Source organism: Novosphingobium sp. BL-S-20 (assembly GCF_055521635.1).
The window spans coordinates 7,501-55,000 of the sequence record NZ_CM145493.1 but is presented as its reverse complement, the minus strand read 5'-3'; the positions used below and the strand labels follow the sequence as shown (position 1 = coordinate 55,000).

General features: G+C 64.8%; 43 protein-coding genes and 3 pseudogenes (2 of these 46 running past the window's edge). 26 read left to right on the top strand and 20 right to left on the bottom strand.

Features of this window, described 5'->3' with window-relative positions:
* Positions 1-941 (top strand): annotated as a pseudogene (locus ACZ1II_RS00265) (IS3 family transposase) (it extends 199 nt beyond the left edge of the window).
* Between the two features lie 155 nt (positions 942-1,096).
* A pseudogene (locus tag ACZ1II_RS00260) lies at positions 1,097-1,441 on the top strand (transposase); the annotation flags it as partial.
* 235 nt (positions 1,442-1,676) lie between these two features.
* Here ACZ1II_RS00260 and ACZ1II_RS00255 read toward each other — a convergent pair.
* The 3 genes and pseudogenes from ACZ1II_RS00255 to ACZ1II_RS00245 form a co-directional block, all read right to left on the bottom strand.
* A pseudogene (locus ACZ1II_RS00255) lies at positions 1,677-1,889 on the bottom strand (IS110 family transposase); the annotation flags it as partial.
* Positions 1,890-2,275: 386 nt separating this feature from the next.
* Positions 2,276-4,357: a TonB-dependent siderophore receptor gene (locus tag ACZ1II_RS00250; protein WP_465143842.1), complete on the bottom strand. Its 2,082-nt coding sequence runs from the start codon at positions 4,355-4,357 to the stop codon at positions 2,276-2,278.
* Between the two features lie 461 nt (positions 4,358-4,818).
* The gene (locus ACZ1II_RS00245; RefSeq protein ID WP_465143841.1) at positions 4,819-5,730 is read right to left on the bottom strand and encodes a LysR family transcriptional regulator; all 912 of its coding nucleotides are present in this window, start codon (positions 5,728-5,730) and stop codon (positions 4,819-4,821) included.
* A 114-nt stretch (positions 5,731-5,844) separates the two neighbouring features.
* On the opposite strand from ACZ1II_RS00245, the gene ACZ1II_RS00240 reads away from it, so the two are divergent.
* From ACZ1II_RS00240 to ACZ1II_RS00215, 6 genes are all read left to right on the top strand, one after another.
* On the top strand, positions 5,845-6,597 hold the full coding sequence (locus ACZ1II_RS00240; protein WP_465143840.1) for an SDR family NAD(P)-dependent oxidoreductase: 753 nt from the start codon (positions 5,845-5,847) through the stop codon (positions 6,595-6,597).
* Positions 6,598-6,925: 328 nt separating this feature from the next.
* Positions 6,926-7,144 (top strand): hypothetical protein, encoded by a 219-nt coding sequence (locus tag ACZ1II_RS00235; RefSeq protein ID WP_465143839.1) that lies wholly within the window; start codon positions 6,926-6,928, stop codon positions 7,142-7,144.
* Positions 7,145-7,476: 332 nt separating this feature from the next.
* A complete protein-coding gene (locus ACZ1II_RS00230) occupies positions 7,477-8,028 on the top strand; it encodes a porin family protein (RefSeq protein ID WP_465143838.1) in 552 nt (183 codons plus the stop codon).
* Between the two features lie 110 nt (positions 8,029-8,138).
* Entirely contained in the window at positions 8,139-9,875 is a 1,737-nt protein-coding gene (poxB, locus tag ACZ1II_RS00225) for a ubiquinone-dependent pyruvate dehydrogenase (RefSeq protein ID WP_465143837.1), read from the top strand.
* A gap of 118 nt (positions 9,876-9,993) precedes the next feature.
* Entirely contained in the window at positions 9,994-10,461 is a 468-nt protein-coding gene (gene trxC, locus ACZ1II_RS00220) for a thioredoxin TrxC (protein WP_465143836.1), read from the top strand.
* Between the two features lie 79 nt (positions 10,462-10,540).
* Positions 10,541-11,554, top strand: a complete 1,014-nt coding sequence (locus ACZ1II_RS00215) for an aldo/keto reductase (RefSeq protein WP_465143835.1) — start codon at positions 10,541-10,543, stop codon at positions 11,552-11,554.
* An 87-nt stretch (positions 11,555-11,641) separates the two neighbouring features.
* Here ACZ1II_RS00215 and ACZ1II_RS00210 read toward each other — a convergent pair whose 3' ends face one another.
* Positions 11,642-12,082, bottom strand: coding sequence for a hypothetical protein (locus ACZ1II_RS00210; protein WP_222614053.1), 441 nt, complete (start codon positions 12,080-12,082; stop codon positions 11,642-11,644).
* A gap of 332 nt (positions 12,083-12,414) precedes the next feature.
* On the opposite strand from ACZ1II_RS00210, the gene rpoH reads away from it, so the two are divergent.
* Positions 12,415-13,335 carry an RNA polymerase sigma factor RpoH gene (gene rpoH, locus ACZ1II_RS00205; protein WP_465143834.1) on the top strand — a complete coding sequence of 307 codons (921 nt, stop codon included), beginning with the start codon at positions 12,415-12,417 and terminating at the stop codon, positions 13,333-13,335.
* A gap of 28 nt (positions 13,336-13,363) precedes the next feature.
* Here rpoH and ACZ1II_RS00200 read toward each other — a convergent pair whose 3' ends face one another.
* From ACZ1II_RS00200 to ACZ1II_RS00180, 5 genes are all read right to left on the bottom strand, one after another.
* The gene (locus ACZ1II_RS00200; RefSeq protein ID WP_465143833.1) at positions 13,364-18,430 is read right to left on the bottom strand and encodes an AAA family ATPase; all 5,067 of its coding nucleotides are present in this window, start codon (positions 18,428-18,430) and stop codon (positions 13,364-13,366) included.
* 139 nt (positions 18,431-18,569) lie between these two features.
* On the bottom strand, positions 18,570-19,211 hold the full coding sequence (locus tag ACZ1II_RS00195) for a response regulator transcription factor (protein ID WP_465143832.1): 642 nt from the start codon (positions 19,209-19,211) through the stop codon (positions 18,570-18,572).
* A gap of 70 nt (positions 19,212-19,281) precedes the next feature.
* Entirely contained in the window at positions 19,282-19,650 is a 369-nt protein-coding gene (locus ACZ1II_RS00190; RefSeq protein WP_465143831.1) for a response regulator transcription factor, read from the bottom strand.
* A gap of 84 nt (positions 19,651-19,734) precedes the next feature.
* Positions 19,735-21,591: a PAS domain-containing sensor histidine kinase gene (locus ACZ1II_RS00185; protein ID WP_465143830.1), complete on the bottom strand. Its 1,857-nt coding sequence runs from the start codon at positions 21,589-21,591 to the stop codon at positions 19,735-19,737.
* Between the two features lie 217 nt (positions 21,592-21,808).
* Positions 21,809-22,327 (bottom strand): Dps family protein, encoded by a 519-nt coding sequence (locus ACZ1II_RS00180; RefSeq protein WP_465143829.1) that lies wholly within the window; start codon positions 22,325-22,327, stop codon positions 21,809-21,811.
* 569 nt (positions 22,328-22,896) lie between these two features.
* On the opposite strand from ACZ1II_RS00180, the gene ACZ1II_RS00175 reads away from it, so the two are divergent.
* From ACZ1II_RS00175 to ACZ1II_RS00155, 5 genes are all read left to right on the top strand, one after another.
* Entirely contained in the window at positions 22,897-23,481 is a 585-nt protein-coding gene (locus tag ACZ1II_RS00175) for a hypothetical protein (protein WP_465143828.1), read from the top strand.
* A 155-nt stretch (positions 23,482-23,636) separates the two neighbouring features.
* The gene (locus tag ACZ1II_RS00170; RefSeq protein ID WP_465143827.1) at positions 23,637-24,251 is read left to right on the top strand and encodes a hypothetical protein; all 615 of its coding nucleotides are present in this window, start codon (positions 23,637-23,639) and stop codon (positions 24,249-24,251) included.
* Between the two features lie 59 nt (positions 24,252-24,310).
* Positions 24,311-25,081 (top strand): fimbrial biogenesis chaperone, encoded by a 771-nt coding sequence (locus tag ACZ1II_RS00165; protein ID WP_465143826.1) that lies wholly within the window; start codon positions 24,311-24,313, stop codon positions 25,079-25,081.
* A gap of 4 nt (positions 25,082-25,085) precedes the next feature.
* The gene (locus ACZ1II_RS00160; protein WP_465143825.1) at positions 25,086-27,668 is read left to right on the top strand and encodes a fimbria/pilus outer membrane usher protein; all 2,583 of its coding nucleotides are present in this window, start codon (positions 25,086-25,088) and stop codon (positions 27,666-27,668) included.
* On the top strand, positions 27,665-28,624 hold the full coding sequence (locus ACZ1II_RS00155) for a hypothetical protein (RefSeq protein WP_465143824.1): 960 nt from the start codon (positions 27,665-27,667) through the stop codon (positions 28,622-28,624). The genes ACZ1II_RS00160 and ACZ1II_RS00155 overlap by 4 nt, the downstream gene beginning before the upstream one ends.
* A 91-nt stretch (positions 28,625-28,715) precedes the next feature.
* Here ACZ1II_RS00155 and ACZ1II_RS00150 read toward each other — a convergent pair whose 3' ends face one another.
* Positions 28,716-29,150 carry a hypothetical protein gene (locus ACZ1II_RS00150; RefSeq protein WP_465143823.1) on the bottom strand — a complete coding sequence of 145 codons (435 nt, stop codon included), beginning with the start codon at positions 29,148-29,150 and terminating at the stop codon, positions 28,716-28,718.
* 206 nt (positions 29,151-29,356) lie between these two features.
* On the opposite strand from ACZ1II_RS00150, the gene ACZ1II_RS00145 reads away from it, so the two are divergent.
* On the top strand, positions 29,357-30,334 hold the full coding sequence (locus ACZ1II_RS00145; RefSeq protein WP_465143822.1) for a phosphatase PAP2 family protein: 978 nt from the start codon (positions 29,357-29,359) through the stop codon (positions 30,332-30,334).
* On the opposite strand, the gene ACZ1II_RS00140 is transcribed toward ACZ1II_RS00145, so the two are convergent.
* Positions 30,298-31,326, bottom strand: coding sequence for a bile acid:sodium symporter family protein (locus tag ACZ1II_RS00140; protein WP_465143821.1), 1,029 nt, complete (start codon positions 31,324-31,326; stop codon positions 30,298-30,300). The two genes, ACZ1II_RS00145 and ACZ1II_RS00140, sit on opposite strands and share 37 nt — an antisense overlap.
* 90 nt (positions 31,327-31,416) lie before the next feature.
* Between ACZ1II_RS00140 and ACZ1II_RS00135 the strand changes: the two genes are divergently transcribed.
* From ACZ1II_RS00135 to ACZ1II_RS00120, 4 genes are all read left to right on the top strand, one after another.
* Complete coding sequence (locus ACZ1II_RS00135) at positions 31,417-32,298, top strand: LysR family transcriptional regulator (protein ID WP_465143820.1); 882 nt, start codon at positions 31,417-31,419, stop codon at positions 32,296-32,298.
* Positions 32,299-32,463: 165 nt separating this feature from the next.
* Positions 32,464-33,429 (top strand): methionine ABC transporter ATP-binding protein, encoded by a 966-nt coding sequence (locus ACZ1II_RS00130; protein ID WP_465143819.1) that lies wholly within the window; start codon positions 32,464-32,466, stop codon positions 33,427-33,429.
* Complete coding sequence (locus ACZ1II_RS00125) at positions 33,426-34,091, top strand: methionine ABC transporter permease (RefSeq protein WP_465143818.1); 666 nt, start codon at positions 33,426-33,428, stop codon at positions 34,089-34,091. Before ACZ1II_RS00130 ends, ACZ1II_RS00125 begins: the two co-directional genes overlap by 4 nt.
* A gap of 8 nt (positions 34,092-34,099) precedes the next feature.
* On the top strand, positions 34,100-34,897 hold the full coding sequence (locus ACZ1II_RS00120) for a MetQ/NlpA family ABC transporter substrate-binding protein (RefSeq protein ID WP_465143817.1): 798 nt from the start codon (positions 34,100-34,102) through the stop codon (positions 34,895-34,897).
* A 3-nt stretch (positions 34,898-34,900) separates the two neighbouring features.
* On the opposite strand, the gene ACZ1II_RS00115 is transcribed toward ACZ1II_RS00120, so the two are convergent.
* Entirely contained in the window at positions 34,901-35,296 is a 396-nt protein-coding gene (locus ACZ1II_RS00115; RefSeq protein WP_465143816.1) for a hypothetical protein, read from the bottom strand.
* Positions 35,297-35,476: 180 nt separating this feature from the next.
* On the opposite strand from ACZ1II_RS00115, the gene ACZ1II_RS00110 reads away from it, so the two are divergent.
* Positions 35,477-36,076: a hypothetical protein gene (locus ACZ1II_RS00110; protein WP_465143815.1), complete on the top strand. Its 600-nt coding sequence runs from the start codon at positions 35,477-35,479 to the stop codon at positions 36,074-36,076.
* A 43-nt stretch (positions 36,077-36,119) separates the two neighbouring features.
* Here the strand turns inward: ACZ1II_RS00110 and ACZ1II_RS00105 are convergent, their stop codons facing one another.
* The gene (locus ACZ1II_RS00105; protein ID WP_465143814.1) at positions 36,120-36,653 is read right to left on the bottom strand and encodes a YceD family protein; all 534 of its coding nucleotides are present in this window, start codon (positions 36,651-36,653) and stop codon (positions 36,120-36,122) included.
* Positions 36,650-37,165 carry a ubiquinol-cytochrome C chaperone family protein gene (locus ACZ1II_RS00100; protein ID WP_465143813.1) on the bottom strand — a complete coding sequence of 172 codons (516 nt, stop codon included), beginning with the start codon at positions 37,163-37,165 and terminating at the stop codon, positions 36,650-36,652. The genes ACZ1II_RS00105 and ACZ1II_RS00100 overlap by 4 nt, the downstream gene beginning before the upstream one ends.
* A 169-nt stretch (positions 37,166-37,334) precedes the next feature.
* Here ACZ1II_RS00100 and ACZ1II_RS00095 point away from each other — a divergent pair, with 169 nt between their 5' ends.
* The 6 genes from ACZ1II_RS00095 (at position 37,335) to ACZ1II_RS00070 (ending at position 41,291) form a co-directional block, all read left to right on the top strand.
* Complete coding sequence (locus ACZ1II_RS00095; protein ID WP_465143812.1) at positions 37,335-37,829, top strand: outer membrane protein assembly factor BamE; 495 nt, start codon at positions 37,335-37,337, stop codon at positions 37,827-37,829.
* 149 nt (positions 37,830-37,978) lie between these two features.
* Positions 37,979-38,548 (top strand): ATP-dependent protease subunit HslV, encoded by a 570-nt coding sequence (gene hslV, locus ACZ1II_RS00090; RefSeq protein ID WP_465143811.1) that lies wholly within the window; start codon positions 37,979-37,981, stop codon positions 38,546-38,548.
* A 13-nt stretch (positions 38,549-38,561) separates the two neighbouring features.
* Positions 38,562-39,860: an ATP-dependent protease ATPase subunit HslU gene (hslU, locus tag ACZ1II_RS00085; protein ID WP_465143810.1), complete on the top strand. Its 1,299-nt coding sequence runs from the start codon at positions 38,562-38,564 to the stop codon at positions 39,858-39,860.
* Between the two features lie 102 nt (positions 39,861-39,962).
* Positions 39,963-40,361 (top strand): GFA family protein, encoded by a 399-nt coding sequence (locus ACZ1II_RS00080; RefSeq protein WP_465143809.1) that lies wholly within the window; start codon positions 39,963-39,965, stop codon positions 40,359-40,361.
* On the top strand, positions 40,358-41,065 hold the full coding sequence (locus ACZ1II_RS00075; RefSeq protein ID WP_465143808.1) for a phytanoyl-CoA dioxygenase family protein: 708 nt from the start codon (positions 40,358-40,360) through the stop codon (positions 41,063-41,065). The genes ACZ1II_RS00080 and ACZ1II_RS00075 overlap by 4 nt, the downstream gene beginning before the upstream one ends.
* A 25-nt stretch (positions 41,066-41,090) precedes the next feature.
* Complete coding sequence (locus ACZ1II_RS00070; protein WP_021235064.1) at positions 41,091-41,291, top strand: DUF1737 domain-containing protein; 201 nt, start codon at positions 41,091-41,093, stop codon at positions 41,289-41,291.
* Between the two features lie 20 nt (positions 41,292-41,311).
* On the opposite strand, the gene ACZ1II_RS00065 is transcribed toward ACZ1II_RS00070, so the two are convergent.
* The 6 genes from ACZ1II_RS00065 to ACZ1II_RS00040 all read right to left on the bottom strand — a co-directional run.
* Positions 41,312-42,274, bottom strand: coding sequence for a glycosyltransferase family 61 protein (locus ACZ1II_RS00065; protein WP_465143807.1), 963 nt, complete (start codon positions 42,272-42,274; stop codon positions 41,312-41,314).
* A gap of 195 nt (positions 42,275-42,469) precedes the next feature.
* Complete coding sequence (locus tag ACZ1II_RS00060; protein ID WP_465143806.1) at positions 42,470-42,658, bottom strand: hypothetical protein; 189 nt, start codon at positions 42,656-42,658, stop codon at positions 42,470-42,472.
* A gap of 81 nt (positions 42,659-42,739) precedes the next feature.
* On the bottom strand, positions 42,740-44,560 hold the full coding sequence (locus ACZ1II_RS00055; protein WP_465143805.1) for an ABCB family ABC transporter ATP-binding protein/permease: 1,821 nt from the start codon (positions 44,558-44,560) through the stop codon (positions 42,740-42,742).
* Between the two features lie 74 nt (positions 44,561-44,634).
* Positions 44,635-45,480, bottom strand: coding sequence for a retropepsin-like aspartic protease (locus ACZ1II_RS00050; RefSeq protein WP_465143804.1), 846 nt, complete (start codon positions 45,478-45,480; stop codon positions 44,635-44,637).
* A gap of 245 nt (positions 45,481-45,725) precedes the next feature.
* On the bottom strand, positions 45,726-46,634 hold the full coding sequence (locus ACZ1II_RS00045) for a beta-1,6-N-acetylglucosaminyltransferase (protein ID WP_465143803.1): 909 nt from the start codon (positions 46,632-46,634) through the stop codon (positions 45,726-45,728).
* 6 nt (positions 46,635-46,640) lie between these two features.
* Positions 46,641-47,500 carry the 3' portion of an oligosaccharide flippase family protein gene (locus ACZ1II_RS00040; RefSeq protein ID WP_465143802.1) on the bottom strand. The gene runs 592 nt beyond the window's last position, so the window shows 860 of its 1,452 coding nt (coding positions 593-1,452); the start codon falls outside the window, past its right edge — the gene reads right to left on this strand; its stop codon occupies positions 46,641-46,643.

Here is a 47,500-nt window from a genome sequence, read left to right as displayed (position 1 = left end):
AGCCCACTGTCGATGTCAAAACGCTGCATGCCAAGATCGGTGAACTGACGCTGGCGAATGATTTTTTGGCAGGCGCGCTCGGCAAAGCGGGTCTGTTGCCGAGCGCAAAGCGATGATCGATCGGTCACACAGCCTGCCGGTGGCGCGTCAGGCTCGGGAGCTGGGGATCAGCCGGAGCAGCGTGTATTACCTGCCAGCGCCCGTGTCTGCCACCGACCTGGGCATCATGCGGCGTATGGATGAATTGCATCTGGAATACCCGTTTGCGGGCAGCCGGATGCTGCGCGACCTGCTGCGCCAAGAGGGCACCGCGATCGGCCGCTGCCACGTCGCCACCTTGATGAAGAGGATGGCGATCGAGGCGATCTATCGCCGGCCCAACACATCCAAGCCCGCGCCTGGGCACAAGGATCTATCCGTATTTGCTGCGGAAATTGCCGATCACGCGGCCCAATCAGGTGTGGGCAACTGACATTAGCTACATCCCCATGGCCAGAGGCTTCGTCTATCTAGTGGCCATTGTCGACTGGTTCAGCCGCAAGGTCCTGAGCCACCGCGTGTCGATCACGATGGAGGCTGACTTCTGCGTCGAGGCGCTGGTGGAAGCGATCGCCCGCTACGGCAGGCCCGAAATTTTTAACACGGATCAGGGCAGCCAATTTACCAGCATGGCCTTCACCAGCGTGCTGCTGCGCGAGAAGATCGCCATAAGCATGGACGGCAGGGGCGCCTGGCGCGACAATGTCGTGGTCGAGCGCCTATGGCGGTCGGTGAAATATGAGGAAGTCTATCTCAAGGCCTATGCCACGGTCAGCGAAGCGCGGGCGGGAATTGGCCGATATTTGCGCTTTTACAATGAGAAGCGACCACATTCCAGCCTGGCCGCCAGAACGCCCGACCAAACCTATTTTGACAATCTGCCCACGACAATGGCAGCATGACTTTGGCCGCCGGCGGTGGGCCTCATTCCAGTCGGGCTACGCCCTTCTTCCATGACACCCACCGCCGGCATATGAAAACGACAACCCGCAGACGACCCACTTATCCGTGGCCAAATGCTGTTCAGCCTAACTGGGCCACCTCTCACCCGCTTTCGATGGATTTGCGCTCGCGGCTTTTGGCAGCGATCGATAACGGATTGAGCTGCCGGGCGGCGGCGGCGCGATTTGGGGTCGCCCCCTCGACGGCGATCCGTTGGCATGCGCTTCGGCGCGACACGGGCGCCTTTGCCGCCAAACCGCAAGGCGGCGACGTGCGTTCGCGCCGGATCGAGGAGCGAGCGGCGGAAGTCCTCTCTGTCTGGGAGGCGCGGAAGCACATTTCGCTGGAAGAACTGCGGGTGGAGATGGCCGCAGCCGGACTGATCGTCTCGGTAGCGGGATTTCATGGGTTTTTCGTGCGTCGGGGCATGGCGCGCAAAAAACGTATGGCCCGCCCCGTTTGCAAGTAGGATTTTACGGTGTTCTGATCAGTCTGCGTCAACATATACGGTCTCACGGGATAGTCCTGTGGCCAAGATGGACATCCGCACGACTGGAGCCACAATAAAGACACCGGCAGCAAGTGCCATTTTTTTGTCCGGGCTTTCCAAACGCCGATTGACTGTCAGGCCATCTTCACGATCCTTCCTGCAAACATCGTCGGGCTACGCGCGCAGAAGCACGCAGCCGATTCGTTTATGCCGCTACTGGATAGCAGCGTTCGAAGTTCGTTTCTTTGCGAAGGGCTGCCCAAGCGATCCGCGCCAGCTTGTTAGCCAGTGCGACGACGATGGCGTTGCGGTGAGCTCCTCGCTCGATCATTCCTGTCAGCCAACGTCCCAGCGGAGTTTCACTGCGCGCCAGTGATGGCAATGCTGCTCGGGCGCCATGGATGAGCAAAGTGCGCAGCCTCATAACAGAAGTGAAGAGTGGCTCCGCGTTTTGCCAGCTTGGCCACCATCGACGCGACCGATGTCGGTTCGGATGAGATATCGCCAAAGAAACGCACTTCGCCGTTCCGCTCCTTTTCCGCGACCGCAACCGAAATCTTCGCTTTCGATGTATCGAGTCCGATGAAGAAGTTCGCTATACTCGCGCATGGTTCGCCCTCGCCTAAGCATGGGGATAGGCGTCGGCCTTTCCGGCGTAACCCCCGTTTCCTCCTTACTCCGAGGGCGGGGCCAACTTCACCGCACGAAGATACGGTCTAGGGGCTACTCAATCTCGGGTATGATCGCCGAGGCGATGGATGCCACAGTGCGCTGCTACAGTGCACTGTGGCAATCGAAGCAGGTTCAGAAACGGTAGCCGATCGATCCCATCACGTTACGGGGAGCCGCCACAAAGCAGTCGCCGCGGGCCAGGCAGGAGGCGTACTGAATCTCGTTGAGCAGGTTCGTCGCGTTGACCGAGAAGCGCCAGTTTTCCCAGGTGACTTCTGCCAGAGCATCGACGTTCGTGCGCGAAGGCGTGACGATGGACCAGATCGCGCTGGTCGAGCGGCTCTTGCCGTTATAGGTAACGCCGGCGCCAAGACGCAGCTTTGCCTCGCCCGGCATGCCGAAGGTTTTCGTCGTCCAAGCCGAGGCGACATGGCGCGGCATGTAATCGAGGTTGGTGTCGGTTTCCGACTTGAGCTTGTTATAGCCGTAGTTGAGCAGCAACTCGAAGTTGCCAGGCAGCGTGTGGTTCGCCTCCACTTCGATGCCCTTGGTGTTCAGTACACCCGACTGGGTGGTCGCGTTGCCCGCCAGATAGAGCACGCGGTTTTGCTCCTTGATCTTGAAGGCGGTGACGGTGACGAGTGTGCGCGGCTCGGGCTGCCACTTGACGCCCACTTCATACTGCGTGCCGGTCAGCGGTTTGTAGGGATCGCCGATAGTGCCGTCGGAGTTCCGGATCGAACCGGCCTGCGGAAGGAAGCTCTCGGTATAGCTGAAGAACGGTGAGAAACCCGCGCCCAATTCGCCGATGATGCCTGCACGGAAGGTGGTGGCGTTGTCCTTGGCGCCGGACGAAGATGTCACGCGATCACGGCGGCCGCCCAGAACGACGGAGACGCGGTCGAACGCGCGAATCTGGTCCTGCACGTAGACGCCCAGTTGCTTCTGGGATTCGTTGGAGAAGGGACCTGTGGGATCGTACGTCAGCAGAGCGTCGTAATCGATGTCGTAGAGGTCTACGACCTCCGAACCACCGGCGTAGCGCTTGCCAACCTTGTTCCAGCTGTAGTCGATTCCGGCAAGCAGCGTATGCTCGATGTTGGCGCCGGTGTTGAATTTGAATTGGACGTTGTTGTCGGTCGAGAAGACGTTCATCCGTGCGTCGCTGGCATCGGCGATCAGGCCGATGGTGCGTCCGTCCGTACCGTAGACCGAGTAGGGATTTGTCGGGTTGGAATAGCTGTCGGCATAGTGCGTGTTATATTCGAGGTCGCTGTCGATGTAGCGCGCCTTGAGACTGATGCGGACCTTGTCCGAGAAGTCATGGGTGACGGCGGCGCCGCCCTGCAGGGAGCGACCGGCATAGCGGTCCCATCCTGCCTTGCCGACAAAGGTGTAGGGATCGAGCCGGCCGTCCGGATTGGCCGGATTGGGGCGGAACGTGCCGACGATCGGCAGGAACTGCGAGGTCGAGCCGGTGTCGTCCTCCTGATAGAGGCCCGTCAGCACGACGTTTGTGTCGGGTGTGGGCTGCCAGCGGATCGAGGGTGCGAACATCACGCGATCGTCGGGGACGTGATCGACGTAAGTGTCGGCGTCACGGACGCGGGCGACGGCGCGGATCGCCAGATTATCCGCCAGTGCGAGATTGACGTCGCCCATCGCTTCCTTGCGGTCGTAGCTGCCGTACACGACATTGAATTCGCCGCGCGTCTGGAAGTCCGGGGTCTTGGAAACGAGGTTGACGATGCCGCCGATCGAACCCTGCCCGAACAACACCGAAGCAGGGCCGCGCACGATCTCGACGCGCTCGAAGTTGTAGGGGTCCGAGGTGATGCTGGCATAGTACGAGAAGACGTCGCGCATGCCGTCTCGGAACTGCAGAGCGTTGATTCCCCGCACCCGGAAGCCATCGACGCGGGTGTCGCGGCCATAGGCGTTTGCGAGCACGCCGGCAGCGTACTTCACGGTATCGCTGATGCTGATCGCACCCTGTGAAAGGTACTGTTCCGAGGTGATGACGGTAAGGGGCTGCGGAACCTGAATGAGTGGTGTTTCGGTCTTGGTGCCCGAAATGGCTCCCGTAACGATGATTTCGTCACCGTCCGCCACCGCGCCCGAATTTTCGGGAGCTGCTTCCTCTGCATGGGCGGTAGCCGTCATCACGGCGCAAACGGCAACCCCGCATAGCGTGATCGAACGAGTGGAAATCATATGCACCCCTTTTTGCGACTAAATCTCAATAAAGGGCGCCGATAGCGCTATTGCGAATTATTGGCAACATGGTCCGCAATATGGCTAATAGCTGTGCTGTTTGCGCAACGCTGCGGGCTATAAGACCAGTTCACTTGATGGAGCGACGCCAGACGGCCGTGATCGTCGCCAGCTTTCTGCGCGCGTGTCCCGGCATCTTCCGTGCACAGCGCCATCAATTTGTGCTCTGTGGCTGCTTTACATGCAAACGGCCATTTGCGGTTATGTTAGTTCATGTTCACAAGAAGGATTTCCAAGGATGTTGAATTCTGATCCAGAACTTCTGTTTGTAGGAAGCGAAGGTTGACGGAGACGATCTGAAGGATGACGAACTGAATTGATCGAGGACAATTGGCTCAGGGCGCCGATTGGTGTCAGGCCTCTCGGGCGGGTGGGCGATGGCCCCCTGAGTTCGTCCTAACTTAATCCTGAGGTGTCGGCGCGACGACTTCACGGGGAAATCCTGCCGCGAGATGATCGATCAAAGCGCGCACGGCGGGAGGCAATCCCCGGCGCGTCGTGAAGACCAGATGCACGATTCCCTGAAGCCCGCGCCAGGCAGGCAGCACATGGACAAGCTTGCCGGCGAGTAGTGCGTCCCGGCAGACATGGTCGGGCAGGATAGCGATGCCGAGTCCGTCAATGGCCGCGTTGCGCACTGCGGCCATGTCGGTGCAGCCCATGCGAGGCTCGACCCGCATCACATGCTTGCTGCCGTCCCCCGTCTCCAGATGCCATTCGAGATCGTCTGCGGCGTCATGGGTCGCCAGTGTCGGAAGTGTCGCGAGTTGGGCCACTTCCGCAACCTGGCTTGCCAGTTGAGGGCAGGCCACGAGGATACGGGTTGATCGGCCGAGCGACCGCATGGTGAGGGCAGCATCGCTGGTCAACGCTGCGCGTACCCGCAGGGCGACATCGATCCGCTCCTCGATCAGGTCTACTGCGCGGTCCGTTGCCACAAGCTGCAAACGCACCTTGGGATAGCGGGTGAGGAAAGAGGATATCAGGCCCGTTATGGGCTCGATCATGCCGGTGGGGCAACTGAAGCGGATGCGGCCGTGGGGTTCCGCCTGCGCCTGCAGGACCAATGCTTCCGCTTGCTCCGCCTCGGCCAATATGGCCCGGCATCGTTCGTAGAAGGCGAGTCCCGTATCCGTTACGCGGAAACGCCTGCTCGACCGCTCGATCAGGCGCAGGCCGAGGCGTTCCTCCAGCCCTGCGATGCGGCGGCTCAGCTTGGACTTCGGCTCCCGCAGAGCGCGTCCCGCCGCCGCAAAGCCGCCATGCGCCACCACTTCGGCAAAATAGGCATAGTCATTCAGATCGATCCGCATCAGCGTTCCTCCAGTGGAACGCTAAGTGCCACATATGCTGACTACACGCATCATCGTTCTAGGAGCATCTCTTAAGGGCAACGGCGCTTCGCTGAAACATGAAGGAGACAGACGATGACGAACAAATTCAACAACAAGGTGGTGGTCGTGACCGGCGGCACGAGCGGTATCGGGCTGGCGACGGCAAAGGCTTTCGCGGAAGCGGGCGCCTCGGTCTTCATCACCGGGCGGCGGCAGGAGGCGCTGGATGCTGCCGTAAAGGCCATCGGCGGCCGCATCACCGGTGTGCAGGGCGACATGGCCAATCTGGTCGACATCGACCGGCTTTATGATGCCGTCCAACAGAAGCATGCACAGATCGACGTCGTGTTCGCCAATGCGGGCGGCGGCGAGATGCTCCCGCTCGGTTCGATCACCGAGGAGCATTATCAGAGCACCTTCGACACCAATGTGAAGGGCGTACTCTTCACCGTCCAGAAGGCGCTGCCACTCTTGAAGGACGGGGCTTCGATCATCCTCACAAGTTCGACCACCAGCATCTCGGGCACGCCTGCCTTCAGCGTCTATTCCGCGACCAAGGCGGCAGTGCGCAACTTCGCCCGCAACTGGATCCTCGATCTCAAGGATCGACACATTCGCGTGAACGCCATCAGCCCCGGCGTCACGGAAACTGCCGGTCTCGATCATCTCTTTGGCGGCAGCGAGCAGGCGCAGGGGACAAAGGACTACCTCGCCAGCCTGATCCCGATCGGCCGAATCGGCCAGCCCGAGGAGATCGCCAAGGCCGTGCTGTTCCTGGCCTCCGATGATGCCAGCTTCGTCAACGGTGTCGAACTCTTTGTCGATGGCGGTCAGGTGCAGATCTGATCTTCGATCTCGAAGGCCGGATGGCAGTTGCCTCGCGCGGCAGATCGTCCGGCTTTCGGTCATTCGGTTGGAGACAAGGGAAAAGCGGACTGGCCACCAAGGAATGGGGGCGAAAAAGGAACGGCGGATGTGGTCAATCGCCGGGCCTTTCGTTCCGCGAGGCTTGCGGTTGAGAATGGGGCGCAAGAATCAGATGAGGCCGGCTTCGATTGATCAGGATCAGGACTCATTCTGGATCTCGAACTGCAGGCAGCGGGCGATGGGAGCGCAAGGTCTGACCTGCTCCCCGTAAACTATTCCGAATTTGGTGAGAAATTCTCGGTTAGGTTTGGCGAACGCCGAACAAGGGAAGCCGTGGATGAAAACGTCGAGATTCAGCGAACAACAGATCGCGTTCATTCTCAAGCAGGCTGAGGACGGAACGACCGTTGAGCCGCGCGGATGCGAACCGCCGAAGTGCAACGATAACCGGCGACCAATCCCGCTGGGCGGCGTGATCAACCGTTTCGTCAAGTCATTCTGGGGGCAGAGTTGGGCGCGGACATGAGAATCTTCAGAAAAGCCCCCCCCGGCGCCTAGAGCAGGATTGTGAACCTTTGGCGACATTGCCGCTGCGTCTGGCGTAACGAGGCTGCGTACGCGGCATGCGTGCCCGTGACGAATTCGATCCTTCGTCAACTATACGATGGGCTTGATCCAATACTGCCAAAGTCGGCTGGTGATCGTGCCTAGCTCATTACACGTTGAGTCGGTGATGGCAGGTCTTGGAACTAAGAAACCCAAACAATGGCATAGGGCAAACCTTGGGATAATCCCGCGGCCTCGTGGCGGTACCTATCTGGCTTTCAGACCGATGGTCCCAACATGAGGAGAATGAATATGTCCAAGCGTTTCGTCATTGTGCCGGCTCTGGTTCTGGCTGCCGTGGCAACCCCGGCACTGGCGCAGGAAAGCGGTGATTTCACCGGCCCGCGCATCGGCGTGATCGGCGGCTGGGATAACGTGCAGCACAGCGGCGACAATGCCTCGGGCTTCACTTACGGCGCGACCGCCGGATACGATGCCGCCATCGGCCCGGTCCGCATCGGCCCGGAAGTCGAAATCAGCGATTCCACCCAGAAGAAGAAGTTTGGCTCCGGCACGACCCGCTATACCGAGCGCGCCGACCGCGACCTCTATGCCGGTGCCCGCATCGGCTATGTCGTCTCGCCCAGCTTCCTGCTTTACGGCAAGGTCGGCTACACCAATGCCCAGTTCACGATCCGGGAGGACGGCAATCACCGTGACGACCGTTCGGGCGTGCGTGCTGGTGTCGGCGGCGAATATGCCGTGACCCCCAACCTCTACCTAACCGGCGAATATCGCTACTCGAACTATTCGGGCAGCTACTCGCGCAATCAGATCCTCGGCGGCGTCGGCGTCCGGTTCTGATAAAAAACGGCAAGGAAGGGCGCGAACCTACGCGGCCCTTCCTTCGTTTACCTGCCCATACGCCGCGAACTTCCCTGCGCCCCGAGGCGCGACGACAAGCGAGACGAACGATGGCCGAGAACGTTGCCGAGCAGTTTATCGATATCCTGGAAGCCGCCGGCGTGCGGCGCATCTTCGGCGTTGTCGGCGACAGTCTGAACGGCCTGACTGATGCGATCCGCAAGCGCGGCACGATCGAGTGGATTCACGTCCGGCACGAGGAAGTCGCCGCTTTCGCGGCCGGGGCCGAGGCCCATCTGACGGGCAGCATCGCGGTCTGCGCGGGAAGCTGCGGACCGGGCAATCTCCACCTCATCAACGGCCTGTTCGACTGCCATCGCTCGCGCGTGCCGGTCCTGGCGATCGCGGCGCAGATTCCCTCTCCCGAAATCGGCTCCGGCTATTTCCAGGAGACCCATCCGCAGGAAATCTTCCGCGAGTGCAGCCATTACTGCGAGTTGATTTCCGACCCCTCGCAGATGCCGCGCAGCGTGGAGATCGCCATTCGCACCGCGATCGGCGAACGCGGCGTTTCCGTGATCGCCATTCCCGGCGACATCGCGCTCAAGCCTGCGGTTACCGACCTCAGCTCGCTTCCTTCCGGGCTGGTGCCGCGCCAACCGGTGGTCACGCCGTCCGAGGAGGACCTGGATGCGCTGGCCGCGATGTTGAATGACGGCAGCCGGGTGACGCTGTTCTGCGGCTCCGGCTGCGCCGAGGCCCATGCGGAAGTCGTGGCCCTCGCCGAAAAGCTGCGCGCGCCCGTGGTCCATGCGCTCAAGGGCAAGGAATATGTCGAGTACGACAACCCCTACGATGTCGGCATGACCGGACTGATCGGCTTTTCCTCGGGCTATTACGCCATGACCGATACCGACATCCTGCTGATGCTCGGCACCGATTTTCCCTATCGCCAGTTCTACCCCAACGGTGCCGGTGTGCGGATAGCGCAAGTCGATATCCGCCCTGGACAGCTTGGCCGCCGGGCGCCGCTCGATCTCGGCGTGGTCGGCGATGTCGGTGCGACCGTGCGGGCGCTGCTGCCGCGTCTCGACGAGCGTTCGGACAGCACCCACCTCGACATCGCGCTCGATCACTATCGCAGCACCCGCAAGGACCTCGACGATCTTGCCGTCGGCCGTGCGGGCAAAGGCCCGATCCATCCGCAGCAGGTCGCCAAGGCGATCAGCGACCATGCGGACGAGGATGCGATCTTCACGTTCGACGTCGGCCTGCCGACCGTCTGGGCCGCGCGCTATCTGAAGATGAACGGCGAGCGCCGCCTGATCGGCTCGCTGTGGCACGGCTCGATGGCCAATGCGATGCCCATGGCCATCGGCGCGCAGACCTCGTTCCCGGAACGGCAGGTGGTTTCGCTTTCGGGCGACGGCGGGCTGGCCATGCTGATGGGCGATCTGCTCACCCTGCGGCAGTACAAGCTCCCCGCCAAGATCGTCGTCTTCAATAACGGGACGCTGGGCTTCGTCGAAGTCGAGCAGAAATCCACCGGCTTCCTGCCGTTCGGAACCGAACTCGACAACCCGAACTTCGCCGCCCTTGCCGAGGCGATCGGCATCAAGGGCATCCGCGTCGAAGATCCGGGCGATGTCGACCGGGCTATCCAGGAGGCTTTCGCGCATGATGGCCCGGTGCTGGTCGATGCGGTGGTCGCGCGGACCGAACTTCCGATCCCGCCGAAGATCAACCTGGAAATGGCCAAGGGCTTCACGCTCTATATGCTGAAGGCAGTGATGAACGGCCGGATGGACGAGATCATCGAACTGGCAAAGACCAACTTTCCGCGCTGAATGAACTCGTGATCGGGGCGCATGCCGATGGTGCTTGCCATTGGCCCACCCTTCGCCGCAGGGCAGGCTTTGCGGCGGATCGCTCCCGATCTGTCGATGCCTGCCCTGGAGCCTGCCGATGACGACCGAACCTGCCGCCACGACGCTGATCGTCTGCCCGCACTGCACGACTTCCAACCGCGTGCCGAACGGGAAGCTGGCCGCGGGCGGAAAGTGCGGGCGCTGCGGCAAGGCGCTTTTCGCAGGGGAGCCGGTGACGCTTACCGGCGCCACGTTCGATGCCCATGCCGCCCGCGCGGGCATTCCGTTGCTCGTGGATTTCTGGGCGGGATGGTGCGGCCCCTGCCGCATGATGGCGCCTGCCTTTTCCGCAGCCGCGGCGAAACTCGAACCGCAGATGCGGCTGGGCAAGCTCGATACCGAGGCGGAGGTCGCACTGGCCGGTCGCTATGCGATCCGTTCGCTTCCGACGATCGTGCTCATTTACCAGGGACGCGAACTGGGGCGCCAGTTCGGCGCGATGACCGAACGCGGGATCGTCGACTGGGCGCGCTCGCGGCTTGCCGGGCTGGACCGGCCGTCATAACAGGAGTGTCCGTGACGGCCCCAAGCCCGTTCGCTGGGCGAACGCTCTTCCGGGCTGTCGGTATCGGAGAACTCTGACGATGGCAATCAAGGACATCCTGCCGGGCAAGCTCGGCTTCGGTTCGGCCCCGCTGGGCAACATGTTCCGCGCGATTCCCGAGGAGGAAGCGCTGGCGACCGTGGAAGCGGCGTGGAACGACGGCATCCGCTACTTCGACAATGCGCCGTTCTATGGGGCGGGGCTCGCCGAAATCCGCATGGGCGAGGCGCTGGCGGGCAAGCCGCGCGGCGAATACGTCATCAGCACCAAGGTCGGCCGGGTGATCCTCGACGAGATAGAGGACGTCTCGCTGCGCGACAACGGCGAGAAGGGCGAGGTCTTCGCCCATGGCCGCCCCAACAAGGTGGTCAACGACTACGGCTACGATGCGACGCTGCGCTCGATCGAGGACAGCCTGAAGCGGCTGCGCACCGATCATATCGAAGTCGCCTTCGTCCACGATCTGGCGCAGGACTTCTGGGGCGATGCCTGGCTGGGCAAGTTCGAGGAAGCCCGGCTCGGCGCCTTCCGGGCGCTGGACCGCCTGCGCGACGAGGGCGTCATCAAGGCCTGGGGGCTGGGCGTCAACAAGGTGGAGCCGATCGAGCTTCTGCTCGACCTTCAGGAACCGCGTCCCGATGCCTTCCTGCTGGCCGGGCGCTATACCCTGCTCGACCATGGCCGGGCGCTGCAACGGGTCATGCCCAGGGTAGCCGAACGCGGTCTGGGCATCGTGGTCGGCGGTCCCTACAGTTCGGGGGCGCTGGTGGGCGGGCCGAACTTCGAATATGCGCCGGCAAGTGCGGAGATTCTCGCCAAGGTAGCGGCGATCAAGGCGATCGCAGATCGTCACGGGGTGTCGATGAAGGCGGCGGGAATCCACTTCTCGCTGGCCAATCCTGCCGTGGCGGCGGTCATTCCCGGCGCGAGCCGTCCCGCCCGCATTGCCGAGGACAGGGCCGCTTTCGAGGAAACGGTGCCTGACGCATTCTGGCGCGACTTGCGCGAGGCGGGGCTTGTCGATGCGGATGCGCCGCTTCCCGGCGGCGCGTAGAATCGGGAAATCGCACGAAAGGGGCTGGACCCGCTTTCGTGCGCTCCGAGTGGGAAGGGCTGCCGCGATCCGGCAGCCCGTCGACCATTACCAGCCGCGATGCGGGCCGAAGCCGTAGCCGCCCCAATAGCCGCCCCACGGGCCCCATGCACCCCAGTCCCAGGCGGGATCGGCGTAGTTCTGCGAGGCCGCGAGCTGATCGGAAGCGATGCGTGCGGCTTCCTGCGTGGCGCGATAGGTGCCGTAGGCCTTCTCGGTGCCGACCAGCAGGCAGTTGCAGTTCTTCGGATCGGCATAGACGTAGGAGACCTTGTCGCCGTTCACGCGCTTGAAGAACTTGTTGGCGGGCAGGCGGGTCAGCATCGCCACGCGCTGCGGCGTGTTGGCAGGCTTCGAGACGAAGCCGGCGGCAACGAGCTTGTCTTCCGTGCGGTTGATCGACGCTTTCGATTTGGCCATCGCGGGCACCGAGACGACCATCGTGGCGGTCAGAATGGCAGCGAGCGCGCCGTTACGCATTTTGAACATGGGTAAACCTCCTTGGAAAAGCCCCTCGTCTTGAGGAGAACACGATATGTGCGGGCGGTGCCGGTGGCGGCAGGTATCCTGAGGTATGTGGTGTCAAATAACTGAAAATAAACGATATAACCCGTTATAAGGGGCCCTCCTCGCTCGTCCTAAACCGGCGGTACAGGGGGGCGCATGCCAATGTATGTCTGCCTTGCCGCCCTCGTTTCCGTAAAAGTCGCTTCAGGCAAAACGGCGTGTCCATCGACGTGTCATTGCCCGGGATGCGCGCTGCGCGGTGCAACTGCCGCCGCCCGCATCTTCGCGTTGAACTCTTTTCGCGGGATTAGACGATGACCGAGGCAACTTCTTCCCTGATGGTTCCCAGCCTGACGAGCGACGACGGCTTGGGCCGCTACGTTTCCCAGATTCGCCGCTTTCCGATGCTTCAGCCGGATCAGGAATATTCGCTCGCCAAGCGCTATGCCGAGGATCTGGATGCGACATCGGCGGCCCGGCTGGTCACCTCGCACTTGCGGCTCGTGGTCAAGATCGCGATGGGCTATCGCGGCTATGGCATGCCGGTCAGCGAGCTGATTTCGGAAGGCAATCTGGGCCTCATCCGGGCGGTCAAGAAATTCGAGCCGGACCGGGGCTTCCGCCTGTCGACTTATGCCAGGTGGTGGATCAAGGCGCAGATGCAGGAATTCATCCTGCGGTCCTGGAGCCTGGTGAAGATCGGTACGACCGGCGCGCAGAAGAAGCTGTTCTTCAATCTGCGGCGGTTGAAGAACGTGCTCAATGCCTTCGAGGACGGCGATCTGCGCCCCGAGGACGTTCGCCATATCGCCGAGGAGCTGGGCGTCGAGCAGGTCGAAGTGGTCAATATGAACCGCCGCATGTCACTCGGCGGCGATGCCTCGCTCAACGTTTCCCTCGCCGAAGAAGGCGGCAGCGAGTGGCAGGACTGGCTGACCGACAACGAGCCGCTTCCCGACGAGCAGATGGCCGCGGCGCAGGAGTCGCAGGTCCGCCACGAGATGCTGGACATGGCGCTCAAGGAACTGAACGAGCGCGAGCGGCAGGTGCTGACCGAGCGCCGCCTGGTCGACGAACCACGCACGCTGGAAGACCTTTCGGTCGTGTTCGGGGTATCGCGCGAACGCGTCCGCCAGATTGAGGTCAGGGCCTTCGAAAAGCTCCAGAAGGCGATCGAGCGGATCGCGCTGCGCCGTGCCGCACCGATGCGGATGGCGCTTGCGGCATCGATGTGAGGGAAAGGGGGCGTTTCCGGTCGGCCCCTCAACCTTCAAGCGGCAGGCGGAACTGGAAACGGGTGCCGCCTTCGGCAATGCGCTCGACTTCCAGCTTGCCGTCATGGGCCTCGATGATCGAGCGGCAGATCGCCAGCCCCATGCCCATCCCGGTCTCCTTCGTCGTGAAGAAGGGATCGAAGATGCGCGAGATCGCCTCGTCCGAAATGCCTGAACCGGTATCCTCGACGCTGACGGCGACGGCCCCTTCGGCGACGCGGGAGCGGATCGTCAGCCGGTGGCCGCCCTCAGGCGCGGCAATCTGGCTCATGGCATCCAGCGCATTGCTGACGAGATTGACGATGACTTGCTGAAGCTGCACGCCGTTGCCGCTGATCGAACAGTCCTCCAGCGCGACCAGCGGGCTGACCTGCCTGAGTTCGATCTCGGCGCCGGTCAGCGCCAGCACGGTGCGGATCAGGCCGCTTAGGTCGATCACTTCGATCCTTGCGGGGGCCTGCTTGGCCAGGGCGCGAAGTTCGCGGACGATCTCTACCGCCCGCTCGGCGCCGCTGCGCGCGGCGTTCAGGCACTTGATCGCCTCGTCCACGTTCGGCTCGCTGCGGGACAGCCAGCGCACCCCGGCACTCGCCTGTCCGCAGACCCCGGCGAGGGGGTTGTTGATCTCGTGGGCGATCGAGGCGGCAAGGCTGCCCATCGTGATGAGGCGCGAATTGCGCGCGAGGTCGGCGCGGGCATTCTGCAGCGCGGAATCGGATTCCATGCGCCGCTTGTGCTCCACCACCAGCTCGGCATAGGCGCGCGCGGCATCGAGGGCATTGGCGGCCTGCGGCGCAAGCATGTCGAGCATGGCGATCCGCTGCCGGTTGAAGACGTGGGCGGTCAGCTCGTTTTCGAGATAGAGCACGGCAGTCAGCCGGCTCTGCTTGACCAGCGGCAGGGCCATCATCGCACGGGTGCTGAAATGCAGGGGCGCGAAAGCTAGGTCCTGCGTCGCGTCCTGGACGATCTGCGGCGCCTGTTCCTCCACCGCCTTGCGAATGAGGGCGATCGGCACGATGTCGTCCCGTGCGACGCGGGTCTGGACATCGACCACCACATCGTCGCCGATCACCGAACCCGTGGCTTCGATCAGAAGCACGTCGTCGCGCGTGGTAAGCAGGACGCCGCGGCGTGCCCCGGCGTGGACGATCATCGCGCGCATGAGCTTCTCGATCACCTGATCGAGCTGGATTTCACCGGAAAGCGCCTTGGCCGCCTCCAGCGCAACGGCTGCGTCGAGCTGGTGTTGCTCGATCGTGCCGATCCGGGCCTCCTGCTCGCGGTCCAGCGCGAGCATCGGATAGGTCTGTTCCAGCCGAGCGGCGAGGCCGCTCGCGCCCCAGCGGATGAAGGCGTTCCTGGCCGATCGCGCAAAATGCAGCGCGGCGGATTCCAGGCCGCACCGGCGGGCCAGTTCGGCTGCGCGCTCGTGAATCATGCCGAGTTCGTGGACGCGCTCATTTTCGGAACAGGCGGCGGCGGCCTGCTCGTAGAGACGCAGCGCTTCCAGATCCGCGCCGCCGTGGCGTGCCGCCTCGGCGGCAAGCAGCAGATGACGCCCCAGGAACGTCGCCGGGTTCAGCGCCGCCAGTTCGTCGAACCGTTTGCGGCTGCCTGCGACCTGTTCGGCAAGCACGGGGTCTAGGGGGTGACCGGCGCCCAGCGTCAGGATCGTCAGGGTGCGGTAGAGGTGCAGGTCGGCAAGGTTGATATGGGCCGGGACGGCCCAGGCCAGAACGTCGGCATGGTCGAGATAGGCCTGCGCGGCCTTGAGGTCGCCATAATGGAACGCGGCCATACCGGCGTAGAGGCACTCGAAGAACAGCGTGGTCTGCGAGGTATCAGCATCGCCGCGTTCGTGGAAATTCGTCTCCGCTTCACCGAGCGGCGCGTACAGGGAGACGTGACCGTTCTCCAGACGATCGGCGAACAGGATCTGCGCGGAGATCAGCCGGACGATGTCGCGGAAGCCCAGGCGCCTGGCCAGCGCGAGCCCGTTCTGCGCCTCCTCGATCACTTTCGCAATCGGCCGGCCCATCACGAGCAGGTCGGAGACGATATGGTTGCTGGCATAGCAGGCATAGGCGGCGTCGCCGTGGGCCAGCGCCTGCCGCCGTGCCTCGGTGGCCAGCGAGAGCGCATAGTCCATCGGCTTCGTCCAGGCGCTGACCTGGTCGGCCGCGACCAGTGCGGCGGCACGAGAGGCTTGCCAGCCGTTGCGCTCGCTCAGCATGATGGCGAGCTGGGCATAGTCGTACCCTTCGGCATAGGCACCGTAATGGTGGGCGACGAGGACGCCGAACCAGGCGAAGCCGTGCGTGGAGGAGGGCGCCATTCCCTCGGTCAGCGACAGTTCCGCCATCTTCGCTGCGTGGAGGAAGCTGAGACCGTCATCGACGAAGATGGAGGCGATCAACGTCGCCAGCAGCGCCATCTTCGCTTCCGTTTCCACCGCTGCGGCGACCGGCAGGCCGACGAGTTCGCCGATGCCGCGCGCCGCCCGCGCACGAACGACCGCTTCGTAGGCGCTTCGCAGCTCCGCGTCGGACGGGTAGCGTTCGAGCACGATGCCAAGCTCGTCGAGGCCCGCCAGACCGGCGCGAATGGCGGCTTCGTAATCGGATTGCAGGGTCAGGATATTGGCGCGCAGGCGATAGGCTTCGGCGCGGTCGAGAGGGCTTTCGGATCGCTCCAGCAGGATATCGACGATGGCCGATGCCGCGTCCATCCGGCCTTGCAGCACAAGGCAGTCGCAGCGCAGCAGAAGCACGTCGCGGGCCGGTGCCGGCATTTCGCCGCGCTGTGCGATCAGCTGGTCGGCAAGGTCGAGGTAGCGCTCCGCCTGCTCCACGGCCGCAGCACCTTTCGCCCGGCGGGCGGCGACGATCAGGGCGTGGAGGAAGGGCACGCGATCTTCCGCAGCGATGGCTTCGGGACCGGCGAGCTGGATGTGGTGGGCGATATCGAAAGCGGCCTCGGCTTCGCTTTCGTCCTGTCCGGACAGCAGCAAACGGGCGATGCGGGCATGATGGGCGGGGCGCTGCTTGACCGGGGTCAGTGCATAGGCGGCTTCGAAGACGCGGTCGTGCGCGAAGGCGACGCGATCGTTGTCGCGGGTCAGCAGTCCGCTCGCGAAAGCCGGTGCGGTGGTTTCGTCGATTTCGGCAAGGTCGCAGTCGAGCGCGCGTGCGAGCAGGCTTCGACACGACCGGGGACCGATCCATGCGAAAGTGCGCAGCAGTTCCAGCGTCGTCGGCGGCAAGGCGGCAAGCCGTCGCTGCATGAGATCGGCATCGTCGCTGCCGCGATACTGCGCCAGGGTGGTCTCGTCCCAGTCCCAGGCCTGGGTGAGTGGATCGAAACGGAGCACCTCGTCTTCGGACAGGGCCTGGAGAAGCTGCGTCGCAAAGAAGGGATTGCCCAGCGTTCGACCGGCAATCGCGGCGACGAAACGGTCCCGGCGGGCGATCTCGCCAAGCTGGCCGTCGACCAGTCGACCAAGTTCGGCCGCTTCCAGCGGGGGCAGGGCGAGGCTGGTCAGCCTGGTGCCGGAGCCACGCGCATTCTCGGCCAGCAGGTCCAGAAGATGCCGCGACGGCGGTTCGTTGTCGCGCAGCGCGAGGACGACGAGCAAGTGGGAAAACGGGGCGGAGGCAAGGTGGTGCAGGAACGACCAGGTGGAATCGTCCGCCCACTGGATATCGTCGATGAACAGGATCGTCGGCGCGGGCGGATCGACCGTGATCGCGACGACTTTGGCCAGCGTGGCGTTGAGGCGCGCCAGGGCCTGATCCGCCGGCAGGTCGGGGACCGAAGGCAGCTCGCTGACGATTTTCGCGAAGCCGGGAACCAGCTCGCTGATGAGCCTGCCCTTGCCGTCTAGCTGATCATGCAGCCGGGTGCGAATGGCCGAGGCCTGTTCCGTGCTGTGCCGGGCAAATTGATCGACGACCGCGGCAATCGCCTGGGTGAGCGGAAGATAGGGGGTCTGGCGCTGGTTCTGGTCGCATTTCCCAGCAAGGCCGGTCCAGCGGGAAAGCTCGGTGCGAAGATGCTCGACAAGGCTCGACTTACCCGCACCGGGAGCGCCGCGGATGACGACGATCTCGGCATGACCCGCCGTTTCCACGCGGTGTGCGGCTTCACGCAGTGCACGCAGCTGCGTTTCTCTGCCGATCACGCGGGGAGGGCGGTTCCGGCCCGCCGCCTTCTGTGCGGAGAGGGGAAACGCGACGATCTGCCCGGTCTCGTCGAACATGTTGCGGCAGACCGCAAGATCGGCGGCGAGCGCCGCGGCGCTGGGATAGCGGTCCGCCGGGTCCTTGGCGAGCAGGCGCAGGAGAATGTCGTCAAGCGCTTCCGGAAGTTCCGCGCGGATCGCGCTCGGGCGGCGGGGGCGCATCGCGACATGCGCATGCAGCCATTCCGCCGGGGTGGTGACGTTGAACAGCGGCTGTCCGGTCAGCAGTTCGTAGAGCGTTGCGCCTAGCGAATAGAGGTCGCTGCGGACATCCCCGGAGGGATTGGCGCGATCCGCCAGTTCCGGCGAGGCATAGGGCAGGCTGATGTCGCTGGCCGCACGCGGCAGGTCGAAAGGATCTTCCGCGTCGATCGCCCGTCCGAATCCGCCGAGGATGATCTTCCCGCCGGGGCGCCTGCGCAGATTTTCGCGGTTGATCGCGCAATGGACGATCTTGTGCTTGTGAATCTGGGCCAGGGCATCGGCGGCGCTTGCGGCGATATCGAGCCATGCGGCGATCGCGAGGGGCTGGTCGGTCCGTTCGATGGGCAGGATGCCGTGATCCTCGAACACCAGCACCGGCCCGTCCTGGGTCTTGACCAGGGCTACGGGAAATTCCGCGATGTCCCGGTTCATGCGCTCGCTCAGGCCGAACTCGCGCTCAAGCTGCCCGGCCAATTCCAGGGCCGACCAGCGCGCCGCCAACGACAGCCACGCCTTGCCGGATCGGAGATCGACGAGCCGCTGCCGGCCCGTCCCATCGGAGAATGCGCTATCGGGCTGAAGGCGGGCCAGCCATGCTTCGTCGTACATAGGCTCTTGGGCTGCTGCGGGTGGACATATTGCAGGCAAGAAGCGTTACCTGCCTGCAGCAATCATACCGGCGTGATGCGATGCAGCGAAGGCAAACTTAGGTATAGGTTCAGTGATTTACCGTTCGGAAGCGGCGAACTCAGGCCTTCTGGCGGACCAGGAAATCGTTGATCCGGATCAGTTCCGCGAAAGTCTTCGCGCCCAGTTTCTTCATCAGGCTGGAGCGGTGCAGCTTGACGGTGATTTCGGTGATGCCCAGTTCGCCCGCGACCTGCTTGTTGAGCAGGCCCCGGCACACCCCGGCCATGACTTCCTTTTCTCGCGGCGTCAGCCGGTCGTAGAGTTCCTGGCCGGCTTGCAGGTCGAGCCGGGCCGAGCGGCGCTCACGGTCGCGGGACAGCGCGGTGGTCACGGCGTCCAGCAGATCCTGATCGCGATAGGGCTTCGGCAGGAAATCTATCGCGCCCGCCTTCATCGCCTTCACGCTCATCGGGATATCGCCGTAGCCGGTCACGAAGATGATCGGAATGTCGTCTCCCCGGTCGGTGAGGCGCGTCTTGAATTCGAAGCCGCCGATCTGCGGCATGCGCACGTCCACGATCAGGCAACTCGTGACATCGGGCAGGTTCGCATCGAGTACGTCCTGCGCGGAGCCGAAGCACAGCGTCTTCAGGCCGACCGAGCGCAGGAGGCTGTCAATGGAATCGCGAACGAGCGGGTCGTCATCCAGGATGATGACCAGGCCGACTTCGTCCTCGGCCGGGTTGCCGCGTTCGCTCATGCCGAAGGCTCCCAATGCAAGGCGGTTTCGTTTGGCTTTCCGCTCATGAACATGTCCCCAATTTTCCGTTTCATTGCGCGATCGCCTGACCGATGGCGTCAAGCAGTTCGTCCGGATCGACCGGCTTGGTGAGAAATCGCATCGCTCCGGCGGCCATCGCCTGGGCCTGGGCTTCGGGTGTCGGGAATGCGGTCATGAAGATGATCGGCACCCGCCAGTCCTTCTTCACGATTGCGCCCTGCAGTTCCAGGCCGGTCATGCCGGGCATGTTGAGGTCGGTCACGACGCAGCCGATCTCATCCGCCCTGCCGAATGCGAGCAGTTCGTTGCCGCCGGCGAACATGGCGGTGGCGAGGCCTTCGGAGCGGACGAGGCTGTCGATGGAATCGCGAACCAGCGGGTCATCATCGACGATGGCGATCAAACATGCTCCGGACACGATGCGCTCCCGATCTTCAGAGGTATTGTCAGGTGCAATGGCGTTGTCCTGAATAGGCGATGAGAATGTCTGGACATGGCGATATCAGGCCGCTTCAGCGGCGATCGGGATCGAAAAACGGAAACTCGCGCCTCCTTCGGTGCGATTGGCGGCCTGGATGGCGCCGCCGTGCTGTTCGATGATGGACCGGCTGATCGCCAGGCCGATGCCCATGCCGTCCTCGCGGCTGCTGAAGAACGGCTCGAATATTTCCTGCGGGTCGCAGAGCAGTCCGGTTCCGCTGTCCGCCACTTCGACCATGACCATGTCGCCCTGCAGGAATGCGTCGATCCAAAGGTCGCGTGGGCTGTCGGGTGCCTGAGTTATGGCTTTGCGGGCATTGAGGATCAGGTTGACCAGCACTTGCTGCAGGAGGATGCGGTCGCCGATGATCCGCGGCAGGTCGGGCGCCGCGCTGAGGTGAAGGGCGACCGCGCTTTCGCGCAGTTCCAGGTCCAGCAGCCCCGCAGTCTCGCGGATCAGGGTTCGCAGGTCGAGTTCGGTCTGTTCGGATTCGCCTCTGCGGAACAGGCGGCGGACCCTTGCGACGACGTCGGCGGCCCGCGCGCCGCTCAGCGCGATCTTGTTCAGACAGTCCGCCACTTCGACCGCGTCCGGCGCCTCGCGCGCCAGCCAGCGCTTGCCGGAGCTGGCGAAGGCGGTGATCGCGGTCAGCGGCTGGTTGATCTCGTGGGCGATGAAGGCCGCGACCTGGCCGAGCGTGGTGGCGCGATTGACTTCGGTCAGTTCGCTCTGAGCCTGCGCCATTCGGCGATGCAGGCGGTTGCGTTCGGTGACGTTGACCGCCAGCATCAGCAGGCGGCCCCAGGGGTCATCGTCCTCCAGCAGTGTGAGACGCAGCACGACATCGACGAGCGCGCCGCTCTCGGTCAGGAACTGCGCCTCTTCCTCGATATCGCGCTCCCCGGTGGCCAGCGCGGTCAGCAGTCGGCCGAGAGACTGCTCGGCAGCCGGCGTATGGAAGCGCAGGAGCGAGTGACCGATCAGGTCCTGCGCATCGGCAACCCCGAACAACAGGACTGCGGCTTCGTTCGCGTCCCGGACGGTGGCCTTGGCCGCGACCCGGTTGATCACTTCGATATCGACTGCCTCGGTCTGTTCCATCGTCGCATGAGCGCCGGACAGATCGATTTCCAGCATCGGCAATCCTGCCGCGTGGAAGATCGTGTGATAGCGCTCTTCGGACTGGCGCCGGGCGACGGCTTCGGCGCGTTGTTCGGTGACATCCGCGCTGGTCTCGAAAATGCCGGTCTCGCGACCCAGATGGTCGCGGCGGGCCAGCCAGCGGCTTTCGAGAAGAATGCGCCGTCCATCCTTGCGGACGCGGCTGATCTCGCCGGACCAGGACCCCGTCATGTCGATCACGGTGGAGGGATCGCCGGTGGTCTGGGTTTGCAGGAGGCGCGCGGCGGGCTGGCCCAGCGCTTCGGCACGGGTCCAGCCGTAGAGCCGTTCGGCGCCTTCGTTCCAGTACTGGATCGTATCGTCCGGCCCGCGCACGACGACCGTATCGTGGGTCAGTTCGAGCATGCGGGCCTGCTCGGCAAGCGTATCGCGGGCTGAGCGATGGCGGACCGAGAGCATCGTGATCATGATGATGGCGAAGAGCGAGACGCCCAGCCGCATGGCCGACGATCCGGAAGGCGCATCCCAATGGCTGTAGAGGAAGCCGATCACGGCCAGCACGCTGCAGATGATACCGGCCAGAAGCGCCGCGGCGCGCCGATTGGACCAGGAGGCGATGAGCACGGTCGAGGTGTAGAGGACCGCCACCGCGCCCTGGAACGGGCTGAAGATGTCGAGGGCAAGGACGATCAGGCCGGAAGTCAGCGCGGCCAGGCAGATCGATCGATCCGATCGAAGGAGCGGCCTGCCTCTCAACTTGTTTGTGACCCTGACAAAACGCACCCGACCGATCCACCGATGCCTTGGCACTGCTGCCGCGGCCCTTGAACGGTGCCGGGCCTGCAATCGCTTGCCGCATGGAAGCGGAAGCGTTCAGGACCGGCACTCTTGTTCGTCTATGCCCGAGATCGCATTCCGGCGGAACTATACGCTGGTTGGGGGCACGCCGCCGGAGCGTTGAATCTCGGTAGAATCATTGGCTCGGCGCGGGGCGGCTGCTCTCGTAGAGGAACCAGGAACGGCGCTCGGTCTCGTCGATCCAGACTTCCAGCAGGCTGGCGGTCGCGACGTCCGAATAGGAATCGCACAGTTCGTGAACGCGGCGCATTTCGGCGACGAGCTGCTTGTTGTCGCCTTGAAGCTCGGCCAGCATGTCCTGCGGATCGACGTAATCGGCATTGTTGTCGAGAATGCGCTGGCGCTTCGAAATGTCGGAGATCGAGCGGATCGTGGTGCCGCCCAGCTTGCGCGCGCGTTCGGCGATCGGGTCGGTCATGGCGAAGATCTGGTCGCCCTGCTCGTCGAGGAGGAGATGATAGTCGCGGAAGTTGACGCCGCTCATGTGCCAGTGGAAATTCTTGGTCTTGAGATAGAGCGCGAAGACGTCGGCAAGCAGCCCGGCAAGCCCTGCGGAAATGTCGCGCGTGGCCTCGGTGCCGAGATCTGTGGGTGTAGCGAGGTAGCGGTCGCTGATTTTGACCTGGTTGTTCATGGTCGTCCCATTCGCATGCAGGCGACCCCTTGCCGCCCTCTAGGCCGAACGTAGGCGCGGGAGCGGCGCGACCAAGCTGTGCGCTCGGATAGGGTGGGCTGCCCGATGGTTTACGCCGCGGGGTCAGGTTGCAAGGGGTGCGGCTACTCATAATCCGCCGCCAAGCACTTCGTTTCGCTGAGGTCCGTTCTTTCGAGTCGAATGGAGCCGGACCTTCCGCAAGGCGGAAAATCGAAAACCGGGATCGATAAACGGCTATTTTAACTAACTAAACTTTGTGCGCCGCCGCCCGCCCATGTCGGGGTGAATTTGGCGTTATAAAAATGACAAACGCCGTAAATCTGGGATTCGCAACGATTGAAAAACGTGCGACAAAGTATTTCTCCGCTGTCGCAATGTCCCAAAACGGGCAATCATTAAATTAACTAACATTTTATGTTTGCCTCGTGGATTTTCCCTTCCTAAGTCCCCTTCACGCCCGGTGTGGGGCGTCTGGATGCGGGCAGCAGGGGCTGATCGCGCCGGTCATGGATTAAGCGGGGGGCTTAATGAAAACCGTTCGTTCAAGGGTGGCTTGCCGCCCTGCCTTCAGGCGCGCCGGTCTGTGCGCGGCGATCCTGTCCGGCATGCTGATGCCGGGCCTGGCGGCAGAGGCTGCGACCGACGCGGTGGCGATCGATGTCGTCGCGCGGATCAAGGAGCGCTGCGGGTTCGCCTCCGGCGGGCCTGCCAGCATTGCCGCGCCGCGCGATCTGGAAAGCGCCGCCAACTTCTCTCTCGCCGTCGGTCTCGACTGCAACACGCCTTATGCTCTCGGCGTCACCTCGCAGCGCGGCGCGCTGACGAACATGGATGCTGCCGATGATGGCTCCGGCTTTTCGTTCAGCAAGCGCTACCGGGTCTCGCTGGCGCTCGATACCGACCGTGGCATTGTCCGTAGCGCGCCCTGTATTTCCGACGAAATGGCCGATGGCGGCCGCTGCGCTTTCGCCAGCCTGGTGCCGGGCCGCGGCCTCAGGTCCGGCGCGGGCATCAGCGTGGGCCGCAATGCGGTGATCTCGATCGACTGGGCGGCGCAGGCCTTCGCCCAGCCTCGTCTCGCGGCGGGGCATTACAAGGACACTCTCATTCTGGTGGTTGGACCACGCGCATAATTGCAGTCCTCCAGCACGAAGGGCGGGGCGTTGGGTCGGCGCGTCGCTCAATCACCGGCTACCTGTCCCGGTAGCCGGTGCAAGTCGCAAGACCCGCGAAAGCGGTCTTCAATTCTCCGGCGCGTTCCTGCGTCAAGATACCCTAGGAGTTGAATATGAAGCGTTCGATCCTCGCCGCCAGCGCGGCAGCCGTTTTCGCCCTTGCCGCCGGTTCGGCCCAGGCCGCCACCACAAGCATCGACATCAATGCCCAGGTCGACAGCAAGTGCGGCATCTCGTCGCAGGCTTCGTCGATCTCGCTCGGTGACCTCACCGATGCCAATGCCAAGATCCGTTCGACCGTCACCGAGGAAATCGCCCAGAAGCTGACCGACGCCCGCGTCATCGCCTTCTGCAACAACGGCGGCAGCAACGTGAAGGTCGAGCGTGCGGTTCTCGCCCTTCAGGGTGCGACCGGCAACGGTCTGGCCCAGGGCGATTTCGCCCAGTTCATCCGTTACAACCTCGACACCTCGATCAACGGTCTGGCGCTCGACTCGACCTCGACCGACGGCGGTTCGACCGTTGCCCAGCGCTTCGGCGGTCATGACAGCGCCAGCTCGGCCGCTACCCGCGTCCAGTTCGTGAAGGCCGCCAGCCAGGGCGCCGCCGTTGCGACCTCGAACGGTTCCAACCGCACCGCCACCAACTGGTCGTCGCTGACCGATCGTCGGCTGGCTGCCGGCACCTACTCGGGTTACGTCTCGATCGAGCTGACCCCGGCTGCCTGATGACGTCCGGGGGCGGGCCTTCGCGCCTGCCTCCGGCTTCTTTTTCCGAGAACACTTCCATGATCCCGCATCCTGCCCGGCGCGTCCTGCGTCCGCTGCTGTCGTGGCTTGCCCTCCTGGCCACCACCGGTCCCAGCCTGGCGCTGAACGTCCAGCCCGTCGTGGTCGACCTGCAAACGGCAGGGCGTCGTACTTCGGCCGTCGTCACCCTGCAGAACACTTTCCCCGACACCGTGCCGGTGGAAGTGACGGTCCACCCCGTTCGCGTCGTGGACGGCGAACTGCGCGAGGCGGAGGATGTGGGGAGCGACGATGTCCTCGTGTTCCCGAGCCAGGCGACGCTTGCGGGCAACCAGTCGCAGGCGTTTCGCGTGCAATGGATCGGCCAGCCGCTGGAAGGCGAAAGCCGCCATTTCTACGTGACCATCGCCCAGCTTCCGGTTGCCATGCCGGAAAGCCAGAATGCGATTCAGGTCCTCCACCGTTTCAAGGTTCTCGTCAGCGTCGGCACCAACGGCGACACGCCTTCTCTGAAAGTCGTCGAAGCCAAAGTCGGCACCGATGCCGCCGGAAAGCCGCAGCCGGTCCTGACCGTCGCCAACGACGGCACCAGCTACGGCTACGTCGCCACCAACCGCATGACCGTGATCGAGCGCCGGGCCGACGGTTCCGAGGCCTATCGCAAGACTTTCGAACCGGAGGAAATCCGCGAAAGCATGGGCCTCGGCCTCGTGCCCTCGAAGGCCAGCCGGATTTTCCCGATCAATGTCGAACTCCCGGATGCCTCGGGCATGCTGTCGGTCGAGCTGAATTCGGCCGGAAGCAAATGACGCCGTGCCGGATCGCCGCGCCCTCTATCTTCTCGGCCTGGCAGGCCTTGCACCGGGACTGACGCCGTTCGGTTCGCCTGTCGCGAACGCGCGGACGCCCGCGCCTGCGCGCCTGGTGACACAGCCGACGGCCTTTCGCGGCATGACGGCGGCGGCCCTGCCACTTCCCGTCTGGGACGTGATGCCGAGGCCGGTCTGGGAGGCGCCGCCCACGGTGCCCGAGCAGCCGCAGGCATCCGCACAGCGCCTCAACAGCACCGGGCGCGACATTCCGATGGGCGGTCCGCTGACGGACAATGGTTTCGTGCTCGGCGAGGTATCCTACACCCTGTCGGCCGACGACCGAATCCTGGTCGATACTGGGGAGTTCCTGGCCCTGCTGCGCGGCATACTGTCGCCGCAAGCCTGGTCGCGGATCGCCGAAGCGGTGGACGGCAGGCCCGATATCGCCACCACCGAACTTGCGGCGCTCGGCGTGACATTGGCTTACGATCAGGCCAGCCTCGGTCTGACCATGACGCTGGACCCTGCGCTGCGCCAGCGCCAGTCGATCCGGGTCATGGGCGGTTACGATCCCGTCGCGGGGCCTGTCCAGACGCCTGCCGACCTGTCCGCCTACTTCACCGCCTTCGTCAACAGCGACTACGTGCACAAGGGGGCCGGTACCGGCTTCGTCACGCCGAACGTCGTCTTCGACAGCGCGGTGCGGCTGCGGGGACTGGTGCTGGAGAACGAAGGTAGCATCCAGGACAGGTTCCGGCGCGAGGGCACGCGCATCGTCTATGACGACGAGCGGCGCACCGCCCGCTACACCGCAGGCGACCTCGAGCCGGTCTCGCGCGGGTTTTCCGGATCGACCCCGATGGCGGGGCTTTCGCTTTCGCGCGTCTATGCCGACCTCGATCCGCAGCGCAATATCCAGCCGCGCGGACAGCGCTCCTTCACCCTGACCCGCGCCTCGACGGTCGAAACCATCGTCAACGGCCAGTCGGTGCAGGTGACGCGGCTCAACCCCGGCACATACGACATCGGCGATTTCCCCTTCGCGCAGGGCGCAAACGACGTGCGGCTGGTCGTGCGCGACGACAGCGGGCGAGAGAACGTAATCGCCTTCTCGATCAACTTCGACCGCACGCTGCTGGCCGCCGGACTGAGTGAATTCGGATTCTACGGCGGCGTCAAGGCGCCGTTCCGTACCGGCGATCGCCATTACAGCGGCGCGCCGGTCGCATCGGGGTTCTATCGCCGCGGCCTGACCGAGGAACTGACGGTAGGCGCCAACTTCCAGGCCCAGCGCCGGGGCGGCGTGGGCGGGGCCGAAGTGGTCTGGGCCTCGCCGATCGGCACCCTGGCCTTCAACCTTGCCGGATCGCACAATGTCGATGCCGGGCAGGGCTATGCGGTGAACATCGGCTACGAGCTTTCGCGCGTGGGCAGCGGCAGCAATGCCCGCTCGCTGACCGCCTCGGTCCAGGCAACGAGCCGGAACTTCGCGCTGCCGGACAGTCTTTCCGCCAGCAACCCTTACGCCGTGGACATCGGCGCGACTTACTCGCAGTCGCTCGGTGCCGATCACTACTTCAGCCTCGACGGCTTCCATTCGATCGGGCGCGGCCGCAGGCGGGACCAGTCCACTGCCCGAGCCACGTACGGATGGCGGCCCAATCCGCGGCTGCTGCTGACGGCGGAGGCCTCCTATCGCCGCAGCGAGCGCGATTCCGGGCCGGGTGCGCGAATCTCGCTGATCTACCGCTTCGACCGCAGCTCCAGCGTCACCACCGATCTCGATACCCAGCGCGAGCGCGCCCGTGTCAGCTACCAGCGCTCCAGCGGCACCGGGGCGGGATCGTACAACGCCTCGGCCAATGTCGACCGGGTCGAGGATTCGGTGGGCGTCAACGCCGCCGTCAACGTGCTGACCAACCGCGCGGAACTGGGCGCTGCGCACAATACCGCGTTCTCGAACGGCGGCGCCATCATCGACCAGCGTACTTCGCTGCGGGCGGCCTTCTCGCTGGCCTATGCCGGGGGCAGCCTTGCGCTGTCGCGCCCGATCTACGACAGTTTCGCGATTCTGAAGCCCCATGCCTCGCTGGAAGGCAAGGCGGTCTACATCGATCCGCGCAAGAACGAGTACATGGCGAAATCCGGCCTGTTCGGCGGCGCGGTAATGCCGCAGCTGACTTCCTATTCGCCGCGCCTGCTGACGTACGACGTGCCCGAGGCACCCTCGGGCTACGATATCGGCAGCGGCATCGTCCAGGTCCGGCCGCCGTATCGCGCAGGCTATCTGGTCACGATCGGTTCCGATTACTTCGTCACGTATACCGGGCAGCTGTTGAAGCCGGACGGTGCTCCGCTCGAACTCGTGGGCGGCAGCGCCTTCGAAGTGGCGGTGCCGGACCATGCGCCGGTGCAGATGTTCACCAACCGCACCGGCCATTTCGCCGTGCAGGGTCTGCGTGCGGGCCAATGGCGTATCGAGATGCCGACCGACGCGGGCAAGCTCGTCTACCTGATCGACGTGACGACAACGCAGGCCGCCTTGCAGCGCGGCGGTGCACTGAAGCCGGAAGGAACTCCATGAAGATCGTCGCCACGCTCCTGACTTGCGGCGTCGTCGCCCTGGCCCTGCCGCAGGCCGCCAAAGCCAACTGCGCCGATTTTCGCGCTTCCGCCAGCGAACTCACGCTGGACTACGACCCGTTCGACCGTGCCGAGATTGAGCGCGCCTTCACCATCCACGTCCGGCGGCTGGACCCGCGCGTGACCGCGGTGCGCCTCGTTCTCGCCAATCCGGGCGCGATAAATCGCGGCGCCGCGCTGGGCCGCAACAATTCGGTCCGCTACGATATTCGCTGGATTCGCGATACCGGGCGCATGGTGCTGGTCTCCGGCGCCGAGCAGCCGAATGCGACGAACGGCGCGCTCGTCCAGTTCTCGCCGGGGGCCGGGGGCGACAATGTCAACGAGACATTCCGCATCCAGGTTCCGGCAGGGCAGGGGATCGTCGCCGGGAACTACTACCAGCCGCTCGAACTGCGCTTCGTGTGCCTGGCGGGGCGGGATGAACTGGATCGCGGCATGCAGCTCGGCAGCCAGGTCGCGGTCGACCTGACGGTGCCGGAGCGTATCGCCACTTTTGTGGGATCAATGGGCGTGCAGCGCGGCCGCATCGATTTCGGCGAGGTCGACGGTTCGGGCGGCAATCTCACGCGGGGGCTGACGGTGACCGCGCAGTCCACGGTACCCTACGAAATCCGCGTGGCCGAGGAGCGCGGCGCGATGAAGCGTTTCGACGGCGACGATGCCGCGCTGCCCTATGCGCTCAAGGTTTCGGGCTTCCCGGTGAGCAACCAGTCGATGATCGCCTGCAGCCAGACGCCGGCGCCCGGCGGACGGAACCACGGCGTGCAGGTAGAACTTTCGGGCAAGGACCTGCAACGCCTTCCGGCAGGGCAGTACGCGGACGTGGTTACGCTGACTTTTTCGCCACGCCTGGGTCTTTCAGGCGGCGAGGGTTGTTCCTCGGTTCGGCCTTAAAGTTCGTTTGAAAATTCGCTGAAGGCGAATTTGGCGGCACCGGCCCGCGCCGCTCTGAAAATACCCTCATGGGTATTTTCCAAACAGACTCTTAAAACACCTCGCCCTTGGGCTCGGCTTCGAGGCTGAGGTTCATATCCTCTGCGGGCGCCTGGTTGAGGATCAGCCGCAGTTGCCGCTCGCGGAAGGCCGGTGCGCGGTTGTCGACGATGACGGTATGGGTGCGGTCCGAGGCGAGGGGCACGCGGACGCCGCCCACTTCGACCCAGGCATCGACAAGCCCGGCCGGATGGTTCAGCGTGACGGTATAGCCTGCCAGACTGTTGCAAAGCTCGTTCATCGTGCCGAGGTCGTTGGCACCTGCCTCTATCGCATGGGCCGGGGCGGCGGCCATGGTGACGCGGCATACCGTGGGCACGCGGCCCGACACGGCGATCGAAGCCCCGTCATAAGCGGTTGCAGCCGTTGCCGGAATGAGCAACAGGGCCAGCGGTAATGCGTAACGCTTCATTCCAGCCATCGGCATAGGATTCTCCTGATGACGCCGACAATCGCTGTCCGGACTGAAACTACCGTATAACACCATAGTTAAGCGCGCCTTAATCCGGTTTCGGCTTGGTCGCGCCGGGCAGGGCGACTCGCGCGCCCGATCGGTCTGGATAGTATCGAATGACAATGATACAGCGGTCGCCGTCGGCCTCTCCGTCCTCGGCTACGACTTCGTATGGAGCGATGGCGCCGGGACTCGCTGCTGTCCTGACGAGGGATGCCGCCCCGTCCGGTGCGGAAGTCCAGGATGAGGGCTGGTCGCTCGTGCGGCGGCACCTCTTGCTGGCCATGGTATTCAGCCTGATTGCTCTCTGCGCGCTCATGTCTCTCGCCCAGCTGCGCATCGACCCTTGGCGGGCGAGCAACCTGCCGTTCGCCGCCGCCGCAGCGCTGGCGCTGTCCTTGCGGTTCGGCCTGCCTCACAGCGGCTGGCGCCATGCCGCGCCGCTGGCGCGTTTCAGCGAATATGCGGCGCTGTTCATGCTGATCTCGCTGATGGGGGCGACGGCCAGCTATCCGGTCTCCGGGCTGACTCACGGCTATGCCGATGCGAAGCTGCACCGGATCGACCTCGCGCTCCGCTTCGAGTGGGTCGCCTGGTACAAGTGCGTCGCCGCGCATCCTGCGCTGCAAGTGCTGGGAACGGCGGTCTACCGCAGCATTTACGTGACGCCTGCCATTCTGCTCGGTGTCGCCGCGTGGACAGGGCGCCACGACCGGGCCTACCACTTCCTGGCGACGTTCTGGCTGGCGGCCTTCATCACCCTCTGCCTGTTCAGCCTGATGCCCGCGGTCGGGCCGTTTTCCTACTTGTGGCACGGGCCGATCAGCTACATGCCCGAGAGCGAGCTGTGGCAACCCGGCCTGATCCCGGCCCTGCGCGCTCACTCCGTGCATGTGGTGGACCTGGGACAGTTGCGCGGACTGGTCTCGGCGCCGAGCTTCCATACGGCGGCGGCGGTGCTCTACATCGTCGCGGCCTGGCGGGTGCCTTCGCTGCGCTGGCCGCTGCTGACGCTCAATGCCCTGATGCTGCTCTCCACGCCGGTCGAAGGCACGCACTACCTCAGCGACATGATCCTCGGCGCGATCGTGGCCTTGACCGCGCTGGCTCTGGTGCGGCTCTACCGCAAGTGGCTGACGGAGACCGTCAGGGGCTGACCTGCCTCGTCCCGCCGGGCATAGCGGCGGGCCATCGTCGCGCAGACGAACAGCTGGGCCTGGTGGAACAACATCAGCGGCAGGACGATCAGCCCCACGGCGTGGCCGGGAAACAGGATCGTCGCCATCGGAATACCACCTGCCATGCTCTTCTTGGAGCCGCAGAAGACCACGGCGATCTCGTCCTCGATCGGGAAGGACAGGGCGCGGCTGGCCAGCGTCGTCGTCAGGATAACCAGCGCCAGCACCACCAGCGAAATCCCGAGGATCGCCGCCAGTCCCGAGACCGACATCTGGCTCCAGATTCCGGCGACCATGCCCGCGCTGAAAGCGGCATAGACCACCACGAGCACCGAACCGCGATCGACCACCGAGGTCAGCACCGGGTGGCGCTTCAGCCGGTCCGCGATCCACGGACGCACGACCTGTCCGGCGACAAAGGGCAGCAGGATCTGCAGGGCGATGTCCTCCAGTGCCTTCAGCGAGAAGCCGCCGGTGGCGGCGGGGAGGAGCTGCGACACCAGGATCGGCGTCAGCACCACGCCCAGCATGTTCGACAGCGAGGCGCTGCACAGTGCCGCCGGTACGTTGCCCCGCGCGATCGAGGTGAAGGCGATCGAGGACTGGACGGTCGAGGGCAGCAGGCAGAGGAACAGCAGTCCAGTCACGACATCCTGCGGCAGGTGTCCGCGCAGGGCGAGCGAGACGGCGATCCCGATCAGCGGAAACAGCACATATGTGCTCGCGAAGACCAGCGCCTGTAGCCGCCAGTTCGACAGTCCGTTCCAGATCGCCTCGGGCGCGAGCCGGGCGCCGTAGAGGAAGAACAGCGCGGCAACGGCGGCGACCACTGCCTTCTTGGCCAGCACCGCGCCGAAGCCCTCGGCCGGGAGCCAGGCCGCCAGCGCGACGGTGGCGATCAGCAGGATCAGGAAGCGGTCGCCGGGAATGCGGGCGATCAGCGCGGCGGCGGAACGGAACGGTGTCGTCATGGCAGGGCCTTCCTTGTGCAGGCCCGAAGTAGATGTCGCCCTTGTTATGCACAATTGCGATGGTATGGATAACAGTCATCATGTATTGTGATGACGATGGAACTCATTCCCGTCGATCTCCTCCAGACTTTCGTCGCCGTGGCCGAGGCAGGCAGCTTTACCGGCGCGGCGCGCGCTCTGGGGGTGGGGCAATCGACCGTCAGCCAGCAGATCCAGCGGCTCGAACAGCGTACCGGCCGCCGCTGCATCGATCGCAGCACCCACCGGATGGCGCTTACCGCGGATGGCGAGGTGCTGCTGGCCCATGCCCGCTCGATCCTCGACGGCCATGCCCGCTTGCAGAGCTACCTTGCCGCCGTGCCGCTGCGCGGGCGGCTGCGGCTGGGGGCCTGTGAGGACTTCGTGCTCTCGGCCCTGCCGGACGTGCTGGCCGCCTTCGTGCGCCGCCACCCGGACGTCGATCTCGAACTGCGCGCCGGTCTCAGCGAAAACCTTTACGAGGCGTTTGACGCGGGCCTGCTCGATCTCATCTTCGTCAAGCAGCGGGAGGGCGACCGGCGCGGGACGGTCGCCTGGGAGGAGCCGATCGTCTGGTCCGCCCACCCCGATTTCCGCATCGACCCGGAAGAACCTTTGCCGCTCCTGCTCTATCCGCCGCCCAGCGTCACCCGCTCGCGCGCCATCGAGGCGCTGGAGCGGGCCGGGCGGACATGGCGGGTCGCCTTCACCAGCGCCGGGCTGACCGGCCTGAGCGCGGCGGCGCGGGCGGGGATCGGGCTGCTGCCGCATTCGGCGCGGCTTCTGCCGCCGGGCCTCGTCGTGCAGCCGAGCCGCAGCGGATTGCCCGAATTGCCCCGTATCCGCTTCGTGGTGATAGGGCCGGGCGGTGTGAATCCGGTGGTCGATGCGCTGGTCGCGACGATTCTGCAATGGTCGGGCCTGCAATGGTCGGGCGTTCAGGGAGGCCGGTAATCCTGCCTTTGCGATCTATGAGAAAAATTGAATCGGAAGGCGCTCTCCCGGCACTGGATGCCGGGGCCGCGCTTCGCTATTGGCGGCTTTTCCCCCAGACATTGCCGGTTCGGAGATAATGCGCGTTTTGGTCCAGTTTCCTCAATCCTGCCCGGTGATCGGCGCATGATCCGTCTCGAAAGCGTCCACAAGGCGTTCGGCGGCACCCATGCGGCGCTGGCCGGTGTCGATCTGGAGATCGCGCGGGGTGAGGTGTTCGGCATTATCGGCCGGTCGGGCGCGGGCAAGTCCACGCTGGTGCGCCTGCTGAACGGTCTGGAACGGCCGACTTCCGGGCGCGTGCTGATCGATGGCACAGATGTCGCCGCGCTGGACCCCGCCGGACTGCGGGCGCTGCGGCGGCGCGTGGGCATGATCTTCCAGAACTTCGGGCTGCTCTCCTCGCGCACGGTGTCCGACAATGTCGCCCTGCCGCTGCGCATCGCCGGTGCCTCGAAGGCGGAGATTGCCGCGAAAGTCCCGGCGCTGCTGGCGCGCGTCGGCCTTGCCGACCATGGCGGCAAGTATCCGGCCCAGCTCTCCGGCGGCCAGAAGCAGCGCGTCGGCATCGCCCGTGCGCTTGCCACCGATCCCGAGATCCTGCTCTGCGACGAGGCGACGAGCGCGCTCGATCCCGAGACCACGCGCTCGATCCTCGCCCTGATCGCCGATCTCAACCGCGAACTCGGCCTGACGATCGTGTTCATCACCCACGAGATGGACGTGGTGCGCCAGGTCTGCGACCGGGTGGTCGTGCTCCATGCCGGACGCGCGGTCGAGACCGGGACGGTGGCCGACGTGTTCCTCCGCCCGCAGGCCAGCGAGACCCGCGCGCTGATCGACGAGTCCGGCGAACATGCCGAGCCGGTCGGCTTCGACGGCCCGATCGTGCGGCTGACCTTGCATGGCGGCGCCGTGCTCGACCCGGTGCTGACGCGCATCGCGCGGGATACCGGCACCGATTTCATCATTCTGGACGGCCGCATCGGCCGCCTCAAGGATACCAGCTTCGGGAGATTGACACTGGGCCTGCTGGGAGGCGACACCGCCCGCGCCATCGCGGCGCTGCGCGAGAAGGGCGACGTGGAATGAGCACTTTCTTCGTGAACGTCGATTGGGCCGAGATCGCCCAGGCCTGCCTCGATACCCTGACCATGCTCGGCGGATCGCTGGCGCTGACCGTTCTGCTGGGCCTGCCGCTCGGCGTGGTGCTGTTCCTGACCGGGGCGGGACAGGCCTGGGAAAACCGTTGGACCCATGGCGCGCTGGCGTTCGTGGTGAACCTGCTGCGCTCGGTGCCCTTCATCATCCTGCTGATCGTGATGATCCCGCTGACGGTGCTCCTGATGGGCACTTCGCTGGGCGTTGCGGGCGCGATCCCGCCGCTGGTGGCGGGCGCGGCGCCGTTCTTCGCGCGCCTCGTCGAGACCGCCCTGCGCGAAGTCGACCGCAATACCGTGGAAGCCGTGCAGGCCATGGGCGCGACGACGCGGGACCTCGTGTTCCGGGCGCTGCTGCCCGAAGCCCTGCCGGGGATCATCGCCGCCGCAACCGTCACCGCCATCGCGCTCATTTCGTTCACTGCCATGGCCGGTGCGGTCGGCGCGGGCGGGCTGGGCGACCTCGCCATCCGCTTCGGCTACCAGCGTTTCCAGACCGACGTCATGTTGGTCACGGTCGTGCTGCTGCTCGTCCTCGTCCAGTTCCTCCAGGCCGCGGGCGACCGTCTCGTCCGGCATTTTACCCGCAAATAGGATTTTCCATGCAGCGACGCTTGCTCCTTGCCGCCTTCGCCTCCCTGCTGCTTGCCGGTTGCGGCAAGTCGGCCGCGCCGAGCGACCCCCATGTCCTGACGGTGGCCGCCACGGCGGTTCCCCATGCGGAAATCCTGGAAGTCGTGAAGCCGGTGCTGGCCAAGGAAGGCCTCACGCTCGACGTGAAGGTCTTCAACGACTACGTCCAGCCCAACGTCCAGGTCTCCGAAGGCCGGATCGATGTGAACTACTTCCAGACCGGGCCTTATCTCGACGAGTTCAACAAGGCCAAGGGCACCCATCTGGTGCCGATCGCCGGCATCCATGTCGAGCCGTTCGGCGCCTATTCGCGCAAGTGGAAGAAAATCGACGCGTTGCCGGACGGCGCCACCGTCGCCATTCCCAACGAGCCGAGCAACAGCGGCCGCGCGCTACAGCTGCTCGCCAAGGGCGGCCTCATCACCTTGCGCGACCCCAAGAGCATGTCCGCGACGCCCAAGGACGTGGTCGCCAATCCGAAGCACCTGAAGTTCCGCGAGATCGAGGCGGCGACCCTGCCGCGCGTGCTGGGCGAAGTCGATCTGGCGATGATCAACACCAACTACGCGCTCGACGCCGGACTCAACCCGGTGCGCGACGCGCTGCTGATCGAGGGCAAGGACAGCCCTTACGTCAACTTCGTGGTCGGCACCGAGAAGGCCAAGACCGATCCGCGCGTCGCCAAGCTCGTCACCGCGCTGCGCAGCCCGGAGGTGAAGGCCTTCATCCAGCGCAAGTATGAAGGCGCCGTACTTCCGGCCTTCTAAGGATCAGTAGACGCAGATCCGGCGGCTGGTGCCCTGGACCCAGCAGGCCGGATCGCGCTTGCTGCGCGTGAAGGCGCCTTGCGACACGAGGCGGGCGCCGTTGTCGTAATCGACCACAATCCGCGACGGGCTGGTCTTGTCCGCGTAGTAGGCAAGGCCGTCAACGTCGATGGCGAAGCTGCCGTCGCCGTTGCGGGGGTAGAACGTGCAGACCCGCCGCACGCCGTCATCGATCCTGCACTGCGCCGCGCGGCCCTTGCTGATGGTGCCGCCGTTGTAGTCGGCCACCGGCTTCAGCGGCCTGCCAACAGTGAGTTCGTTGCCGTGGCTGTCCTTCACTTGCGCGCCTGCAGGCACGGCGAGCGCTAAGGAAAGGGCAAGAAGGGCGGGCAGGCGCATGGGCGTTTCTCGCTGTTTACAGGCTGTTGCGGCAGGTGATCTCACCGAGGCCGGGCGGCGGCAAGTCCCCAACAGCAAATGTCATGACTCGAAATGGCCGGGAATCGCGCCTTGGCCCGCCGGGGAAGCTCCTCTAAGGGGCCGGGCGAAGAGCGATACAGCAGGACAAGTTCGAACGAGATGACAGTGGCAAAAGACCTGATCCAGCTGGGCAAGCTGGTCGCCGTGCAGCACGGCTGGGCCGAGGCCAAGGCGTTCAAGGCCTACGAGATGGCCGATGCCGACAAGGCGCGGCTGGCAGCCTCGGCGGTCGAGATCCTGAAGGTCTTCTCCAAGGTGGAGCCTGTCGAAGGCGCGCCGATGGCAGCCTGGCTCAGCGCGGCTCTGGCGGTGCAGCTTGAACGGCACCTGTCTGCGCCGGTTCATGTCGTCGCGGGTGTGCTCGCGGTGGACGGAGTGCCGGTCTACGGCCGCCGTGTGCCGGTGGACGGCGCGGCCGTGTTCGGCGCCGAGGACCTCCTCTGGAGCGGCCATGTCTGGGTCATGGTGGGGCCTTACGTGGTCGATATCGGCCTGTTCCGCGCTGCCTATTCCGCCGAATGCCCGGCGGAGCTGGCACGCCACGTCCATTCGGTGTTCGGGCAGGACAAGGGCCTCTACGTCGATCTCTGGCGCCGGACCCGCCATTTCGGCTTGAGCTATGAGCCGCAATATGTCCTGAGCCGCGACGAAGTGACGCGGCTCATGGGCGGCGCCTACCGGCTCATCGCGCCGGATTGAATTTGTTTGGAAATTGGCACGCCGCGAATTTCCAAACGGACTCTCACTCTTTAGCGCCGAACCCTTTCAGCGCCGCGAAGGGGCTGTTGTCCTCGGGCGTGCCGATTCCTGCGGCCTTGCGCGCGCTGTCGGCCTCGGGACCGGTGAGAAACGGGTCGATCGACAGCGCCAGGCTCTGCGCCACCGCCTCGCCGAGGTCGATGTGGGTGCCGCTATAGTCGATCTCGTCGCAGTCGTCCGAATCGAGTTCGATCTCCTCGTCGGGCGCATGGTCGTCGGTTTCCGGCACGAAGCGGAAGAACAGCGGCTCGTCCAGCGAGACCGCGATGTCCTCGGCGGAGACGGCGCAGGCCTGCACGTAGTCGGCCTTGATCCGTCCGCGCGCCTCGACCTTGCGGTCCTTGCGTTCCAGTTCGAGATCGGCCTCGAGCCGGTCGATTCGCACGAGGCCGAAGCGCGCGGAGAGCGCTTCGCGCTCGGCGGCATTGGCCTCGACGATGTGATGGGCCTTGCCCTCGGCCTGACGGATGTCGACCGGGCGGGAGAATTCGGGGTTATGGGCAGGGATATCGGTCATCGCGCAATGCTCGCGTTCAGGAGGTCATGGTCGGTAACGGCATCGAGCTGGCGCGCCAGCACCTGCACCTGCCCGGCAAGAGCCAGACGGTCGGCGCCTTCGATTAGCGTCATGTTGCGGACGAGCACTTCGGCCAGCGCCGCGTCGCCCTGCGGCAGGGCTTCGCGCAGTGCGCCGATGCGCCCGCCGAGCACGCTCATCAGCTTGCCCATGCGCTTGCCCACCACAAGGTCGCCGACGCCGGACTGGCGAAGCTGGCCGTCCATGTCGTCCACGAACAGCTCGGTCAGGTGCACGGAAGGCGTTATCAGCGTCTTGTCACGCTCCATGCGCAGCATGACGAGGGCCAGCACCAGGGTCACCGCATCGAAGCGGCCCGCCACGGTGTCGGCCACGCCGAACTGCGCATACCAGGGCTTTTCGCGGGCGATCTCCACCACGCGGTGCCAGAGCGGACGGACTTCGGCGCGCGGATCGGAACTCTTGCCGACGAGACGGGAAAGCAGGGACATCGGACAGTCTGACCTTTCGTTCATCGGCAATTCTATCGACCTGCCCCAACGCCCATTGCGTGACGGGCTGGCGGGCTTTAAGGCTCGGTGCCGTTATCTGGCCGATATATGGGCCTTGTGCCGGGTGGCAATGCCCGGTGCGGGTTCTGGCCCCGAATGGAGTGGGAAAATGCGCAGTTACGGTCACATGGCTAAGGCGGCAGGCATCGCGCTGGCGCTGGCTGCGCTGACGGCAGGATGCACTTCGGTGCGCGATCACCGCGGTTATCTGGTCGACCAGACGCTGCTCGATTCGGTCCAGCCCGGCATCGACAACCGCCTGTCGGTGGAAAAGACGCTCGGCCGCCCGACTTTCGTCAGCCAGTTCGGCGAGAAGGATTACTACTACATCTCGCAGACGGTGAAGACTCCGCCGTTCCGCCGCCCGCAGACTTCGGAGCAAACGGTGCTGCGCGTGCGCTTCGATGCGGCGGGCAATGTCGTCGGCGTCGACAAGCGCGGCATGGAGCAGGTCGCGCGGATCAGCCCGAATGGCGACAAGACGCCTACGCTCGGCCGCCATCGCGGTCTGCTGGAAGACCTGTTCGGCAATATCGGCCAGGTCGGCGCTTCCGGCATGGGCGGCGGCACTGGGCCGACCGGCCCCGGCCCGAACGGCAGCTGATCCAGACGGGAAACACCGGAGACCAATCGTCCCCGCAAAAACGTCCGCGAAACCACATTGGTTTCGCGGACGTTTTTTGTTGCGAATACGACACGGAATGGTGCGCCTTCACCGCTTGAACCGCGCGAATGCAGCCATATATCCGCGGCATGGATAATAGCGCGGCCAGCCACGGCCTGATCCAGTGGCACGGAACGACCATCATCGGCGTGAAAAAGGGCGACAAGACCGTCATCGCCGGTGACGGTCAGGTCTCCATGGGCAACACGGTGATGAAGCCCAATGCGCGCAAGGTGCGCCGCATCGGCGACGGCAAGGTGATCGCGGGCTTCGCGGGCGCCACGGCCGACGCCTTCACCCTGTTTGAACGGCTTGAGCGCAAGCTGGAGCAGCATCGCGGCCAGCTCATGCGCGCCGCCGTCGAACTCGCCAAGGACTGGCGGACAGACAAGTACTTGCGCAATCTCGAAGCGCTGATGATCGTGGCCGATGCCGAAACGCTGCTGGTGCTGACCGGCAATGGCGATGTGCTGGAGCCGGAAGGCGGGCCGGAAAGCCAGATCACCGCGATCGGCTCGGGCGGCAACTATGCGCTCGCCGCCGCCTGCGCGATCGACGGCTACGAGGCCGACGCCGAGAAGATCGCGCGCCGCGCCATGGCCGTGGCCGCCGACATCTGCGTCTTCACCAACGACCGCGTGACGGTCGAGACCATCTGAGATCATCGACATCATGAAAGACAACCTGACCCCCAAGGCGATCGTCCGTGCGCTGGATGAGCATATCATCGGCCAGACCGAGGCCAAGAAGGCCGTCGCCGTCGCCCTGCGCAACCGCTGGCGCCGCCAGAAGCTCTCGCTCGAACTGCGCGACGAGGTTACGCCGAAGAACATCCTGATGATCGGCCCGACGGGCTGCGGCAAGACCGAGATCAGCCGCCGCCTCGCCAAACTGGCCGATGCGCCTTTCGTCAAGGTGGAAGCCACCAAGTTCACCGAAGTCGGCTATGTCGGCCGCGACGTGGAGCAGATCGCCCGCGACCTCGTTGAGGAAGCGATCCGTCTGGAGAAGGAGCGTCGGCGCGAATCCGTGCGCGAGGCAGCCAGCAAGGCGGCCATGGAGCGCCTGCTCAATGCGCTCGTCGGCGAAGGCGCTTCCGAGGCCACCCGCGCCTCGTTCCACCAGCGCATCACCGAAAACGCCATGAACGAGACCGAAGTCGAGATCGAGGTCGAGGACAGCCCCTCGGCACCGATGGAGATTCCCGGCATGGGCGGCTCGGTCGGCATGATCAACTTGTCCGACATCATGGGCAAGTTCGGCGGCCAGAAGCTGACCCGCCGCAAGATGAAAGTGCCTGACGCCTGGGACAAGCTGGTCGACGAGGAGTCGGAAAAGCGCCTCGACCAGGATGACGTCGCCCGCACTGCGCTGGCCAATGCCGAGACCAACGGCATCGTCTTCCTCGACGAGATCGACAAGATCGCCGTATCGGACGTGCGTGGCGGTTCGGTCAGCCGTGAAGGCGTGCAGCGCGACCTGCTGCCGCTGATCGAGGGCACCACCGTCGCCACCAAGTACGGCCCGATGAAGACCGACCACGTGCTCTTCATCGCCAGCGGCGCCTTCCACGTCGCCAAGCCGAGCGACATGCTGCCCGAACTCCAGGGCCGCCTGCCGATCCGAGTCGAGCTGAAAGCCCTGACCGAAAAGGACTTCGTGCGCATTCTCTCCGAGACCCGCGCGAACCTGGTGGCGCAGTACAAGGCGCTCCTCACCACCGAGGAAGTTTCGGTGGAGGTCACCGAGGGTGCGGTGGGCGAGATCGCCCGGATCGCCGCGCTGGTGAACGAGAGCGTCGAGAACATCGGCGCCCGCCGGCTTCAGACGGTCATGGAAAAGCTGCTGGAGGAACTGAGCTTCGAGGCCGAGGATCGCAAGGGCGAGACCGTGACCATCGACGAGGCCTATGTCCGCGACAAGCTGGATGGCCTGGCAGGCAATGCCGACCTGTCGAAGTATATTCTCTAAGGATTTTGGCGCCGTCCCGGACATGATCCGGGACGGCGTATTTGTTCCTTGAATGTTCCGCCTGATGGGTTAGCCTCTCCCGCATTGTCAGGGAGATTCGCAATGAAGCTGGAAGGTGGATGCCAATGCGGCGACATTCGCTACGCAGTCGAGGGTGAGCCGGAGCACGTCGCGCTCTGCCACTGCAGCGATTGCCGCAAGTCCTCCGGTGCGCCGACCGTGGCTTGGGCCGCGTTCAGGACGCCGGAGTTTTCGGTGATCACTGGGACGGCCACGGTCTACAATTCCAGCGGCAGCGCCATGCGCCACTTCTGCCCGCGCTGCGGCACCGGGCTTTGGTACACCAATGCGGAATATCTGCCCGGCCTCGTCGATATCCAGGTCGCCACGCTCGATGATCCCGATGCCCTGCCGCCCGGCGCCCATATCCAGGTTGCCGAGCGCATCGGCTGGATGAAGCATCTCGGCGAGCTTCCCGAATTCGAGCGCTATCCGGGGTGAGTGCCTCGACGGGCCTTTCCGAGTCTAAGTCCGGCGCGCAGGCGCTCGAACTGGAGTGCGACGGGGCAAGTTTTCATCCGGGGCTGGCGCTGTCGATGCTGGAGGCTCTGGCCAAAGTTCTCGCGAAATGGCCGGACGGCCGCGCGGGAACCCGCATCGCCGGAGATGCCGGACTGGCCCATCTGCTGGGGCCGGATCGTCCGGTCGGCGCGGCACTGGCGGAACTCGCGGAGGCTTCCGTGCAGCCGGTCAGGGCGGTGCTGTTCGACAAGAACGAGCGGGCCGACTGGTCGCTCGGCTGGCATCAGGACCGGACGATCGCGGTTCGGGCCGAAGCCGATCTGCCGGGCTTCGGGCCATGGACGGTCAAGCAGGGCATCCGCCATGTGGAGCCGCCTTTCGCGGTAATCCAGGCCATGCTGACGGTGCGGATTCATCTCGATCCGGTCGATGGCGGCAACGCGCCGCTGCTGATCGTGCCGGGCTCGCACCGGCTGGGGCGCATTCCCGTCGGTGACGTGGAGGCGGTCGTCGCGCGGGCGCCGGTCTTTTCCTGTCTGGCGGAGGCGGGGGATGTCTGGATCTATCGCACGCCGATCCTCCATGCCTCCCACGCCGCAGAGCCGGGGTGTCGCCGCCGCGTCCTGCAGGTCGATTACGCGGCGGGGGACTTGCCAGCACCGCTGGAGTGGCTAGGCATCTGACATTCGATAGCGAGAGAGATGCCCGATGTACCAGACCCCCGAGGACCGCCCGATCTACCGCCTGCTCACCGGAGCCGACGACCGTGCCTTCTGCGAGCGGGTCTCGGAAGCTCTCGCGCAAGGCTGGCGGCTCTACGGTTCGCCGTCGCTGTCGTGGGATACAGCCGAGAACTGCATGAAGGCGGCGCAGGCCGTGGTCTGGCATGAGGCCGACGTCGTGAAGTGAACAATAACCGAATTACGGGATCAGGCGTTCGCCGCGCGTTGCGGCTCTAGGCTGCCGCCGTTTTCCTGCTCGCATAGATCGAGTGCTTCTTCGAGTTGGCCGAGGTCTACCGCGAAGGGGCTTTGCTTATGCCGGTAAATGGCGGGCCAGCCCTGGAACTGCACCTCGTCGTCGAAGCTCGGGATCAGCTGGACGTAGCACGCCACCTTGTGGCCGATCCCGAGGGGGAAGTGATCGTGGTAGACGTTGGGCGGCATGATCTCGATTACCGAGGAAGTTCTGTCCTTCAGCGCCAGGAAGGCCAGCGCCGCGCCGTGGATCGCCACGAGTTGATCGGCGGCCTGCATCAGGGCGATCTGCTGCGCGATCGGGTGGTCTTCCAGATGGACGACGGTGAAGCCTCGCGCCTCCAGCAGAGCGTTAAGCTGCGCACTATTGGTCGGTGAGCGCGGGCCGCGACGGGATACGAAGACCTTGCGGGGGCCAGCGCCGCTGCCGAGGTGATCTGTATAGACTTCGCCGGTATAGCTATAGAGCGGCGCATCGAAATGATCTTCGATGCCGAACTGGGCAAGGCCGCGCGATAGCCGGAAGCTGAGTTTCTCTCCGGAAACCGGGCGATAGGTACAGATTGGCTCGATGCCGAAATGCAGCAGCAATTCTCGAAAGCGCGGTTCGAGCGGGCGGAAGACGAACGCGATCTCTCCTACTGCGCGCCGAGCCAAAAGGCACAGCGGGATGATGTCCATCAGCAGGTGCGAGATATTGTTGGGTTCGATGTGGCGGGTATCGAGGAAGCGACCCGTCTCGATCGGCCTGCTCCAGCGGCCGATCGCGCGCTTGGCGAGGGTGCGTGGGTTAAGGCCTGCCAGATCGGCGGAGCGCCTTGAACAGACCCGCTTCGACAGCAATGTCAGCGAGCCGAATTCCATCGGCCGCGGTACGCCGAGCGTCAGGCGCCGGTCGCCGACGAAAAGGTGCACTTCCACTGGCGTGCGGGGAGGAACGGGCTGGACGAAGTGACGGGAAAAAGGGGAGCCGGTCGCGAGCATCTCTTTCCTGCCGCCTGGTTGTTCGCGGCACCGAGTGTCCGGCGAACCTGCGGCAGGGGCAATCCGGTTGTCGCCCTTGGGATTATTGGGGAGATTACGCCGGAAGGGAGGATGGCTGTGTCTTGGTTAGTCGGCCTGCGCGAGATGCTGGCGAACTGCTGCTTCGGCCATTTGCGGCGCTTCCACGCCCGTTGAAGAAGCGCGGGGGGCAGGCCGGGGCTGGGCGAAAACAGGTCCGGCGATCATGGCGGCGGGGATCAGGGGCGCCAGTGAGGCCATGAGCAGCAGGACGGCGGACATCGGGGGCATTTTCACGCGGGGGTCGGCTCCGGGGAGGTTGTTCCTTGCGGAACCCTCGAAGCCCGGCATGGTTCCCCTTTCCCGCCGCGCGTGTCGTTATTGCGCGGCTTCGATCATCGCTTCTGCCTCGGCTGCCTGCCGCGCCCACATTTCGACGTAGAGGCCGTCCTGCCGCAGCAGTTCGCCGTGGGTTCCGCTTTCGGAAAGCCGTCCTTCGTTCAGCACGAGAATCCGGTCCGAATCCGCGATCGTCGACAGGCGGTGGGCGATCGACAGGCTCGTGCGGTTTTCCGAGACGCGGTGGAGGGTGGCGAGAATGTCCTGCTCGGTGCGGGTGTCGAGCGCCGAAGTGGCCTCGTCCAGCAGCAGGATTGGCGGGTTTTTCACCAGCGTGCGGGCTATGGCCACGCGCTGTTTCTCGCCGCCCGATAGCTTGAGGCCGCGTTCGCCGACTTCGGTGGCGAAGCCTTGCGGCAGGCGGTCGATCAGGCCCATCAGCGCGGCGCCGCGCGCGGCGAGTTCGATATCCGCCTGTGTGGAATCGTCGCGGCCATAGCCGATGTTGTAGCCGATGGTGTCGTTGAACAGCACCGAGTCCTGCGGGACGATGCCGATCGCGGCACGCAGGGACTCTTGCGTCACTCCGGCGATGTCCTGCCCGTCGATCAGGATGCGGCCTTCCTGCGGGTCGTAGAAGCGGAACAGCAGCCGTGCGAGGGTGGACTTGCCCGCGCCCGAGGGGCCGACGACGGCGAAGTTCTGCCCGGCTGGCACCTCGAACGACAGGCCCTTGAGGATGCGGCGGTCGGGCTCGTAGCCGAACACCACGTTGTCGAACACGATCGAGGGCTGCCGGATCGCCAGCGCCGGAGCGCCGGGCTTGTCGGAAACTTCCTGCGGTTCGTCCAGCAGGCGGAACATATCCGCCATGTCGATCAGGCCCTGCCGGATCGTGCGGTAGACCATGCCCAGCATGTCGAGCGGGCGGAACAGCTGGGTCAGGTAGGTCTGCACGAAGACCAGCTGGCCCGCCGTGTAGTTACCCTTGTACCAGCCCCAGACGGTATAGCCCAGCGCACCCGCCATCAGCAGGTTGATCACCACGCCCTGGGCGATGTTGAGCAGGCCCAGCGAATTCTCGCTCTTCACGGCGGCGACGGAATAGGCCCGGGTCGCCTGGGCATAGCGTTCCTGTTCGCGGTGCTCGGCGGAGAAGTATTTCACCGTCTCGTAGTTGAGCAGCGAATCCACCGCGCGCGCCAGCGCCTGGCCGTCGAGCCGGTTCATTTGCTCGCGCAGCTTGGTGCGCCATTCGGTGATCGTGCGCGTCACCCAGATATAGGCGGCGATGGCGACGGCGGTGGCGATCACGAGACCGGGGCCGAAGTTAATGTAGAAGATCACCGCCACGACCAGCAGTTGCAGGATCGTCGGCGCGATGTTGAACAGCATGAAGTAGAGCATCGTGTCGATGCTCTTGGTGCCGCGTTCGATCGTCTTGGTCACTTCGCCGGTCCGGCGGGCGAGGTGGAAGCGCAGCGACAGGCGGTGGAGCTGGCCGAAGACGTTCTCCGCCAGTTCGCGCGTCGCGTCCTGCCCCACACGCTCGAACACGATGTTGCGGAAGTTGTCGAAAGCGGTCTGGATCAGGCGCCCCGCCGCATAGCCGAGCACCATGAGCATCGCCAGTTGCACCAGCTTCGGACCTGTCGCGCCCATCAAGTCGACCGCCCACTTCATCAGATAGGGCAGGGCGAGCTGGGTCGCGGTGGAGAGCAGGATGAACAGGCAGGCCCAGACGATCCGCCAGCGCAGCGCCGGATTTCCGGCGGGCCAGAGGTACGGCATGAAGCGCAGCAGGGTGCGCCAGCCATCATGGCGGGCGCGCGAATCGTTGACGGCGGTATCGGGTGGCATCGGCGCTATTTAGGGTGCCGGGGACGATAGACAATCATGCGGTTGGCGAATGGGCCATGGCTTGCAGGCGTCCCTCACGATCCTTTGGAATTCGGCGTCCTCGAATCCGCCGCTCCCTTCTTCGGTACGTCGAACAGGATGCGCCGCGTCGGGAAATCGATGGCGACGCGCCGGAAGGCCCGCAGTTCGTGCATGCCGAGGAAGATCGCCGGGCGCTTGACCAGTTTCAACTCCTTGAAGGCGGGCGCATCGGCGAAGGCGATCAGTACGTTTGACAGAAACGCATCGTCGATCTGCAACTTTTCCGCAAAGCCCAGGCCTGCGGGCAGTTCGTGTCCCGTCACGGAAATCAGGGTGGTCTGCCCGGCGAACCTGTCGCGCACCGCGCGTTGCAGCGCGAGGTTGCCGATCGTGGTGCTGGAGCCGGTATCGATCACCACATCGACGCGAATGCCGTCGATCGTGGCATTGGTCATGATCAGCCGCCCTTCCTTCTTGCGGGCGCGCACGACGATTTCGTAGCCGCTATTGTCGCCGAGGCTTCTGGCGTCGCCGATGGCGATCGTGTTCTTCGTGAAATCGAGCACGACGCGCTGGCTCTGCAGGCTGTCGGTGCCGACGATGCCGTCCGCGCCGATATGCTGGCGGTCCAGCAGCGGCACTGTAAGGTCGAAGTAGGATTTCAGCCCGATATCCAGCGATTCGAGCCGCGCAGTGGCGACGCTGGTGGTGCCACCCATGCTGATGACCGTCACCGGCGGCCCCTGAACAAGGCCGAGCGTTCCGGCAAGCGCCGAGGAAACCACGGTGGCCTGCGAGCCGGTATCGATCAGGAAGCGATAGGGGCCGCGGCCCTGAAGGCCCACCGCAACCGTCATGCGATCGTCGTTGTCGGTCTGCCCCTGGATCGGAGCGTCCATATCGGTTTCGAGGTGCTGTATCCCGGTTTTTGGGGTCTGGACCGCAAAGGGCACAGGCTGGGCTGGCCCCGGTTGCACAGGCAAGGGCTGAACAGTTGAAGGCTGTGAGGGTACAGGCTGGGCGCCCATAATCGCCAGTTCGGCGAAGAGGAGCGTCAGCCCGAGGGCTGCTCCTGGCATCGTTCTCTCCTGCGCACCGCTATCTTGCGGATGTCGCAGGGTCGATCATACCACCGCGGCGGGCGCTATCCTAACGTTTCCGCATTCCGTGCGTCCCGATCCGGGGCAACTGGCGCGGCGGGCAGCGCGAGGAAGAACGGATCGTGCGTGAGCGAGACCTTGCGTATGAACCAGTCCCCGCTGCCCGCGATTTCGGGAAGGTCATGGGCCTCCAGCAGGCGGGGGCTGGAAGCGCCGCCGGGGAACTGCACGAAGCGGCGGTTTCCGGCGATCCGGTCTGGAAAGAAGCGGGCGATCAGGGTGGGAACGACATGCTCGTCGCAGCAGAGCGTGCCCTTCAACCTTCCGCTGCCCAGAATGCGCGGCAGTTCGCCGGCGAGCATCTCCAGCGCATCGGTGGGCAGCGACCACCACTGCGAGCCATAGGCCCAGGGACCGAACGGCTGCGAACGTTCCCGGCCGAACTTGCCACGCGCTTCGTCGAGCCAGCGCGCAAGGCGGCGAAGCTCCCATGTCGCGGCATAGGCGATCTGGTCCTGCGCGGGATCGAGCCGCAGCCAGCGGGTGTCGAAACGATAAGTCTGCATGCGCTCGGCCCTATGTCCGGGGCGGACCTCGACGTGGCAGAGGCGTTGTTCGAGCTGCGCGGTCATCCGGTCCCGCGAGATCGTCGGCCAGTCGGCGCCGCTGAGGAGGTGGGCATGGTCGCAGCCGAGGCGGACGGCCTCGCGCACCAGCTTTTCGGTGGCGGCGACCTGACTCCAGTGTCCCCAGCGCACCGCTACCGGGTCCGGAACGAGATGGACGCGGCCCGCCGGTCCGGGCAGGCGTTGCTGTAAGCCGTGCCAGAGCGCCGAGCGGCGGTCGGCATGGATCACCGCGAAATCCTCGGGGGCTCCGGCAAGCAGGGTCTCGATCAGCCGTTCGAGTTGCTCCGGCGCATCGTGGGCGAGCAGCAGATAGGCCATCCGCATGGCGGTTCAGCCCGCGCGGCGCGAGAGGATCGGGCGGGAGAGCGCGTCCACCATCATCCGCACTTCCTTCCAGGCGGGGTGGCGCGTCGCGGCCAGGGCGGCCAGCCAGGCGAGCACGCCGCTCGCGCTCAGCAGGAGCAGGGCGAGCAGTCCGAGGTCCATGCCCTGCCAGCGCGCGATCATCAGCGGCACTCCGGCGGCAAGCGCGCAGATGCCGCTGCGCGTGTAGACGGCCATCAGCGCGCCGAAGCGGAACCCGATCAGTCGGCCGAGATAGACCGCGTAGATCGCCCACCAGACGAAGCCGTATACCACACGGCTGATCCCTGCGGCTTCGAGGCTGATGAAGCAGCCCGCGGTCAGGATCACCACGGCGGCGGCAGTGTCGAGCAGGTTCACCCAGACGAGACGGCGAATCTGGCCGAGCAGGAGGGGCACGTCCATCTGCAAGGGGATGGCGACGAAGAAGATCTCGCCCAGCGCCGTCCAGCGCAGCAACGACGCCGAACCGATCCAGTTGGGGCCGTAGAGCAGCATGACCAGCGGCTCGGCGGCCAGCGCCAGCCCGATCATCGCGGCCCAGTTCAGCGCGGTATAGCAGGCGACGAGGTGGAGGTAAGGCTCCGCCAGCGGCTCACCGGCATCGCGCTTGCGGGCGAAGGCAGAGTAGAACACGCTGCCGATCGCGCCGGTGACGAGGGTGGTGAGCTGTCCCGCCAGGGCGCTCGCACGGCTGAACAGGCCGGTCGCGGCGATGCCGAGCAGGCGGCCGACGATGAGGTCCTGCGAACGCTGGCCGATCGCGGCGCTGGCGCTCAGCACGAAGGACATCGAACTGAAGCCGAGCATCGGCCGCACCGATCCGG

Excerpts from the sequence above, each read along its gene's own strand:
- ACZ1II_RS00135 (WP_465143820.1), top strand. The coding sequence starts at position 31,417 with ATGACGATGGAACTCATTCCCGTCGATCTCCTCCAGACTTTCGTCGCC.
- ACZ1II_RS00105 (WP_465143814.1), bottom strand. The coding sequence starts at position 36,653 with ATGACCGATATCCCTGCCCATAACCCCGAATTCTCCCGCCCGGTCGAC.
- ACZ1II_RS00180 (WP_465143829.1), bottom strand. The coding sequence starts at position 22,327 with ATGAACAACCAGGTCAAAATCAGCGACCGCTACCTCGCTACACCCACA.
- ACZ1II_RS00145 (WP_465143822.1), top strand. The coding sequence starts at position 29,357 with ATGGCGCCGGGACTCGCTGCTGTCCTGACGAGGGATGCCGCCCCGTCC.
- ACZ1II_RS00130 (WP_465143819.1), top strand. The coding sequence starts at position 32,464 with ATGATCCGTCTCGAAAGCGTCCACAAGGCGTTCGGCGGCACCCATGCG.
- hslU (WP_465143810.1), top strand. The coding sequence starts at position 38,562 with ATGAAAGACAACCTGACCCCCAAGGCGATCGTCCGTGCGCTGGATGAG.
- ACZ1II_RS00215 (WP_465143835.1), top strand. The coding sequence starts at position 10,541 with ATGGCAATCAAGGACATCCTGCCGGGCAAGCTCGGCTTCGGTTCGGCC.
- ACZ1II_RS00045 (WP_465143803.1), bottom strand. The coding sequence starts at position 46,634 with ATGCGGATGGCCTATCTGCTGCTCGCCCACGATGCGCCGGAGCAACTC.
- ACZ1II_RS00100 (WP_465143813.1), bottom strand. The coding sequence starts at position 37,165 with ATGTCCCTGCTTTCCCGTCTCGTCGGCAAGAGTTCCGATCCGCGCGCC.
- ACZ1II_RS00150 (WP_465143823.1), bottom strand. The coding sequence starts at position 29,150 with ATGCCGATGGCTGGAATGAAGCGTTACGCATTACCGCTGGCCCTGTTG.
- ACZ1II_RS00140 (WP_465143821.1), bottom strand. The coding sequence starts at position 31,326 with ATGACGACACCGTTCCGTTCCGCCGCCGCGCTGATCGCCCGCATTCCC.
- ACZ1II_RS00055 (WP_465143805.1), bottom strand. The coding sequence starts at position 44,560 with ATGCCACCCGATACCGCCGTCAACGATTCGCGCGCCCGCCATGATGGC.
- ACZ1II_RS00240 (WP_465143840.1), top strand. The coding sequence starts at position 5,845 with ATGACGAACAAATTCAACAACAAGGTGGTGGTCGTGACCGGCGGCACG.
- ACZ1II_RS00165 (WP_465143826.1), top strand. The coding sequence starts at position 24,311 with ATGATCCCGCATCCTGCCCGGCGCGTCCTGCGTCCGCTGCTGTCGTGG.
- ACZ1II_RS00170 (WP_465143827.1), top strand. The coding sequence starts at position 23,637 with ATGAAGCGTTCGATCCTCGCCGCCAGCGCGGCAGCCGTTTTCGCCCTT.
- ACZ1II_RS00120 (WP_465143817.1), top strand. The coding sequence starts at position 34,100 with ATGCAGCGACGCTTGCTCCTTGCCGCCTTCGCCTCCCTGCTGCTTGCC.
- ACZ1II_RS00155 (WP_465143824.1), top strand. The coding sequence starts at position 27,665 with ATGAAGATCGTCGCCACGCTCCTGACTTGCGGCGTCGTCGCCCTGGCC.
- ACZ1II_RS00200 (WP_465143833.1), bottom strand. The coding sequence starts at position 18,430 with ATGTACGACGAAGCATGGCTGGCCCGCCTTCAGCCCGATAGCGCATTC.
- ACZ1II_RS00230 (WP_465143838.1), top strand. The coding sequence starts at position 7,477 with ATGTCCAAGCGTTTCGTCATTGTGCCGGCTCTGGTTCTGGCTGCCGTG.
- hslV (WP_465143811.1), top strand. The coding sequence starts at position 37,979 with ATGGATAATAGCGCGGCCAGCCACGGCCTGATCCAGTGGCACGGAACG.
- poxB (WP_465143837.1), top strand. The coding sequence starts at position 8,139 with ATGGCCGAGAACGTTGCCGAGCAGTTTATCGATATCCTGGAAGCCGCC.
- ACZ1II_RS00115 (WP_465143816.1), bottom strand. The coding sequence starts at position 35,296 with ATGCGCCTGCCCGCCCTTCTTGCCCTTTCCTTAGCGCTCGCCGTGCCT.
- ACZ1II_RS00070 (WP_021235064.1), top strand. The coding sequence starts at position 41,091 with ATGTACCAGACCCCCGAGGACCGCCCGATCTACCGCCTGCTCACCGGA.
- ACZ1II_RS00110 (WP_465143815.1), top strand. The coding sequence starts at position 35,477 with ATGACAGTGGCAAAAGACCTGATCCAGCTGGGCAAGCTGGTCGCCGTG.
- ACZ1II_RS00250 (WP_465143842.1), bottom strand. The coding sequence starts at position 4,357 with ATGATTTCCACTCGTTCGATCACGCTATGCGGGGTTGCCGTTTGCGCC.
- ACZ1II_RS00095 (WP_465143812.1), top strand. The coding sequence starts at position 37,335 with ATGCGCAGTTACGGTCACATGGCTAAGGCGGCAGGCATCGCGCTGGCG.
- ACZ1II_RS00210 (WP_222614053.1), bottom strand. The coding sequence starts at position 12,082 with ATGTTCAAAATGCGTAACGGCGCGCTCGCTGCCATTCTGACCGCCACG.
- trxC (WP_465143836.1), top strand. The coding sequence starts at position 9,994 with ATGACGACCGAACCTGCCGCCACGACGCTGATCGTCTGCCCGCACTGC.
- ACZ1II_RS00050 (WP_465143804.1), bottom strand. The coding sequence starts at position 45,480 with ATGGACGCTCCGATCCAGGGGCAGACCGACAACGACGATCGCATGACG.
- ACZ1II_RS00080 (WP_465143809.1), top strand. The coding sequence starts at position 39,963 with ATGAAGCTGGAAGGTGGATGCCAATGCGGCGACATTCGCTACGCAGTC.
- ACZ1II_RS00125 (WP_465143818.1), top strand. The coding sequence starts at position 33,426 with ATGAGCACTTTCTTCGTGAACGTCGATTGGGCCGAGATCGCCCAGGCC.
- ACZ1II_RS00195 (WP_465143832.1), bottom strand. The coding sequence starts at position 19,211 with ATGAGCGAACGCGGCAACCCGGCCGAGGACGAAGTCGGCCTGGTCATC.
- ACZ1II_RS00245 (WP_465143841.1), bottom strand. The coding sequence starts at position 5,730 with ATGCGGATCGATCTGAATGACTATGCCTATTTTGCCGAAGTGGTGGCG.
- rpoH (WP_465143834.1), top strand. The coding sequence starts at position 12,415 with ATGACCGAGGCAACTTCTTCCCTGATGGTTCCCAGCCTGACGAGCGAC.